Here is a 57,671-nt window from a genome sequence, read left to right as displayed (position 1 = left end):
AAGAAGAGATAGAACAGCACGAGATCAAGCGCGCAGAACACGCCGACCATCAGCGTCTCGAGCACCAGAAACGCGATCATATAGGCCTTGACGCGCTTCTGCACCGAATCCCACGACGCGAGAATGGCGAAAGGCATTAGGAAGGTCGTCAGCAGAACGAAGGGCATCGAAAAGCCGTCGACGCCCATCTTGTAGACGAGGCCGGAGCCGAGCCAGTTTTTCTCCTCGACGAATTGAAACGCCGCGCTCGTGGTATCGAACCCCGACCAGATGTACAGCGACAGGGCGAAGGTCGCGAGCGTCGTTACGAGCGTCGCCCAGCGGATATTGCGCAGGCTCGCCTCATTGTCGTCCTTCTGGGTGAGCAGGAAGGCGACGCCGACAAGCGGCAGGAAGACGACGCCGGAGAGAATGCCGAAACCGAACATCAGCGCAATCCTCCGGCGATGAAGTAAGTGGCGATCGCCGCGACGCCGATCAGCATGGCGAATGCGTAATGGTAAAGGTATCCGGTCTCCAGACGCACGGCGAACCGTGCGCCGGCGGCGACCCGCGCGGCGACGCCGTCAGGTCCGAGACCGTCGATGATCGCGCCGTCGCCGCCCTTCCAGAACAGCCGGCCGATGGCGAAGGCAGGGCGAACGAACAGGAAGTCGTAAAGTTCGTCGAAGTACCATTTGTTGAGCAGGAACTGGTAGAGACGCGGGAAGACCCGCGCCAGCGCCTGCGCGGTTCCGGGCTTCAGCACATAGACATAGAGCGCGATAAGGAAGCCCAAAACCATCATCGCGGTCGGCGCATAGCCGGCCCATGCGGGGATGGCGTGCATCTCATGCAGAATCTCATTGTGCTCGCCGCTAAAGAGCGCGCCCTTCCAGAATTCCGCATAGGCGTGGCCGACGAAATCAGGCTCGAAGACATAGCCGGCGCCAAGCGCGCCGACGGCGAGCACCGCCAGCGGCAGCAGCATGACGAACGGCGATTCATGCGGCGCATGATGGCCGTGATCGTCATGCGCGTGATCGTCATGCGCATGATCATCCTGCCCGTGATGATGCGCGTCTTGCGCCGCCGGTTCGTCTTCCGCGTGACTCTCGGCGATTGCATGGGCGGCGCGATGGCCGAAGAAGGTCATGAACACCAGCCGCCAGGAATAGAATGAGGTCAGCCCCGCGGCGACGACCGTCGAGACGAAGCCGATCATCGCCGTGGTGCGATGTTCGCCGGCGGCGAAGGCCGCCTCGATGATCGCGTCCTTGGAGAAATAGCCCGCCGTATAGGGAAAGCCGGTCAGCGCCAGCGTGCCGATCGTCATCATCGCGAAGGTGAAGGGGATGTCCTTGCGCAGGCCGCCCATGTTGCGCATGTCCTGCTCGTGGTGCATCGCATGGATGACCGAGCCCGCGCCCAGAAACAGCAGCGCCTTGAAGAAGGCATGCGTGAACAGATGGAAGATGCCGAGCGAATAGGCTCCGACCCCTTCAGCGACGAACATATAGCCGAGCTGTGAACAGGTCGAATAGGCGATCACCCGCTTGATGTCGTTTTGAACGAGACCGACCGTCGCGGCGAAAAAGGCGGTTGTCGCGCCGATGATGGTGACGAATTCGAGCGCCGTCGGCGCATATTCGAAGATCGGCGAGAGACGCGCGACCATGAACACGCCCGCGGTCACCATGGTCGCGGCATGGATGAGCGCCGAGACCGGCGTCGGGCCCTCCATCGCATCCGGCAACCAGGTGTGCAGGAAGAATTGCGCCGATTTGCCCATCGCGCCGATAAACAGCAGGAAGGCCGCGAGCGTCAACGCGTCGACGTCAAGGCCGAAGGCGTGAATCGGCTGGCCTTCGAGACCCGGAACGGCGGCGAAGACCTCGTCGAAGTTGAGCGACTTGGTCAATTGAAAGACGAGGAAAATGCCGAGCGCGAAGCCGAAGTCGCCGACGCGGTTGACGACGAACGCCTTGATCGCCGCGGCGTTGGCGGAGGGCTTTTGATACCAGAAGCCGATGAGAAGATAGGAGGCGAGGCCGACGCCTTCCCAGCCGAAGAACATCTGCACCAGATTGTCGGCGGTCACCAGCATCAGCATGGCGAAGGTGAAGAGAGACAGATAGGCGAAGAAACGCGGACGATGCGGATCCTCGTGCATATAGCCGACTGAATAGAGATGGACGAGGCTCGACACTGTATTGACGACGACCAGCATCACCGCGGTCAGCGTATCGACCCGCAGCGCCCAATCGACCTTGAGCGCGCCGACGGTCATCCAATTGGCGAGAATCGGCGCATAGCCGTGATCATGGCCGAGCGCCACGTCGAAGAAGACGATCCACGACAGGACGGCGCAGACCATCAACAGGCCGGTGGTGATGAGTTCCGAAGCGCGCGCGCCGATCCAGCGGCCGAACGCGCCCGCGATCAGAAAGCCGACGAGCGGAAGAAAGACGATGGCGTAAATCATCTTGCGGTCAGCCCTTCAAGGAATTGATGTCTTCGACCGCGATCGTGCCACGGTTACGATAGAAGGCGACGAGGATCGCGAGGCCGATCGCCGCCTCGGCCGCCGCCACGGTAAGCACGAAGAGCGCGAACACCTGTCCGGTGAGATCGGCGAGCGACTGCGAGAAGGCGACGAAGTTCAGATTGACCGATAGCAGAATCAGCTCGACCGACATCAGGATGACGATGATGTTCTTGCGGTTGAGAATGATTCCGGCGACGCCGAGCGTGAACAGGATCGCGGCGACGACGAGGTAATGCGTAAGGCCGATGGTTAGCATGCGAATCCTCGTTAGACGCCGGTCCGGAACGGAACTTTCTTGATCTCGATCACATTCTCGCGCGTGCGCGCATTCTGCTCATCGATTTTCTGACGCTTGATGTTGGGCTTATGATGGAGGGTCAGCACGATCGCGCCGATCATCGCGGTGAGCAGCACCAGCGCCGAGGCCTGAAAGAAGATCACATATTTTGTGTAGAGGATCTGCCCGAGCGCCGCCGTGTTGCTCATCTGCGGAATGATCGGATTGGCGACGGCCTCGCTCGCCGAAGGCGCCGAACTCCAGCCGATCGCCACCATGCCGAGCTCCGCGAGCACCACCGCGCCGACCGCGGCGCCGATCGGAAGATATTTGATGAAGCCCTGCTTCAACGCGGCGAAGTCGACATCGAGCATCATGACGACGAACAGGAACAGCACCGCGACCGCGCCGACATAGACGACGATGAGGATCATCGCCAGAAATTCGGCGCCGGCGAGCAGGAACAATCCCGCGCCGTTGCAGAAGGCGAGGATGAGAAACAGCACCGAATGCACCGGATTGCGCGCGAAGATGACGACGCCCGCCGAGGCGATCATGATCGTCGCGAAGAGATAGAAAAATACGGCCTGCACGTTCGTCGTCCTCACTGCGCCGATGCGGCGTGTTCGTTCGCGTCTCTTCTAATTACCTGTATTGCGCGTCCATCGCGATGTTGCGCGCGATCTCGCGCTCCCAGCGGTCGCCATTATCGAGCAGACGCTCCTTGGTGTAGTAGAGTTCCTCGCGCGTCTCGACCGAGAATTCCGCATTCGGCCCCTCGACGATCGCGTCGACCGGGCAGGCTTCCTGGCAGTAGCCGCAATAGATGCATTTCACCATGTCGATGTCGTAGCGCGTCGTGCGGCGGGTGCCGTCGTTGCGGCGCGGTCCGGCTTCGATGGTGATGGCCTGCGCCGGACAGATCGCCTCGCAGAGCTTGCAGGCGATGCAGCGCTCCTCGCCATTGGGATAGCGGCGCAGCGCGTGTTCGCCGCGATAGCGCGGCGATTGCGGATTTTTCTCATGCGGATAGTTGATCGTCGCCTTCGGCTTGAAGAAGTACCGCATCGACAGAATGAACGCGCCGACGAATTCCGAAAGGAAGAGCGACTTGGCGGCTTGATCGAGTTTCATGACGGCCTCAACTGCCTGCCGGTCCCGCCGGCCAGAACTGCAGCACGGCGGCGACGAGGATGACCATGGCGAGGGAGATCGGCAGGAAGACTTTCCAGCCCAGACGCATCAGCTGATCATAGCGATAGCGCGGCACGAAGGCCTTCACCATGGCGAAGAAGAAAAAGAAGAAGCTCACTTTCAGCGTGAACCAGATCACGCCCGGCACTAAGGTGAAGGGCGCGACATTGACCGGCGGCAGCCAGCCGCCGAAGAAGAGGATCGTCAGCAGCGCGCACATGGTGACGATCGCCACATATTCGGCGAGCATGAACAGGACGTAAGGCGTCGCCGAATATTCGATCATGAAGCCGGCGACGAGTTCCGACTCCGCCTCGACGAGATCGAACGGTGGGCGATTGGTTTCGGCGAGCGCCGAGACGAAGAAGATGACGAACATCGGAAAGAGGCGCAGCCAGTACCAGCCGGCCATGCCGTAGGACGTGTCCTGCGCGGCGACGATGTCGGTCAGATTGAGCGAACCGGCGCAGAGCAGCACGGTGATGATCACGAAGCCGATCGAGACTTCATAGGAGACCATCTGCGCCGCCGAGCGCAGCGCCGAGAGAAACGGATATTTCGAGTTCGACGCCCAGCCGCCCATGATGACGCCGTAAACGCCGAGCGAGGACAGCGCGAAAATATAAAGGATGCCGACATTGATATCGCCGACCGCCCAGCCGTCGGCGACGGGGATCACCGCCCAGGCGGCGATCGACAGCGTCGCCATGATGAAGGGCGCGAACAGGAAAATGCCCTTGTTGGCGACGTCCGGAATCACCGGCTCCTTGAGCGCGAATTTGATGAAATCCGCGAAGCTCTGCAAAAGCCCCCAGGGACCGACGACATTGGGTCCGCGACGCAGCTGCACCGCCGCCCAAATCTTGCGGTCGGCGAGAATGACATAGGCCACATAGATCAGCAGCGCGACCGCGAGCAGCACGCTCTTCACGAGCGCGAGAACAAGCGGATAGGCGATGAAGAAATCCGAAATGGCGCTCATCCAACCGTCGCTCACGTCCAAAGCTCCTATTCCGCCGCTTGCGCGAGCCGGCCCTGCGCCAGCGCCGAACATTCCGCCATGACCGTCGAGGCGCGGGCGATCGGATTGGTGAAGTAGAAATTCTCGATCGCCGGAACGAATGGGTCCTTCATCGCCACCGCCGGATGATTGGCGAGCGCCATGATTTGCGCGGCTTCGCCGGGCGCGATCTCATCGACTTGCGCGAGATGCGGATGCGCCTCGACCAGTCGCCGGCGCAGCGCCGCGAGCGAATCGAAGGGCAGCGGCGCGCCGAGCGCGCCAGAGAGCGCGCGCAACACCGCCCAATCCTCGCGCGCCTCGCCAGGCGGGAAGACGACGCGGAAGGCGCGCTGCACGCGGCCTTCGGTATTCACGTAAAGGCCGGATTTTTCCGTATAGGCCGCGCCGGGAAGGATCACGTCGGCGCGATGCGCGCCGCGGTCGCCATGCGCGCCGATATAGACCACGAAGGCGCCTGGCTCGATCGCGATTTCATCGGCGCCGAGATTGAAGATGAGGTCGAGCGCGGCGGCCTTCGCCATCGCGCGCGCGTCCAATCCGCCCGCGCCCGGCGTGAACTTAAGATCGAGCGCGCCGACGCGCGCGGCGGCGGTGTGCAGAACCGAAAATCCGTTCCAGCCGTCGCTGATTCCGCCAAGCTTTTGCGCCGCCTGAGCGGCGAGGGTGAGCGTCGCCTCGCCGTCGTCGCGCGCCAGAGCGCCCTGCCCGACGACGACGAGCAGCTTCTCCACCGGCGTCGCGGAGCGGATGAACTGCAGGAGCGATTCGGGACCGGCGCCGAGATATTCATAGCCATAGGTGAGATCGGCGCGTTCGCCGACGAGCGAAATCTTGAAGTCGCCCTTTAGCCAGCGCTTGCGCAGGCGCGCGTTAAGCACGGGCGATTCCTTGCGCGGATTGGCGCCGATGATCAACGCCGCGCCGGCCTGCTCGATGCCGGCGACCGTCGCATTGAAGAGATAGGACGCGCGACCGAATTTCGGATTGAGCTTGGCGCCTTCCTGGCGGCAATCGAGGTGCGGCGTTCCGAGCTGCTCGGCAAGGAGCTTCAGCGCGAATGTCTCTTCGAGAGCGGCGAGATCGCCGACCAGCGCGCCAATGCGCGACGCGGGCGTCGCCTTGGTTTTGGCGGCGACGGCGGCGAGCGCCTCCTGCCAGGAGGCGGGGCGCAAGCGGCCGTTTTCGCGAATATAGGGTCGGTCGAGACGCTGCGTTTTCAATCCGTCGACGATCTGGCGCGTCTTGTCGGAAATCCACTCTTCATTCACGAGGTCGTTGATGCGCGGCAGTATGCGCATCACTTCGCGGCCGCGCGAGTCGACGCGGATCGCCGAGCCGAGCGCGTCCATCACGTCGATCGTCTCGGTCTTCTGATATTCCCATGGCCGGCCGCGGAAGTTCTGGGGCTTCGGCAGCAGCGCGCCGACCGGACAGAGATCGGCGACATTGCCCTGCAGCTCGGAGCTCATCGCGCTTTCGAGATAGGTGGTGATCTCCATATCCTCGCCGCGGCCGATCGCGCCCATGTCGCCGGTGCCGGCGACCTCGGCGGTGAAGCGGACGCAGCGCGTGCAATGGATGCAGCGATTCATCTCGGTCTTGACCAGGACGCCGATATATTTGTCTTCGACCGCGCGCTTGTTTTCGTGATAGCGCGAACTGTCGACGCCGAAGACCAGCGCCTGATCCTGCAGATCGCATTCGCCGCCCTGATCGCAGATCGGGCAGTCGAGCGGATGGTTGATGAGCAGAAACTCCATCACCCCTTCGCGCGCCTTTTTCACCATCGGCGATTTGGTGAAGACTTCCGGCGGCGCGCCGTTCGGACCGGGGCGCAAATCCTTCACCGACATGGCGCAGGAAGCCTGCGGCTTCGGCGGGCCGCCCTTCACCTCGACGAGGCACATGCGGCAATTGCCGGCGATCGACAGGCGCTCGTGATAGCAAAAGCGCGGGACTTCGACGCCGGCCTGCTCGCAGGCCTGCAGCAGCGTCAACTCCCCCGGCACGTCCACTTCGACGCCATCGACGAGAATCTTGGTCACTTCGCTCTCTCCGAAGCCTCAATGAATTCGATCATCACTCCGCCGCCACGCGGATCGGATCGGGATGCGGATTGGCCGCATATTGATCGATCCGCTTCTCGATCACGTCGCGGAAATGCGTGATTAGTCCCTGGATCGGCCAGGCCGCGGCGTCGCCGAGCGCGCAGATCGTATGCCCTTCGATCTGCTTCGACACGTCGAACAGCATGTCGATCTCTTTCTTGTGCGCGCGGCCCTCGACCATGCGCTGCACGACGCGCCACATCCAGCCGGTGCCTTCGCGGCAGGGCGTGCACTGGCCGCAGCTTTCGTGCTTGTAGAAATATGCGAGGCGCGCGATGGCGCGGATGATGTCGGTCGATTTGTCCATGACGATCACCGCCGCCGTGCCGAGGCCCGAGCCGAGCTTGACGAGACTGTCGAAATCCATCGGACAGTCGATGATCTGATGCGCCGGCACGCAGCGCACCGAGGAGCCCCCCGGAATGACCGCGAGCAGATTGTCCCATCCGCCGCGCACGCCGCCGCAATGGGTTTCGATCAATTCGCGGAAGGTAATCGACATCGCCTCTTCGACATTGCACGGCCGGTCGACGTGGCCGGAAATCGAAAAGAGCTTGGTGCCGGTGTTGTTGGGCTTGCCGATGCCGGCGAACCAGACGGCGCCGCGGCGCAGAATGGTCGGCGTCACGGCGATCGATTCGACATTGTTGACCGTCGTCGGGCAGCCATAGAGGCCGACATTGGCCGGAAACGGCGGCTTTAGGCGCGGCATGCCCTTCTTGCCCTCGAGGCTTTCGAGCAGCGCGGTCTCCTCGCCGCAGATATAGGCGCCGGCGCCGTGATGGACATAAAGATCGAACGGATAGCCGTGGATATTGTCCTTGCCGATCAGCCGCGCCTCATAGGCCTCGTCGACGGCTTTCTGAAGCGCGATCCGCTCGGCGATGAATTCGCCGCGGATGTAGATGTAACAGGCGTGGGCGCCCATGGCGTAGCTCGCGACGAGCGCGCCTTCGACCAGCGTATGCGGGTCGTTGCGCATGATCTCGCGATCCTTGCAGGTGCCGGGCTCGGATTCGTCGGCGTTGATGACGAGATAATGCGGCCGCTTGGGATCGACTTCCTTCGGCATGAAGGACCATTTGAGGCCGGTCGAGAAGCCGGCGCCGCCGCGCCCGCGCAGGCCCGACGCCTTCACCTCATTGATGATCGCGTCGCGGCCCTTGTCGAGCAGCGCCTTGGTGTTGTCCCACTGGCCGCGCTTTCTCGCGCCGGCAAGCGAACGGTCGCCGAGGCCATAAAGATTGGTGAAGATACGATCCGCGTCGGAAAGCATGATTTTTCCTCTTCCCTCCGCTACTTCGCGCCGTCGCCGTAAAGCGACGTGAGACTCGTCAGCCTGCCAAGCGGCTCCGAAGAGACGCGGCCGATCTGCGAGCCTGTCTTCACCGGACGACCGGCGGCGAGATTGTCGAGAAGCTTCTCGAAATTCTCAGCCGTCAGATCCTCGTAATAATCATCGTTGATCTGAACCATCGGCGCGTTGCAGCAGGCGCCGAGGCATTCGACTTCGAGCCAGGAGAAGAGACCGTCGTCGGTCACCCGGCGCTGAGGGCCGACCCGGCGCTGCAGCACGTCGATGATCTCATCGGAGCCGGCGAGCAGGCATGGCGTCGTGCCGCAGAGCTGGATGAAATATTTGCCGACCGGGGCCAGATTGAACATCGAATAGAAGGTCGCGATTTCGAGCACGCGAATCTTCGCCATGCCGAGCGCATTAGCGACTTTTTCGATCGCCGCCTGCGGCAGCCAATTGTCGTTCTGCTTTTGCGCCTGCCACAGCGCCGGAACGACCATGGACGCCTGCCGGCCGTCTGGGTATTTTGCGATCTGCCTGTCAAGCCACGCCTTGTTTTCTGGCGTGAACTCGAAGCTTGCGGGCTGATCTTCGGCGAGACGACGGACGGACATTATTTCGCTCTCCGCAGCATGAAAGGCTCGATGGAAATCGGTTCTTCTTCGCGCGACGCCGACTTAAACACCGCAACCTTCCTGCGAACGAACGCTTCCGTCGGCCTGAGAAATCTGCGCTCCTCTTTCGCAGGCGATTGACCCGCAATGCGCGTCGACCAGCCGTTGCGCGCAAGCTCGTCGAGAGTCGGCCGGAACTTGCCACTCATCGATCGACCTCCCCGAACACGATGTCGAGCGAACCCAAAATCGCCGAAACGTCGGCGAGCATGTGGTTCTTGCAAAGAAAATCCATAGCTGAGAGATGCGCGAAGCCCGGCGCTCGCAGCTTGCAACGATAGGGCTTGTCGCCGCCGTCCGACACCAGATAGACGCCGAATTCGCCCTTGGGCGCCTCGACCGCGGCGTAGACTTCGCCGGCCGGCACGTGGAAGCCTTCGGTGAAGAGCTTGAAGTGATGGATCAATGCCTCCATCGAGCGCTTCATCTCGCGGCGCGAGGGCGGGGTGATCTTATGATTGGGCGTGAGCACCGGGCCGCGACCGTCGGCGCGCATCAGCTTCTCGACGCATTGCTTCATGATCGAAGTCGACTGCCGCATCTCTTCCATACGAATCACGGCGCGGTCATAGCAATCGCCATGCTTGCCGACCGGAATGTCGAACTCCATCTCCTCGTAGCATTCATAGGGCTGCGCCTTGCGCAAATCCCAGGCGGCGCCCGAGCCGCGCACCATCACGCCGGAGAAGCCCCATTTCCACGCGTCTTCGAGAGAGATGACGCCGATATCGACATTGCGCTGCTTGAAGATGCGATTGCCGATGAAGAGTTCGTCGAGGTCTTCGACGACTTTTAGGAAGGGATCGCAAAAGGCGCCGATATCTTCAACGAGCTGGTCGGGCAGATCGCGGGCGACGCCGCCGGGACGGAAATAATTGGCGTGCATGCGCGCGCCCGAGGCGCGCTCATAGAACACCATCAGCTTCTCGCGCTCCTCATAGCCCCACAGCGGCGGGGTGAGCGCGCCGACGTCCATCGCCTGCGAGGTGACGTTCAAAAGATGCGACAGCAAGCGGCCGATTTCGGCGTAAAGCACGCGAATGAGCTGGCCGCGGCGCGGCACTTCGACCCCGAGCAGACGCTCGATCGCGAGACAGAAGGCGTGCTCCTGATTCATCGGCGCGCAATAGTCGAGCCGATCGAGATAGGGCACGTTCTGCAGATAGGTACGCGCCTCCATCAGCTTTTCGGTGCCGCGATGCAGGAAGCCGACATGAGGATCGACGCGCTCGACGACCTCGCCGTCCAACTCCAGGATCAGGCGCAGCACGCCATGCGCGGCGGGGTGTTGAGGCCCGAAGTTGATGTTGAAGTTGCGCAGCCCCTGGGACTCGGGTTTTACCGGCGCGGGTGTTTGATCGTTCATTTCGACGCGCTCACTTGCTCGCCTTCTCATCGCCTGGCAGGTCGTAACTCACGCCCTCCCATGGCGAGAGGAAATCGAAGTTGCGGTATTCCTGGCTGAGCCGCACCGGCTCGTAGACGACGCGCTTTTGCTCGTCGTCGTAGCGCACTTCGACGAAGCCGGTCATCGGGAAGTCCTTGCGCAGCGGATGACCGTCGAAGCCGTAGTCGGTCATGATGCGGCGCAGATCGGGATGGCCGGAAAAAATCACGCCGAAGAGATCGTAAGTTTCGCGCTCGAACCAATCCGCGCCGGGATAGAGCGCGGTCAGCGAGGCGACGGGCGTCTCTTCCGACGCCGGCGTCTTGATGCGGATGCGGCGGTTATGTTTGGGCGACAAAAGATGCGCGACGACGTCGAAACGCTCGGCGCGCTCGGGGTAATCCGCCGCCGTCACGTCGATGAAGCACGCGAAGAGGCAGTCTGGATTGTCGCGCAGATAGGTCGCGACCTCGAGCCAGCGCGGTCGCGCCACGGTCAGCGTGAGTTCGCCATAGGCGAACTTCACATCCGTGATCGCGCCGGGAAGCGCGCCGCTGATGTTCGCGCCGAGAGTCTCCAATTCAGCCGACATTCGTCAATCCCATTCGTCAGACTCGACCGCTCGTTTTTTTCCGTCATTGTGAGCGAAGCGAAGGCATCCAGAGTCGCGAGGCTTGGCTGGATTGCTTCGTCGCTATGCTCCTCGCAATGACGGCGGGCGTCATTGCGCGATTTGCTAGCGCTCGATCGTGCCCGTGCGCCGGATTTTCTTTTGCAGCAGCAGCATGCCGTAGACGAGCGCCTCCGCCGAAGGCGGGCATCCCGGCACATAGACGTCGACCGGAATGATGCGATCGCAGCCGCGCACGACCGAATAGGAATAATGGTAGTAGCCGCCGCCATTGGCGCAGGAGCCCATCGAGATGACGTAGCGCGGCTCCGGCATCTGGTCGTAGACCTTGCGCAGCGCCGGCGCCATCTTGTTGGTCAGGGTGCCGGCGATGATGATGCAGTCGGACTGGCGCGGGCTGGCGCGCGGCGCGAAGCCGAATCGCTCGAGATCGTAGCGGGGCATCGCCGCCTGGATCATCTCGACGGCGCAGCAGGCGAGGCCGAAGGTCATCCACATCAGCGAGCCGGTGCGCGCCCAGTTGATGACATCGTCGGTCGCGGTGACGAAAAACCCCTTGTCGGCGAGTTCGTCGTTAAGATGAAGAAAAAACGGGTCGTCCGATCCGACCGGCTTGCCGCTGCGCGGATCGATCAGCCCCTTGGGCTGCGGCGCGATCAGGGTCTGGCGCGCGCCTTCCTTCTCGATCAGTCCCATTCCAGAGCTCCCTTGCGCCACTCGTAGACGAAGCCGACGGTGAGCACGCCGAGGAAGACCATCATCGACCAGAAGCCGAAGGCGCCCGCTTCCTTGAAGGCCACCGCCCAGGGAAAGAGAAAGGCCACTTCGAGATCGAAAACGATAAAGAGAAGGGAAACCAGATAGAAGCGCACGTCGAATTTCATGCGCGCGTCGTTGAACGGGTTGAAGCCGCACTCATAGGCGGACATTTTCTCGGGGTCCGGCGCCTTGAAGGCGAGGAGGAAGGGCGCGACGAGCAGCGCGCCGGCGATCACCGCCGAAAGCGCGATGAAAATCACCAGCGGCAGATATTGTTCGAGCAGCAGGGGCATCGAGTCTTGTCCGACTTCGGCGGGGCGAGGGCCGGTCGCGGGAGCGTTTCCTTGGCTGTTTTCCTTAGAACGACTCCAGGCCGCGCGTTCCGTAACAAAGGCGATTGTGCAAAGCAAGAGAGGAAGCGCCCGGCCAGCGAATTGGCCGCAGCCTTGAATAAAGGCGCCTCAAAATCGGGCGGACGATTATTGGGGCGTCGAATGCCGCGCCAATGTCGCCGCCGCCTCGAATTCGGCGAAACGCGCCGCCCGCCGCGCCATGGCTTCGGCGTCCGCGCCCCAGGCGCGCATTTGCCAGTCTTCGTCGACATTGGCGGCGGCCCAGGCGGCGTCCACGTCGATTGCGCGCAGCGCCGTCGCGAGGGCGATGATCGCCGAACCTGTGAGCGTGGTCATGACGCTGAGCGCCGCGAGCCTGAGCGACGCGCCGGCGCCCTCCCCCACATAGTCGCGCAAGGCGCGCGCGATAGCGTCGAGCGCCGCCTGCGGCTGTGCGACGAACATGACGCCCTCCGCGAGCGCGAGCCTGGCGCCAAGCCTGTCGCGGGCAAAGGCGACGAGCGGGTCCCAGGCGGCGGCTTGCGCCGCAGCCAAACTTTCGGGCTCCCCGGCGCGATAGCAGATCAGGTCAGAGCCGGCATATTTGGCGACCTCAGCCTCGACCTCATGCATTTGCGCCGCGACGCCATCGAGCGCCGTATTCATGAGCTTGGTGAGCGGCATCGTCGCCGGATCGATCGTCTCGCCCTGGCCCGCCCATTCGGCGGCGATCGCTTCCGCCAGCGGCAATGACGGCGCGACCAACGGACGACGCGCGGGCGTATTGACCGGCCGGCCGTCGAGGAAAATCCCGTAACCGCCTTCCGCCGGCGCGGCGACCGCCTGCTTATAGAAGCGCTTGGGTAGAGGGCGCGCCGGATCGCGCGCGGCCTTTACAGGGTCGCGCTCGTTGGCGGGAACGAAGAAATCCGCATCAAAGCCAGTCGGCGCTTTTGACATTTATCAGTCCTTAATGAAGACGCCCCGGAGGAAACGCCCACCGCCTCGTCATGGCCGGGCTTGTCCCGGCCGTCCACGCCGAGCGGCTTCGGTCAAATGACGGAATATGCGCAGCGGTCCCGCGTGGATGCCCGCGACAAGCGCGGGCATGACGCGTTGATACGCGCCTCACGCATCCGGCGCGTCCTCGATCGGGTCGGGGCGCTTCACGTCGAAGCCGAATAGCTCCCAGCTCTTTTTCATATGGTCCGGCAACGGCGCGGTCACGTCGATCACGCCGCCCTTCGGATGCGGCAAGACGAGCCGTCGCGCGAGCAGATGCAGCTTGCGGTCGAGTCCCTCGGGCATCGCCCGCAGCGGATCGCGCCGTCTAACCTCGTCCTCCGGCCGATGGCCATATTTGGGATCGCCGAAAATCGGATGGCCGATCGCCTCGGCATGGGCGCGCAGTTGATGGGTGCGGCCGGTCAGCGGCTTCATCGACAGCCAGGCGCAGCGCGGCGCGACCTTGTCGACGATGGCGTAATAGGTCAGCGAATGCTGGGCGTCGCTTTCGCCATGTCTGGCGATGCGCATTTTCTCGAGCTCCCGCGCGCCGCCCCTCGATTTCTCCATCCCGGCGCCTTTCGCGAGATAGAGCGAAATCCGGCCCTGCGCCGGTTTCGGCACGCCTTCGACCAGCGCCCAATAAATCTTCTTGGCCTGCCGCGAGCGAAAAATCTCGCCGAGCTCGGCGGCCATCCGCCGGTTCTTGGCGACGAGCAGCACGCCCGAGGTGTCGCGGTCGAGGCGATGCACCAGAACGGGGCGCGTATCGCCCCTGGCGAGCGATTCCAGCATCCCGTCAATATGGCGGGTCTGGCCCGAGCCGCCCTGAGTCGCGAGGCCATAGGGCTTGTTGAGGACGAGCACGTCCTTGTCCTCGAAAAGCGTCATCGCCTGCAGCGCCTGCGCGTCCTTAGGGTCCACGCGCTTCACTGCCGGAGCCGCAGGCGTCTCGATCCGCAGCGGCGGCACGCGGACCTTCTGGCCCTCTTCGAGCCGGGTCGAGGTTTCGACCCTCTTGCCGTCGACCCGCACCTCGCCCTTGCGGCAGATTTTGGCGAGATGCGACAAAGCGAGCGCGGGGTAGCGCCGCTTGAACCAGCGATCGACGCGCATCCCCGCCTCTTCCTCGGTGACGATGGCGGTAGAGACGCCCGACGCGCTGGCGGTCGCGAGAGAATTTGGAGGAGCGGCCATGCCGGCTTATCGGCCAAAGGAGACCGCCTGTCGATTCGCTTAACGGCGATTTTTCCGGGGGAAGCGAGGGTGTTACACAAAGCCGCATCGCCTCGCGACGCGCTCAAGCGTTAAGTTTCACAAGCCCATCGTGGCAAATCATTCAAGGCGCGTCGGCGGCGGAGCGCTTCATAGTGAAAAAGAATACGACAAGTTCGCTGAAAGGCGCGCGGGCGCTAGACCGTCCGCCACTGCGGCCCCGTTGGTTGCATCCAGCCTCGACCGCCGCGGTCGTCGGGCTATTTTTGGCCTTCTTCGCCTCAGGGATTTATTGGCCGCAAACGATCGTCGATTTGGGCGGCATCAACGCAGACCTTATCCCCGAAGGCGTGTCGCTGGAGGCGGGCGATCCCGCGCCTGAAGGCGATTCGCTGGAAGACCCGCTGCCCGTCGAAGAAGTTTCGCTCACCGACGAGGGAATGGAGGAGATGATCGAGGATGAGCCGACGCCGCCGCTGATCATGGAGCCAGACGAGATCCAGGCGCCGCAGAAAAAACCAAAGGCGGAGAAAAAGCAAAAGGTCGAGAAGCCCAAGAACGAGAAGCCCAAGCAAGCCGAGCACAAAACCCGGCAGCGACGCGAGGTCGCGACCGATGGCGGCCGCGCGGACGAGATCGGCCGGCGCTACGGACTTCCCGGCGGAACCGGCCAGGGCGCGGGCAGAGCGCGCATTGCCGGGCGCTATGGACTGCCCGGCGGCGGCGGCGATGGTTCGGGCGCTGCCCAGGCCACCTGTCTGGCCCAGATCGCGGCGTCAATCCGCGAACATACGCCCGCCGCGACCAGCCTCGGACCGGCGTCAGTCGTCGTCACCTTCTATGTGAACGCCGGCGGCGGTCTCTCGGGCATTTCGGTTTCGGGCGGAAGCGCCGCCCATGCGGCGATGGCGCGGCGCATCGTCGCCTCGTCGCGCGGGCCGGCGAATTGCGCGCCGGTATACGCTCGGCAAGGCATCACATTTCAATAAGGCCTGACGAGGCCTCGGGAGGGCGTTGCGATGGAATTTGCTCCGATGTCGCCGTTCGGCATGTTCCTTTATGCCGGACCGGTGAGCAAAGTCGTGATGGCGCTGCTTCTTGCAGCGGCGGTCTGGACCTGGGTGCTGATTATCGACAGCGTTTTTGTGCTGGCGCGGCTGTCTAAGGCGTTGGATCGCGCCCGTACTGGGGGCGATATCGGCGTGCTTTGGCCGATCGCCGAAGCGGCGCGGGAAGCGTCGCACGTCGAACTGCCCGACGAACCCCCTCATCTCAAGCGCGATCGCGTGCTGCAGCAGATGAACCGGGCCGCGGGCGAATTCATGCTCGACGCCGAAAGCGGACTTCCCGTTCTGGCGATCGTCGCCTCGGCGGGCCCCTTCGTCGGCCTGTTCGGCACGGTCTGGGGGATCATGTCGAGCTTTTCCGGAATCGCGCAGAGTCAGGACACGAGTCTCGCGGTCGTCGCCCCCGGCATCGCCGACGCTCTGGCCGCAACCGCCTATGGGCTCGCCGCCGCGATTCCGGCGGCGATCGGCTACAACCGCATGGGCATGGCCTTTGGCGACTTAAGAGAGAAACTGAGCCGCTACGTTATATCTTATGCAAGGTCGATCGCCTGACGGCGACGCGCCATCTTGGCCAGGGAAGCCGCCTCGTCTAGAGTTCGCCCGCTTTTGATTTGCGCGAGGCTATGAATGACCGACCGGTCCAGCGAGCAGGCGTTGCTCGATCGAGCCAATCTCGACGCCAAAATCGCCTTTGTGGCCGCGAGCTTCCTCCTCGCCTACGCCTTCGCGGCGCTGCTTGACCGCGTGGGCGCGCCGGAGCGCTTTGTCGGCGGCGCGCCGCCTTATTTCACCGTGCTCGGTCTCGCCACGCTCGGCTTTCTGCTGCATTCGATGCGGGTGTCGGTCTATTACACCGCCGGCCGGGCGCTGCCCGCCGCCTATGCCGGCTTCGCCAACGCCGCGATCGTGGTCGCCCTGATGCTGCCCTTCGGCGCTCGCCTCGCCGGACGCAGCTGGTCGACGGGCGCGATCGCCGGCGTCTTCATCGGACTCGCCGTGGCGGGGCTGTATCTGGGACCGCTGCTCCGCAAGACCGGCGTATTCTCGATCTCGGAACTTCTAAGCGCGCGATTTCAGAGCGCGGCGGCGCGGGTCGGCTTCATCGGCGCGGTGGCCCTGTCGTCGACGCTGCTCGCCGCCGCCGGCGGCCTGATCGCGGTCAATGCGCTCGTCGACCTCACCGGCGCTAATCGCGGTTTCGCGGCCTTTCTCGTCGCCGCGACGAGCCTGATCATCGCCGGTCCAGGCGGATTGTCGGGCGTCATGTGGGCGTCGGCCGCCGCGGCGGGCGTGGCGACGCTCGGCTTCGGCTGGCCGGTCGCGGCGCTTAGCGTCCGTGACGCTCTCCCAGCCGGGCTGATCTTCGGCGGCGAGGCCTCGACCGAGGCCGCCAACCTGCTGGCGAATTGGAAGATCACCCCGGCGCAGCTTGGCGTTCCGGTTGAACTCGCCACCACTTTGGCGGCGGCGCTCGGGCTCGCGACGCTCGCTCCCGTGCTGGCGAGTTCGCTGACGACGGCCGACAAGCGGAGCGCACGGCGCGCCGGGGTCGCCGCCCTGTTCTGGACCATCGTCATCGCTCTGCTGGCGGCGGCGGCAATCGCCGCCTCGGCGCTGTCGCTCTCCCGCGCGACTGCGGGACAACCGGCGGAACGCCTGCCGCAGACGGTCTATCAGGCGAGCGCGCGCGGGCTGATCAGCGTTTGCGGCTATTCGGTGCGCGGGCCTTCCGAGGCGCAGCGCGCCTGCGCCGTGAGAGGCTACGCGCCGGGCGCGCCGCTCGCCGCATCGGACATCCGGCCGATCGACGGGGATTTTCTGCTCGGCTTCCTGCCCCAGGCGGCGGAGCTCGGCGCGGCGTCGTCCGGGCTGCTCGCCTCGGCGCTGGTGGCGCTCGGGCTGGCGCTCGCCACGGCGAGCCTGCAGGCCTGCGCCACCGCCTTCGGCCATGACGCGCTGTATCGGCTGCGCGGCGAGATCGACCTGACGAGCCGGCGTCTCGCCGTCAATCGCGTCACGCTCGTCATCGTCGCGACGCTCGCTTATGTCGCCGCCGTCGCCGGGGTCTTTACGCCCGGTTCGCTGGTCGCGGCGGCGCTCGCGGTGTCCGCCGCCTGCCTCGCGCCCTCGCTGGCGCTCGCCTTCTGGTCCCGCGCCGGCGACCGCGAAGCGCTCGCCGCGCTCTGCGGCGGCGCGGTCGGCCTCTTCGGGGCCCTGGCCATCGCCGAGACCCCCAATCGCGTCGAAATCTACGCGCTCTGCGCGCTGGTCGGCGTCACGCTCGGCGCCGCGTTCGGACTTCTGTCGGGACTTGCGTCCAATAGCGAGAAGCCGGCGGCGCGCGCCTTCATTACCCGCATGCTGCAGGGCGACGCACAGCTGCTGCAGCCCGATAAGGGCGCATAGAGCGCGCTGCATTAGCGCGGAAGAAACCAGAGCGCGCAATGCGCGCGCTTGCGGCCTAGGCCTCCGAATGGGACTTTCGCGGAACGAGATGCACGATGCGCGCAAGCCGTCGCTCGGTGAGAAACGCCAAGCTGAAAAGCTGAATGAAGTTTTCCGCCTCGATCAGCTCCAGACCGATGGATTTCGGCGTCAGAACCTTTCGCGTGCCGAAGATGATGTCCCAAATCGACAGGACGATTCCATAATTGCTGTCGTGTTCGCTGCGCAGCGTCGAGTGATGTGCGCGATGCAAGGACGGCGTGATGATGAAATAGGATAGAATCCTCTCGCCGGGAATCGTGATGTTGGCGTGGTGAAACAGCACAAAAAACATCCGCGCCACTTCGCATGACACCACGACATGCGCCGGCGCGCCGATGAGGACGGCGCAGACGCATTTCACGATGACTTCCAGCAGCTGATCGAAGACGTGGAACCGCAGCCCGGTCGTGACGTGAAAGCTCTTATCGCTGTGATGGATCTTGTGAAACAGCCAGAGCGCTTCCGATTTGTGGCCAAGATAATGCCACGCATACACCGCGAAATCGAACAGCACGAAGCTTGCGATCCATTTCGAAGGCCCGTCGGGCAAGCTCGACAGCAACCCATGGCTCGAATAATTCGCGGCGACGACGAGCAGGCTGGAAACCGACAAGAGATTCATGATGACGTTGTTGATCAGGAAGGCCGAGGCGTTGGTGGAGAATGACGCCTTCAATCCCGCGCCCGCGAATTTCTTGTAAGGACGGAATTTCTCCACGACCAGAAGGACCGAGAAAAGACCGAAAACCGCGATCAACAGCAGGTTCTCGATATGTGGCGCGTCGCTCATCGCCTACCTCGCTGGTTTTTTAATCGGCAGCCCAATGGGGCACGGCTCACGCGCGCCCGATTGAAAGATGGGCGCTTTTGCCGCCCGGAAGACAGTCAATGTTCGCCAACTTGCCCTCGTTTTTGGACGACGCGGAAGTTCTCGCCAGAATCGCCCTTGTCCGTCGCCCGAAAAGGCCTAGCTCGTCCGAGGGAGCCCACCCTGTTTTGAACAAGGGCGTCGCATGCTGGGACTTAACGTCGATCTTCAAGGTTTGAGCCGGCCGCGGCCTGCAGCGGTCGGCGGCGTCGCCAGAACGGTAATTTCCCGGCAACGAGACGATGCTTTCAATTTTGTCGCCCGCGATTTTTTCGCCAATTACCCGCGATGGTGTCCGCAAGTCGTGGAGCTGGAGCCAAGCGAAGCCGCGCCGGCGCGCGTCGGAATGACCGCGCGTCAAGTCACGATGGAACGGGGCATACGCAGTGAGAGCACATTTGAAATCGTGGCCGTCGAACGTCCGCGCCTTCTCGCCTTGGAAGGAATCTCGGAACCCTTTTCATCCTCTTACGAATTCGAGTGCGCACCGGATGGCGCGACGCTGATTTTCACGTTCGAATTGCGCGAGATCGAACTTTCAATGCGACCCTTCGTGAAATTGATTCGCGCCGCATTGCAGGACGGCGCGGAGCAGATCGTCGAAAATATCCGGGCGCTTCTCGAAACCGGCGCGCCTTCAGCAGAAACCGCAGACGCGTCAGGATGAGATTGAGGTTGGAGCGATGTTCTTTGTTCAAAAAGACGGTGGGATCATCCCGAAGATTCTGACGCAAATTCTTGATTCATGCGTCAATGGCGTCACGCTGGCTGACCCGGATCAACCCGACGCGCCGATTGTTTATGCGAACAAGGCCTTCGAAAACATGACCGGCTACGGCCAGGACGAGATCATCGGCCGCAATTGCCGTTTTTTGCAGGGCGACGACCGCGATCAGGAGGGGCTTGCGCGGCTGCGAGAGGCCTTACGCAAGCATGAACACATCGAAGTGACGCTGCGCAACTATCGGAAAAACGGCGAGTTATTCTTCAACAAACTCAATCTCACGCCGCTGCTCGATAATCGCGGCGAGGTGATCTACTATCTCGGCGTGCAATATGACGTCACCGAGCTTGTCCGCGCGGAAGCGGAAATCAACAAGCTCGGGGAGCGGCTGAAGGCGATGGAGAAGGCGTAGGCCCCCTATCCATCTCCCGCATTTCTGCTATAAGGCCCCCGCACGCCCCGGCCCGCCGGGGCGGCTCCGTTTTCGCGCGACCCTGCTGGACGACATCCCGGCCCTGGCCGCGGAGCGCGGATCACCCTCAAAATCAAGGATATACGATGTCGATTACGGCGGAGCGCAAGCAGGCGCTCATCAAGGAATATTCCACCAAGGCGAACGACACCGGCTCGCCAGAAGTGCAGGTCGCGATTCTCACCGAGCGGATCGCCAATCTGACCGAACACTTCAAGACCCACGCGAAAGACAATCATTCGCGCCGCGGGCTTCTGAAGCTCGTCTCCCAGCGCCGCCAGCTTCTCGACTATGTCAAGGTGCGCGACGAACCGCGCTACAAGAGCCTGATCGAGCGGCTCGGCATCCGCCGCTAAGACAAGAGGATCGCGAGCCTCCGGGCTCGCATATCGGACCGCGAGCCTTCCGGCTCGCATTGGACCGCGGGCCTGAAGCCCGCTTGTGAGGGCTGCGAGCCAGGAGGCTCGCAGTCCATCTACGCCAGAGCCGTCATGGCAGGATCGCCGGACGCTGCGCCGACGCTTTAATGAAACATAGCTGCCGCAGCTTCTCGCCGTCTTGCTCATGACCAGCCGCTGGCGGCATGAGAGAAAGACCTGCATGTTCCAGATACATCGTGAAGAACTCGATTGGGCGGGGCGCAAGCTCGTGCTCGAGACCGGCAAGGTCGCCCGCCAGGCCGACGGCGCGGTGATGGCGAGCTATGGCGAGACCACCGTGCTCGCGACCGTCGTTTCCGCCAAGGCGCCCAAGCCCGGGCAGGACTTTTTCCCGCTCACCGTCAATTATCAGGAAAAGGCCTTCGCCGCCGGCCGCATACCCGGCGGCTATTTCAAGCGCGAGGGTCGTCCCTCTGAGCGCGAGACGCTGATCTCCCGCCTCATCGACCGGCCGATCCGCCCGCTATTCCCGGACGGCTATCGTAACGACACCCAGGTCATCGTGACGGTGCTGTCGCATGATCTCGAAAACGATCCCGACATTCTCGCCATGGTGGCGGCGTCGGCCGCGCTCACGCTCTCCGGCGTGCCTTTCATGGGGCCGGTCGGCGGCGCGCGGGTCGGCTATATCAACGGCCAGTTGAAGCTCAATCCGACGATCGAGGAGATGAAGACCTCGACGCTCGACCTCGTCGTCGCCGGCACCCAGGACGCGGTGCTCATGGTCGAATCGGAAGCCAAGGAGCTCTCGGAAGAGACGATGCTCGAAGCGGTGATGACCGGCCATCGCGGCTTTCAGGCCGTGATTGACGCGATCATCCGCCTTGCCGAACGCGCCGCCAAGGACCCGCGCGATCTCATCATCGCCGACACGACGGAGGTCGCCAAGGCCGTTTCGGAGATCGCCGAAGCGGAGCTGCGCGAAGCCTATAAGCATACGGTGAAGCAGGAGCGCTACGCCGCCGTCGACGCGGTGAAGGCGAAGGTCATGGCCGCGCTTTTTCCGGAAGGCGGCGAGGCGAAGTTCACCAAGGAACAGGTCGGCGAAATCTTCAAGGAGCTTCAGGCCAAGGTCGTCCGCAACAATATTCTCGACACCGGCCTGCGCATCGACGGCCGTGACGTGAAAACCGTGCGCCCGATCGTCGCCGAGGTCGGCGTACTTCCCCGCACCCATGGCTCGGCGCTGTTCACCCGCGGCGAGACTCAGGCGCTTGTCGTCGCGACACTCGGCACCGGCGAAGACGAGCAATATGTCGATTCGCTCGAGGGCACCTATAAGGAGCGCTTCCTGCTCCATTATAACTTCCCGCCCTATAGCGTCGGCGAGACCGGCCGCATGGGTTCGCCCGGCCGCCGTGAAATCGGCCATGGCAAGCTCGCCTGGCGCGCCATTCGGCCGATGCTGCCGGCGGCGGCGGAGTTCCCCTATACGCTGCGCGTCGTCTCGGAAATCACCGAGTCGAACGGCTCCTCGTCGATGGCGACCGTTTGCGGCACCTCGCTCGCGCTGATGGACGCGGGCGTGCCGCTGAAAGCGCCGACGGCCGGCATCGCCATGGGACTCATCCTCGAAGGCGAGCGCTTCGCCGTGCTTTCCGACATTCTCGGCGACGAGGATCACCTCGGCGACATGGACTTCAAAGTCGCCGGCACCGGCAATGGCGTGACCTCGCTGCAGATGGACATCAAGATCGCCGGCATCACCGAAGAAATCATGAAGGTCGCGCTCGCCCAGGCGAAGGACGGCCGCATGCATATTCTCGGCGAAATGGCCAAGGCGATCGCCAGTTCGCGCGCCGAACTCGGCGAATTCGCGCCGCGCATCGAGACGATGAAGATTCCGACCGACAAGATCCGCGACGTGATCGGCTCGGGCGGCAAGGTCATTCGCGAGATCGTCGAAAAGACCGGCGCCAAGATCAACATCGAGGATGACGGCACGGTGAAGGTCGCCTCTTCCGATGGCAATTCGATCAAGGCGGCGATCAACTGGATCAAGTCGATCGCCTCCGATCCGGAAGTCGGCATGATCTATGAAGGCACGGTGGTGAAGACCGCCGACTTCGGCGCCTTCGTCAATTTCTTCGGCGCCAAGGACGGCCTCGTTCACATTTCGCAGCTCTCCAAGCAGCGGGTGAACAAGACCACCGACGTGGTGAAGGAAGGCGATCGCGTGAAGGTCAAACTTCTCGGCTTCGACGACCGCGGCAAGGTCCGCCTCTCAATGCGCGTCGTCGATCAGGAAACCGGCGAGGACCTCGAGGCCAAGGAAAAGGCCGAACGCGAAGCCGCCGCGGCAAGCGGCGGGGAATAGGATTGCTTAAAGGGCGGCTCTCGAAGCCGCCCTTTTTTGGCCGCAGGCTTTTCAACCGTTTCATGGACTCGCCGCGTCGCAGGCGCGGCTTCCGTTTATGAGGAAGGCGCGAACCGCCGCCTTGCCTCGCGCGCGTTGCGCCCTGTTTATTGGCGGAACGCAACGGCGAGGCGAAAAATGCACGAGGAGCTGGAAGCGTCGGCGCTGGCCGATCAGGAGCAGAAGGTCTCGATCGACGTTTTTGTGCTTGCGAGACTGGCCGTCACGCTTGCCTTTATCGTCGGCGCGCTGCTGGTCGCCGCGCCCTTTCTGCCGGCGCTCACCTGGGCGCTCGTGCTCGCGGTTCTGTTCATTCGTCCGCACCATCTGCTGGAGCGCATCCTGCCGCGCTCGTTTGCGGCCGGCGTCTCGATTCTGATCATCGGGCTTGTCGTCGTCGGCCCGCTGCTGCTCGTGATCGAACGGATCGTCAGCGAGGCCGCGTCGGGCGTCGCCTATGTCCAGCAAGCGGCGCAGGAAGGCGATTGGCGAATGATGCTCAAGGCGCATCCCTGGCTCGCCAGCCTGCAACATTGGTTCGAGCGCAAATTCGATCTTCAGTCGATTTTCTCGCAGGTCGGCGCCTTCCTCACCAATCTCGCCGCGAATTTCTTGCGCGCCTCGACGGGTCAAGTGATCACCACGCTGCTCGCCTTCTATCTGCTCTTCTTTCTGTTGCGCGACCGCGCGGCGGCGCTACAGATGGTGGCGCGGCTGTCGCCCTTTTCCAATCTCGAGACCGGCAAGATCATCGTGCGCGTGCGCGATACGGTTCATGCGATCATTTTCGGAACGCTCGCCGTCGCGGCCTTGCAGGGCCTGCTCGGCGGTTTCATGTTCTGGGCGCTCGACTTGAACTCGCCGGCGCTGTGGGGCCTGATCATGGGGCTCGTGTCGATCGTGCCGGTGCTCGGCTCCTTCGTCATCTGGATCCCGGCGACGATCTATCTTTTGATCGAGGGCCGCTGGGCCGCAGCTCTCATTCTCGGTCTGTGGGGCGGCGTGGTGATCGCCAGCGTCGACAATCTGGTGCGACCGTTGCTGATCGGCGACAGCATGCGGCTGCACACCGTGCCGGCCTTCATCGCGATGCTTGGCGGCCTGCAATTTTTCGGCGCATCGGGCATCTTCCTTGGACCGATCGTCATGACGCTTTGCCCCTTGTTGCTGGACTTCTGGCGCCGTCGCGTCGGACCCGATCAGCCGGCTTAGATTCAGGCGGTCGCGAATTCGCCGTCGAGCGCGGCGGTCAGCGCCGTCTCCTCGGCCTCAAACACGCTGGCGTTTTGCGTATAGATCAAAAAGCAGCGCAGCCGCTTGCCTGGGAAGAGCGGCGCCACCGCGGCGCGGTAGAGGGCGAGCTGACGCAGATGCGCGTCTTCGATTTTTCCGCGCGGCCGTCCCGTCTTGAATTCGGCGATCAGCGCTTCGCTCGCCGTTTCCGCGACCCGGTCGATGCGGCCCGAGACGACCGCGCCAATCTCCAGCTTCGCGACAATGTCGACCTCCGGACTCGAGTCCGGTCCAAAGAGCGGCGCAAGCCGCGGGTCGCCGATGATGGCGAGCGCCGCCTGCGCCAGCGCCGTCCGTACGTCTTCGTTCAGGAAAGCGCCGCGCGCTAAAATAAAACGCCGCGCCGCCTCTCGCCGATGATCCGGCGCGCAGGCGGGCAGATGCTGCAACAGCGCGTGAACCAGTCGTCCGCGCAGCAATCGCTCCGCCTGGTCAGCTTTCGCCGGACTCTGACTAGCGAAGTCGATCGCGTCGGCGCCGGCAAGCGCGCTCGACGGACGCAGCGGCGGCGCCGGCGCGTCTTCGCGTTTCGCCTTTGTCGTGGCGAAAGCGGGAAGGTCGACGTCGACAGGCGCCTGCTCCTCTCTCGCAAGACCAAATCGCGGCAAGACGGCGCTGCGTCGTAGAATGGTCGACGCGGGATTGAGAGGGTCGGGAACAATCTCGCAGCTTGGTTCGAGCGCCAGACGAATGGCGTCGTGCCAGCAACCCTCGGCGCGCCCTCTCACGCCATGGGCGCCGCAAATATAGAGGCGCTCCTCGGCCCGCGTCAGCGCGACATAGAGCAGGCGCTGGCTTTCCTCGCTTTCGCCCCGCCGATGCGCATCGCGCGCCTTTTTCAGCGCGGCGGGATCGCCGTCCACGCCGAGCGACCAGAGAAGAACCGCTTCATCCTCGGCGCCGAACACATAAAGCTTGGGATCGTGCTTTCCCGAAGGCGCGCCGCAGGTGTCGGGCAGAAAGACGATTTTCGCCTCCAAGCCCTTCGCTGCATGAGCGGTCATCACCCGCACCGCGCCGCCGGCCGACTCCATATCGCGCTTGATCGAGAGATCGAGCGACTCGGCCATCGCCAGAAACTTTGCGAGCGAGGGCGGCTGTTCGCGTTCGAAACTCGCGGCGAGTTTTAAAAATTCGTCGATCGCGTCTTCGGCTTCGCCGCCAAGTCTTGCGACAAGCTGCGCGCGTCCGCCATCCGAGCCGAGAACATGGCTGTAGAAATCAAAGGGCGCGCGCTCGGCAGCGTCGCCCCGCAAGCGCTGGAGCCGCTCGGCGGCGGCGCGGCAAAGCGGGTCTTCCGACTCGGCGAGCGCTTCGATAAGCGACGCGCGCCGGCCCGGCGCGAGCGCGATGAGATCGTCGTCGTCGAAACCGAAGAACGGCGACTTCAATACGCTCGCCAATGTCAGATCGTCCTGCGGCAGCCGCGCCGCGCGTCCGAGCGCGATAAGATCATGCACGGCGATGTGATCGGCGAGATTGAGCCGGTCGGCGCCGGCGACGGCGATATGTTCGCTCTTTAAGGCGCGAATGATCGCCTCGAACAGCGGGCCGCGTTTGCGCACGAGAATCAATATGTCGCCGGCTTTGATGGGACGCAATGCGCGGCGATCCTCGACGCATTCGCCGTTTTCGGGCGCAAGCAGCGCTTTGATCTTGCGCGCGAGCCTTTGCGCCAGCTGCTCATTGGGGTCGCTTGCGTCGGCATAGTCGAGCGGCAGACGCCAGTCGCTCGGGTCCGACGCTTTTTCCGGGCCGATCGGCTCCCAGATTTCGATAAGCGCGGCGACGTCGGATTTCCACGCCTCATGTTTTGGCGCCGGCTCCTGCGGATCGAAACTGAGGCCGAGACGATTTGTTTCAAGCGCGAAAATTTCGTCCACGGCTTGCAGCACGCCCGGCGCCGAACGAAAGGACTGGGTCAGCGTCACTGCTTCGAAGCGTCGCTCGGCGCGTTCGAATCGCGCCCGAAATTCGCGCCGCATCGCCTCGAATCTTTCCGGCGCCGCGCCTTGAAACGAAAAGATCGACTGTTTCTCGTCGCCGACCGCAAAGAAACTGCGCGGCGGTCCGCGCCTCGCTTCGCGAGCGCCGGCGCCGGCGCAGAATTCATCGGCGATCGTCGCCAAAATATCCCATTGCGCCGCACTCGTATCCTGCGCCTCGTCGAGCAATATGTGATCGATCTGCGCGTCGAGCTTGTAGAGCACCCATGACGGGCTCGAACGATGGAGCAGGCGCCGCGCGCCTTCGATCAGATCGTCATAGTCGAGCAGCCCTCGCCGCCTTTTGGCGTGCTCATATTCTGCGAGGATGGCGTCGCCGAGCGCATGAAGCGCCAGGGACCGCTCGGCGACGGCGACAGCCTTGCGTTTTTCGACGAGCGCAATGAGCCGGTCGCGCTCGGCCTCCACGCGCGCGAGAAGCTGCGGTTCGCGCTTGGCGAGAGCGCTCGTGACGATTTTTGTTTTTCCGACGCCGCGCGGTTCGCCATCCTTCGTGAAGAAGGCGCAAAGATAGTCGTCGATACAATTTGGATGCGGCGCCAGCGCGAAGGCGGCGTCAAGCGAATCGGCGAGCTTGCGGTCGTTCGGCGAACCGCCGCGCAGCGCTTTGGCGAGCGCGGACCATGCCGCCGGCGGTTCGCCCTCGTCGATGATCGCGGCTTCGATCCGCGCGAGCGTTTCATCGGGGCGCAGACCGACCGCGGCGAAAACTCTCGCCTCGTAATCGTCCTGCTCGCGCATGCGCGAGATTTTCTGGCGATGTTGCAGCAATTCCTGGCAGAGCGCGTCGAAGCCCGCCGCCGAAGCCTCGCGGGCGACGCACTCCAGCGCGTCGCGCAAGGGTCCACGATCTCGCGTCGCGGCGGCGAGCGCGCGGCGGCGCGCGGCGTCGATCAGCTCGGCGCGCTCAAGATCATCGACGACGCGGAAGGACGCCGGAACATTGGCCTCTAACGGAAAGATGTGCAGCAGCTTCTCGCAGAAGGCGTGAATCGTCTGGATTTTGAGTCCGCCAGGCGTCTCGACGGCGCGGGCGAAAAGTCGTCGCGCGGAATCAAGATCAATGCGCGACTCGGTTGTCGCACCCAACTCAGTGATCTCTTTGGCGAGCGCAGCGTCATCGAGGGTCGCCCAGCGCGCGAGCCTGTCGAAGACCCGCGACCCCATATTGGCGGCGGCGGCCTTGGTGTAAGTGAGGCAGAGAATTTGCGACGGCCGCGCGCCGGCGAGCAGCAGCCGCAACACCCGCTGCGCCAAGACATGGGTCTTGCCCGACCCGGCATGCGCCGAAACCCAGGCCGACGCGAAAGGATCGGAGGCGGTTTGCTGATGTTTGATCGTCAGGCCGCCGACCGGACGCTCGCTCATGCCTCCTCCCCGCCGCCGCGCATCCATTCCTTTACACGCGCGAGGTGATCATAGTCGCCGACATCGCGGAGGAAGGCCGGATGCGGCCGCGATGCATAGGGCATCGACTCTTCGCGAAACTGCGACAGGAGCTCATGGAGCTGCGCGCGATGCGTCGCGACGATGTCGGCGAAACTCGCATCTTTCCATTCGAGCCATTGTGTCTTGCCACCCTTGCCCAGTCCGATATAGGCGGCCCCGACGACATGCCGCGCGCCAACCTCTGCGAAGGCGCCAGCTTCAATCATCGCCGCCTCCAACGTCAGCTGCGGCGACCAGCCGACCTTCACCTGCTTGTTGGTCGGCGGCGCGCCGGTTTTGTAATCGAAGACATAAGCGTCCCCCTCTCCGTCGACCTCTATGCGATCGGCGATCGCGGTCACGCGAAACAGACTTTCGTCGGAGAGCGTCAGCGCCATCTCGCCAGAAATTTCGACATGGATCTCACAGCCGCGCGCGCGCCGCGCCTGTTCGAAGCCGAGCGCATGATCGAGCCCGGCCTCGATGCGCGGCCATTGGAAGCTTGCGAAAGAGGGGTCGGCCATGAAGACGTCGAGCTTCTCGCGCGCGAGACTGAGCAACACGCCGCGCGCGTCATGAGGGAGCGCGCCGCGCGGATTGCGCGTCACGAATTCGGCAAGCGCGTCATGAATCGCCATGCCGATTTCCCGTGCGCCGGCCTCCCTGCCGATCGGCGCCAGCGGCGTGAGTTTGAGAATATATTCGGCGAAAATCGCATAAGGATCGCGACGGAGGCGTTCGATGCGGGTGACGCTCAAGCGTTGCGGGCGCAGCGCGAGAGCGGGGCGCGGCTGCGGTCGTTCGATCGATGTCGTCTCCTTTGGCCGATCCAGCGCCGCGGCGACGGCGAGCATGGCGTCGCCGCGCGTCTTGCAATCTTTAAAGGCGTCGCCGGCGAGCGCCGCGAGACGCGCGATGAACCGCGAGGGAACCGTCGGCGAACCGTCGCGCTTGATCGCGCGGCTCAAGACGACGCGCTGCGCGCCGAGCGCCATGATAAAATCATGGGCGCTCTGACCGATGCGCCGCTCCGGCGCCATCAGGCCGAGCTGCGCGCGCATCGAGCGATTGAGAAAGGCGCCCGTGTCGGTCTGCGGCGGCCATATGCCTTCGTCCAGTCCGGCGAGCAGGATAAGATCGGCGTCGATGAGCCGCGCTTCCAGTGGCCCGAGAATTTTTAACCGCGGATGCGCACGCCTTGGACCGCGCAGCATCGTCTCGGAAAGCAGTCGATCGAACAACGCCGCATAATTATGCGCGTCAAACCCCGGCGGCGCCTCGGCGCGCGCGAGCCGGTCGAAGAGTTCGAACAGCGCCGAGGCGCCTTCTTCATCAAGCTCTTCGATGCCGGCGATCACCGAGTCGAGCGCGGCGCGATGCGCGCGGGCGCGATCCGCGAGGGAGGACGTCGACGCCAAAGCGGCAAATGGCGCGAAAGCGGCGTCGAGGCGCGTGAAGGCGTCTTCGATTTCGCGCCATTCGTCGTCCGTAATGCGGCGCGCCGCCGGATGCGCGTGCTTCGCCCGCGCCAATTCGCGCGCCGGGGCGACGCGCGACGCCCAACGCCCGTCAGGCTCATTGAAGACGCGCAACGCGCCGATCTCGATCAGCGGCGCGAGCGCGGCGACGCGCGCGCGCGACAGCCCCAGCGCCGCCAGCGGATGCGCAAGCAACGCCGCGACATTGACGGCGCCGGCGCCATCCGATCCGATCGCCGCGAGGAGCCGCGCCAGCGCGCCGATTGATGTCCGCGCCAATGGCATGCCGCCGGAATCATCGATTTCGATATCGAAGCGCCGCAACTCGGCGCCGACGCGCCGCGCGATAAGCCGATCCGGCGTGACCAGCGCCGCGGTGCGGCCGGTCGTCTCCAGCGCTTCGCGCATGAACAGCGCGAGCGTAAAAGCTTCCAGCCGTTCGTCGGGCGCTTCGAGCGAAATCACGCCTTCCAGCGCCGACGCGAAGACGACGCTCTCCGCCGCCTGATAATCGCGCCATGCGGAAGTCGCCTGCGCCGGCGCCATGGCTTGCGACACGAACGACCGCCGCGCCAATAGCGCTGGGGTCAGGCGCGCGAGTTCGCGCGGCTCGTCGCGCGCGACGCCCATCGCGGCGAGCAGGCGCTTCAACATCGTTTGCGGATGGGTGAAGGCCGGTTCTCCGGCATGGTCAGTTTGGCCAACGCTCGCCCAGGCTTCTTCGCTCATCGACTGATCGAGGCCCGGCAGTACCACCGCGCCATTGTCGAGCGCGGCGATGGCGGCAAGCAGCCGCGCCGTCGCCGGTTGCGCGCCGGTCGAACCCAGCGCGATCACCGGCGCAGGCGGCGGCGCGCGGGTGAGCGCCGCGATCTGCGCTTCGATGAGGCGCTTTTGATAGGCGCTGGCGTCGATGCGCCCACGCTCAAACAGAATCCGCGGCCATTCATGCAGAGCGATCCGCAGAAATCGCGTGGTGATCGCCCAGAAATCGCTGTAGGCGTCGTCGCTCAGCGTCTCGAAGGCATCCGCTGAAACGTCTTCAATGTGCAATTCGTCGATCAGCGCGCCAAGGTCGGCGGCAAGCGCATAGGCCGCCGATGGCGTCGATGCGACCAGCAGCGGCTCGCTCTCGTGCAGATTAGGCGCGCCGGTCGGATCGATCGTGATGATCGCGCGTCCCAGGGCTTCCGCCCATTGCAAAATCAGCTGCGACAGAAGCAGGCGCCGCTCCAGCTCTTCGATCGGCGCGGCGAGCGGCGCGTCGGCGTCGATATCAAAGTCAGCGCCGAACAGCGCGGCGTTCTCGCGCTCCTCCAAGGCGCCGAGCGGCAGAATGCGCGGCAGCAGCGTGGCGCGTTGATTCAGCGCCTGTGCGAATTCGGCCGCGAGCGCGCGCGCCGCGCGTTGCGTCGGCACATAGATCGTGGCGCGGGCCATCGTCAGCGGCGGCGTCTCGCGCGACAGCGCCGGAACGATCTCGCCATCGAGCAGAGCGCGAACGAAGGTCTTCAGAAACGGCGCGCCTGGCGCGATGGTGAAAAGATTGCGCCGGCGCGCTGTCATCGCCTTCAGCCCCGGCGCGCCGCGATCGCCCGTTCGGCTTCATCGATCGCAGCGATCGTGCCGACGTGAAGCCACAGACCGCTGGAGACGACCCCATGGAGCCGTCCCTTGCCGGCGGCGTCAAAAAAGAACGGCGCGAGCTTGAAGACGTCGTCCGCGACGCCGGCGAAGAGCTGCGGCTTTATCAGTCCAACGCCGGCGTAGACATAGGGTTTGGCGCCATCGCGCCGGACGATGCGCCCCTCGGCGTCAAGATCGAAATCGCCGTCCCAGTCGACTCCGACGCTGCCAATCGTCGGCGCGAGCAGCAGCGCCGCATCCATCCTGTCGGCGTCGAAGGCCTCGGCGAGCGCGAGAATGTTGGAGCGCGCGGCGTCGACCCAGAAGGCGTCGGTGTTGCAGACGAAGAAAGGATCGTCGCCGATCAGCGGAAGCGCCTTTTTTATGCCGCCGCCCTGATCGAGCAATAGTCCGCGCTCGTCGGAAATGACGATGCGCGGGCTTGCGCGCCGCGCGAGGTGCGCCTCGATCTGATCGGCGAGATGATGGACATTGACGATCGCCGTTTCGACGCCGGCTCGCTCGAATTCGTCGAGCGCACGGTCGATGAGCGTGCGGCCGGCGACGCGAACCAGCGGCTTCGGCGTCGCCTCGGTCAGCGGCCGCATGCGCGTCCCAAGCCCGGCCGCGAACACCATCGCGACGCTCGGCGCAGGCGTCGGCCGATCAGGCGTCTGGAAACAAGCCGGGGATGCTGGCCTCATACCAAGCCTTGACGTCCGCCAGCGCCGGATGGCGCAGGCTTTTTCTTAGATAGGATTCAACGCGCGGAAGATGCGCGAGATATTGCGGCTTGCCGTCGCGTTGATCGAGCCGCGCGAAAATTCCCAAAATCTTCGTTGCGCGCTGCGCCGCCAGGATCGCGTAAGCCTTGGCGAAAGCGGCCATGTCGAATGCCGGATCGGCGTCGCGCCGCAGTTTGGCGTAAGCGGCGAGCAGCTTCAACTCCAAATCGTCGGGCGCGTCGACGCGGGCGTCCTGCCCCAGCGACGCCACGTCATAGGCGGGATGGCCGAGCACGCAATCCTGGAAATCGAGCATGCCGATCCGCGCCAAGCCTTCGCGCTGCGCGAGCCACAAAAGATTGGGAGAGTGATAGTCCCTCAGCGTCCAGGTCGGGGCGGCGGTCGCCGCTTGGACGAGCGCCTGGCGCCAGAGATTGAGAAAAATGGCGCGCGCGCCCGACGAGATCGGCGCCTTCACGCGCGGCAGATACCAATCGACCAGCAACTCCACTTCGATCAGCAGCGCGTCGAGATCATAGGGCGGGATATGATAATCGCCATAGCCTTCGATCGCGATCGAATCCGGCAATTGCTGCGCGTGAAGAAAGGCGAGCGCGGCCGCCGCCTCGAGATAGCGCTCGACGATGGGGCCGTTTTCATCGACGACGCCCTCGCCGCCAAGGTCCTCGATGATCAGCAGGCCGGAGTCGAGGTCTTTTGCGTAAACTTCTGGCGCCGACAGTCCCAGTCCGCGCAGCGCTTGCGACAGCGCGACGAAAGGAACGACATTTTCGGCGAGCCGCGCGATGGCGCTGTAGGATTTGCCATAGCGAATCGGCGGTCCGTCGGGCCGCGCCGGCGAGATCATCAGAATGGCGCGTCGCCCGTCCGGCCGTTCGAGGCGTTCATAAGCGCGCGTCGAGGCGTCGCCTTGCAAAAAGCTGCGCGAGGCGCCGGCCCAGCCCGACTTGCGCAGAAGTTCGCGAATCGCCTTGAAGGACGCAAGCTGCGAGACGAAGCGGCCGTAGCCGGAGATCGTCAGACGCCGCGCCTCGCGGTTGTCGCCGTCGACGAAGCTCAACCGCACTTCTAGCCGATCGGGCGAGAGCGCTTCGCGGGCGCGTTCGGCCCATTCGACGAGCACGATCGACTCGTCGGTCGCCTCTTCCCAGCCAAGACCTGCAAGTTCCGCGGCGTCTTCGAGCCGGTAGAAGTCGGCGTGGACGATGCGATTCCCGGCGCCCTCGTAAATCTGCATCAGCGTGAAGGTCGGGCTTGGCGCCTCGAGCGCCGGGTCTTCGACCAGGGCGCGAATAAGCGCCCGCGCGAAAGTCGTCTTGCCGGCGCCAAGATCGCCGGAGAGCATGACGGCGTCGCCCGCGCGAACCAGCGCGGAAAACTCTCGCGCCAGTTCGATCGTTTCGGCTTCGCTGCCGACGTCGAGACGCCAGACCGATTTTTGCGATGATTCCTCGCTCATTCGGCGTCTCCCGCGCGCGCCGCCGCGAGACTCGCCGCTTCATGCGCGGCAGGCGCAGGAAAAATGCAGGTCACGGTCGTGCCTTCGCCGGGCGCGGAATCGATGAAGACCTTGCCGCCGTGAAGCTCCATGAAGGCGCGCACGATGGAGAGGCCCAGTCCCACGCCGCGGTGACGCGAGCCGGCGGTGTGCGAGGCGAACCGATCGAATACGCGTTCGAGAATCTCCGGCGACATTCCGCGCCCGCGATCGGTGACCTTGAAGACGATGTCGTTCTCGCGCCGCATCGCGGCGAGCGTGACGGTCTGGCCCGGACGCGAGAAGCCGATGGCGTTGGATAGGAGATTGAACAGAATTTGGCGCACCCGCTTGGCGTCGCCGCGGAAAGTTCCAACATCGTCCATCGGGACGATCTGCACGTCGATCGAATTTTCGACGAGACGGTCCTGCACGCCTTCAATCACCGCGCGCATCGTCGCCTCCACGTCGACGTCGGAAAACTCAAGCTCCATCGCGTCTTCGTCGATCGTCGCGAGATCGAGAATATCGTCGACGATGGCGAGCAGCGCCGCCGAGGATTTGCCCACATAGCCGAGATATTCGCGCTGACGCGGATTGAGCGGGCCGGTCGAGGACTCGCCGAGAAGATGCACGAAGCCGTTGATGTTGTTGAGCGGCGAGCGCAATTCGTAGCTGACGTGATGAATGAAGTCGTTGCGCAGCTTTTCGGCGGCGAGCAACGCCTTGTTGCGATCCGTCAGCGCGCGTTCGACATTCACGTCGGCCGAAACATCGACGAAGGTCAGCAGCGCGGCGCCGTCGAGCAGCGGCTGCGCCGCGCAGTCGAGGACGACGCCGTCATTGCGTTCGATGCGCCGGTTGAAGCCTTCGCGCATTTCATTGAGGCCTGTAACGAAGCCCTGCAGCGCCGCCCATGTCGCCTCGTCTGGATGAAGCGCGCAACATTTGGCGGCAAGCGCCTCAAAGCGCGGCCGCTTCGCCAGATCGTCGGGATCAAGCCGCCACAGGCTGGCGAAGGCGGGATTGCTGAACGTCAGGCGCCCGTCGGAGCCGAACACCGCGACGCCCTCATGGAGCGTGTCGAGCGTTTCGCTCTGCATGCGGGCCAGCGCATTGACCCGCGTTTCGAGATCATAGGCCTTGGTGGCGTCGTCATAGAGATAAGTGACGCCGCCTTTCGGATTGGGATGCGCGACGACGTCGATGATCCGGCCATTCGGCAGATGCCAGGTGTGATGGATAGGCTCCGGCGACTGATAGGCTTCGAACAGTCGTTCTTTCCACGCCCGGTAATCTGATTCGACCGGGACGCGCTGCTCGGCGCGCAGCCGATCGAGAATCTGCCCGTCGGTCGGTTGTTGGTCGAGAAAATTCGGATCGAGCTGCCATAGCTTGGCGTAAGCGTCGTTACTGTAAATCAGCCGGCGCGCGCGATCGAAACTCGCCACCGCCGTCGGCAGCTGATCGAGCGTGCGCACATGCGATTGCATCTGCCGTTCGAGATCGGCGCGCACCGTCTCGATCTCGCGCCGGTCGATGGCGATGGCGGCGGCGGCGCCCGAAGCCGCCGCCTGCGTCACATCGAGCTGATGGCGTTCGCCGGCGACCACGGCGTTGACGCGTTCGCGCCAGACGCTGTTCTTCAAGCGGGCCTCTTCGGCGGCGCCGCGCGCTGTCTGGTCGAGCAGCTCCAATTTGCGGGAGACGGCGTCTTCGGGACTCTTTGCTTCGACCGCCTGGGCATAGGCGTCATTGACGAAGACGAGTTCGCCCGCCTCATCGCGAATCCAGAAGGGCGCCGGCAGCGCCTTGAGCATCGCGCGCAGTCCGGCAAGTTCGGATTGCGCCGCGCCATAGCGCTCGCGCAGGCCGATCAGCTCCAGCCGGTCGCCGGAAACTTCGCGAATGCGCAGCACGACGCCGCCGCCGACCGCCCGCCCTTCGGCGTCGAAGTGCCGTCCGGCGACGCCAAGGAGCGCGAGGCGGAAGCTTTCGCCGCTCTTGCGCAGACGCTCGACCGCGCTTTCCAGCTCCGTCGCGTCCTTTGGCGCAAGCCAGGCGTCGAAATTCAAGATGCGGCGCGGCGCGGCGGCGGCCCCGGTCATGACCAGCGACGAGGAATGAATGTCGGGTTCCGCATCGGGCGACTTCCAGGCGATGAAAATCTGTGGCTCGGAGGCAAGGAAGTTTTTCGCCCGATCGAGCTGGGCGCGGGAATCGTCGAGTTCAGCGCTGATGGCGGCGTCGCGCCGTCGCCAGAGGGCGCGCTCGCGCAGATAGCCGATCGCCATGGCCGCGGCGAAAATCGCCAGGCCGCCGCTCAGGGCGAAGCTGACGATTTGCGGCTCGATCGGCGGATCGTCGAGAAAGCCCGCCGCGCGCGCCGACGCCGCATTGAGCCACAGGAGCAGAGACCCTAGAGAAGCGCCGGAATTTCTGGTCGCGCGCCGCCGTCCCGTCATCGCGACGACAGCTCCGCTTGCTGGCGATCGGGTTGCTTGCAATCGGCTTGCTGGCGATCGGCTTGGCGCGTCACGAGAACCGGTCTCCACGGTCAGTTGAGGGAGCTCATCACGACACCGCCTGAAGCGGCTCACGCAGGACGGGGACGAAAGCCCTCGGCGCGCAGGACCATGCCCGCCGCGCCGGATGCGAATCAGCTTCAATCTAAAGCGCCAAAGCCCAAAACGGAATCTGTGAGGCGCGAAAAAGCGTCGCAAAGAGCGGCCTCGCTTCAGATGTGCAAGGCCCGCCGGCCGGAGAGCGCCGATGCGCGCGGCGGCGCTTCGTGCTATCGTTTCGACATGGAAAAGCCGGCGGTCAAACCTACTTCCCCCATCGACGAAGCCGCAGGCGAGGGCCAGCGCGACGCGCAGCATTCGCAGGCGATCGAGGGCGATCCGCTGACAGCGGAAGAAATCGCCATGTTCGAAATGCTCGAACGCGACTGGTGGAGCGAGGAACAGGAGGAGGCCGATATCGCCGAGATGATGCGGCGGCAGACGGCGATCAAGAAAACCAGATGAGTGATGGCCGGGACAAGCCCGGCCACAGCGCGAGACCGCGTCTTCGCATCAATAGCGGTAATGTTCCGGCTTGAACGGGCCTTCCTTCGGCAGGTTGAGATATTTCGCCTGCTCGTCGGTCATCTGCGTCAGCTTCACGCCGATCTTGTCGAGATGGAGCGAGGCGACCTTCTCGTCGAGGTGCTTGGGCAGCGTATAGACGCCGACCGCATATTGGCCCTGCTTGGTCCACAATTCGATCTGCGCCAGCGTCTGATTGGTGAAGGACGCCGACATCACGAAGGACGGATGGCCAGTCGCGCAGCCGAGATTCACCAGACGACCTTCCGCCAAGAGCAGAATGCGCTTGCCGTCCTGGAACTCGATTTCATCGACCTGCGGCTTCACATTGTGCCACTTCAGATTACGCAGGCCGGCGACCTGAATCTCCGAATCGAAATGGCCGATGTTGCAGACGATCGCGCGGTCCTTCATGGCGCGCATATGCTCGATGGTGATCACATCGACATTGCCGGTCGCCGTGCAGAAAATGTCGGCGCGCGGCGCCGCCTCCTCCATCGTCGTGACTTCATAGCCTTCCATCGCCGCCTGCAGCGCGCAGATCGGATCGATTTCGGTGACAATGACGCGGCAGCCGGCGTTGCGCAGCGAGGCCGCCGAGCCCTTGCCGACATCGCCATAGCCGGCGATGCAGGCGACCTTGCCGGCCATCATCACATCGGTGGCGCGGCGCACGCCGTCGACCAGCGACTCGCGGCAGCCATAGAGATTATCGAATTTCGACTTCGTGACCGAGTCATTGACGTTGATCGCCGGCCACAGGAGCTTGCCCTCCTTATGCATCGTATAAAGGCGATGCACGCCGGTCGTCGTCTCCTCGGTGACGCCTTTGATCGCCTCGGCGTTGCGCTTGTAGAAGCCCGGATTGGACTTCAACCGCTTCTTGATCGCGGCGAAGAGAACTTCCTCTTCCTCATTGGTCGCCTTGTCGAGGAAGGCGACATCGCCCTGCTCGGCGCGCAGGCCGAGATGGATGAGCAGCGTCGCGTCGCCGCCGTCGTCGAGAATCATGTTCGGGCAGCCGCCGTCGCCCCATTCGAAAATCTTGTGGGTATAGTCCCAATAATCTTCGAGGCTCTCGCCCTTCTTGGCGAAGACCGGCGTGCCGGTCGCGGCGATAGCGGCGGCGGCGTGGTCCTGCGTCGAATAGATGTTGCAGGAGGCCCAGCGCACATCGGCGCCGAGCGCCTTCAGGGTCTCGATCAGCACCGCCGTCTGGATGGTCATGTGGAGCGAGCCCGCGACGCGCGCGCCCTTGAGCGGCTGGGCGGGGCCAAATTCGGCGCGGGTCGCCATCAGCCCGGGCATTTCGGTCTCGGCGATGGCGATTTCCTTGCGGCCCCATTCGGCGAGCGCAAGGTCGGTGACGGCGAAATCGTTAAAGTGATGTGCGGTCATGCGAAATCCTTCTGTTTCGTGCGGCCCGGTTGAAGTCCATAGATGGCCCGCGGTCTCCCAAGGTCGTCATTGCGAGGAGCGCAGCGACGAAGCAATCCAGAGTCACTGGGCGCATTCTGGATTGCTTCGCCTCCGGCTCGCAATGACGACCGCCCCGGCTGTCATTCCCGACGCTTTGCGTGAGCAAAGCGATCGGGAATCCAGAGCAAAACCAGCAAGGCTGGAGCTTCTCTGGATTCCCGGTCGGGCCTGCGGCCCGCCGGGAATGACACGCCGGAACGGCTCAACCGAATTCCCGCCGCCGGCCCAGGTCGGCGACTCGGCGCAAGCCTATAGCAGGGGCGGCCAGGAAAGGCAATAAAGATATAAAGATTTCTTTATGTCTGCCTGCCATGATAGCCGGGTCAGCGCAACAAAATGAAACAAACGCGCCAGAATCTCGACACAGCTGTGCGGAACCCTCGGCTCGGAAGTCGCCGCTCGCTTGGAGCCGAGCGCAAATGAAATTCTTGGCCTTGAATGAAATAAACCCGTCAAGCGCGGCCGATAGGCGATCGATCCTCGTCATAGAGGACGACGAGGAAATCAGATCGCTCATCTCCAAATACCTCAGCGACCACGGGTTTAAGGTGATGGTCGCGCCAGACGGCAAACAGATGGACGAAGTCCTCGCGAGCGAGCATGTCGATCTCATCGTGCTCGACGTCAACCTTCCCGACGAGGATGGATTTTCGATCTGCATGCGCTTGCGGAACACGCGCAGCCCCCCATTGATCATGCTAACCGCGCGCGGCGAAGACACGGACCGTATACTCGGCATCGAACTCGGCGCCGACGATTATCTGGTCAAGCCCTTTGTGCCCCGTGAGCTGCTGGCGCGCATCGGCGCCGTCCTGCGCCGGACCGCGCCGGACATCGAGCCGCGTGGGCAATTTAACGCCTTTTGCTTCGCCGGCTTTGTTTTGGATCCTTTCTCACGTCGCCTGTCGGGGCCGACCGGCGTAAGGGTGATTTTGACGAGCGCTGAATTCGATCTATTGCTGACCTTCTGCCGCAACCCCGGAAAAGTATTCTCGCGCGACGAATTGAAGGCGGCGTCAACGACTGAGCGGAGCGTGGACATTCTGGTAAGCCGGCTTCGTCAAAAGATCGAGATTGACCCGCGAGCCCCGGCGCACATTCAGACGGTCCGCTCTATCGGCTACACGTTCACGGCGAAAGTCAGCATTCAGTGAATATGCCTGCGCTCCGAAACATCAATGTGCAGTTGGGGCTTCTCCTCCTCTTATGCGTCGGCCTATTCCACGCAGCAGTGACCGCGATTCTTTTCTTGTCGCCGCCCTTCCCCGGCCATCCTCGGGACCTCAACGCCTCAATCGTCGTGGCGGCCCTGACGGCGTTGGACGCCGCCTCAGCCGCCGAAAGGCCGGTGATCGCCGCGGCCTTTAACGCGAACCTTCCGGGGTTTCAGATTGCGCTCTTAGCGCCTGGACTCGCCGCGCGCAACAAGGGCCATCCAGCCTATTTCCGAACTCGCCTTCCGGTTGGAGTCGATATCGAAGCCCACGATGACGACGAGCATTTTAGCGGGTCCTTGCACGACGCTCAGGAATTCGTTCTGCACGCTCCGACTCTGCGTCCAGGATTTTCTCGGTTCGTAATCGTCTCCCTCGGCTTCGTGGCGATCAGTCTGTTCGTCTTTTCCCTATGGGCTGCGAGGTCGCTTACGCGCCCCCTGACGAATTTCGCCAGCGCCGCCGAATCCTTTGGCCTCGACAGCATCCCGGCGCAGTTGCCGGAGACTGGTCCTGAAGAGGTTCGAAAGGCGACGCGAGCCTTCAATCGCATGCAGCGTCGCATCGCCGTGATGGCTTCCCAACGAACGAGGATGTTGACGTCCGTCAGCCATGATCTACGGACGCCGATCACGCGAATGCGTCTTCGTGCCGAATACATCGAAAACAGCGACACGAAAGCGAAACTGCTGCGGGACATTGATCAGATGCAGGCGATGGTCGGCGGCTGCCTTGATTATCTGCGCGGCGGGTTTCGACAAGAGATGGTCGTTCTGGATCTTGCGAGCCTGTTGCAGGCGGTCGTCGACGAGTTCGTCGACGTCGGCGCAGACGCGCGCTACGACGGTGTCGGTCACGCCAACGTTCTCGGCAGCCCAGATGATCTGCAACGCGCCTTTTCCAATCTTATAGACAATGCGGTGAAATACGGGGTGAGCCCCAAGGTCCGCCTGTTGGAAGGCGATGAAGCAACGGTCGTCGAGGTCGTCGACAGGGGCCCGGGCATCGCTCCGGAAAAGAGGGAATCGATGCTCGAGCCTTTCGAGCGGGGAGACGTGGGCGTGTCCTCGAATGCAAACGAGGGCTTCGGATTGGGCCTGGCGATCGCGCGCTCGATCGTGGAAGCGCACAGCGGACGCCTCACATTGGATGAACGGACCGGCGGCGGCCTGATCGCAAGGGTGTCGCTGCCGAAAGCCGACCTCGAAACAAAACGAAACGAATTGAGCAAATAAAAGTCTCCAGCGAGTCCGATCTTGAGGACCCAAACAGGGTCATCGAGATGTCGATACATCAGTCAAGTTCGAGTCGCGCCGCGCTATCCGGAAAAACCATCGCAGTCGTGCATCCTGCATGGCACTCCTGCGGAACGCACCAGGTCATCGCCAGTCAAATCAGGGCCTATAAGCAACTTGGGGCGCGCGTGCTCTCCATTGCGCTTATGGACGACGTCACGCCTTCGATCGGCCGCGGCGCACGGTGGAAGAACTACCGGTCGCATAGTCAGGACCTCGCTGCCGACGAGCGATATGAATCGTCCGCCACGATTGCAGACCTCTTCAAGACAGCGCTGCTAAGGGACGGTTGGTTGCCCCTGATCCATGGCGACCACGCAACCTGGCTTGTGGAGTTAGTGAAGCGCGCGCCTTTGCCCGAAGCGCTCGATACGGCCGCCATTGACTTGATCCACGCCAACCATTTCTTCGTCATGCCTTTCGTCGAAAGAATGCGCGAAGGGCGCCGCATTCCTGTCGTGCTGGACACGCACGACATTCAGGCTCGCCAGTACGAGTTACGGAATCGCGCGGGGGTTAGCATCCCGCCGCATGTTCGCTATAACGACCTGCTCGCTGTCGAACTCAACTGGCTCAAGCGCGCCGACGTTTGCATTCACTTGAATTCGGAAGAGCATGCCGCGTTCAGTCAGCTTCTGCCGCTGTCTCGTCACGAACTGATCTATCCGTCGGTAGCCCCCGTTGCCGCCCGCCCCAATGGCGATCAGGCTATTTTTGTCGCAGGCAACAACGCCGCCAACTACATCAGCGTCCGATGGTTTCTGAAATATATTGTGCCGCATGTGCCTGACATGTCGATTTCGATTTTTGGCGACATCGCGGATGGCGTGAAAAAGCGTGACAGGGCGCTGTACGAAAAACATCGCAATCTTTTCCGGGGCAGAATTGCCGACAAAGAATCCGCCTACGCCGACGCAGCGATCATTCTCCTCCCGACAAGAGAAGGCCACGGCCTTTCAATCAAGACCGTGGAAGCGCTGTCCAGCGGACTGCCGGTCATCGCGACGTCCAAGGCTTTCAGGGGCATGGAGATCGATCCGTCACGGCTTGCCAACGTCTTCATTGCGGACGACGCCAACGAATTCGCCGCCGCCATGCTCCAGAGCCGCGTCATCGGCGGACGCGGCGATCCAACGACGAGCGATACGCGCGCGTTGTACGAAGAGAGATTCTCATTAGAACGCTTCGCGCGTCGGCTCGGCGACGTTGCGTGCAAGTTGATGGCGATCCATCCCTGTATGCCGTTGGACGCCAAACACAGAAAAACCACGACCGGCGCCTGGACTGAACCCGGTCGGCGCCTCTTCACCGGCTGATTGATCAACCCGCGTGAAATGCGGCGAAGCTCCTAACCGCCGCCCAAATCTAAATCCCTGAAACCAATCGCTGGTCCGCTCGAAAGCTCGGGTCCGCGTTCTCGGCGTGCACTCTGGAGAAGCGCAAGATGGAGCGGCAAATAGATCACGAAGGCGAGATCGTCTTTTTTCTTGCGTCGCAGATTCAGCAAGAGAACATGGAAATGAATCGCAGACGATTGGCGTATTCGCTCGATCCTGTAACAGCTTTCGTTTACTTCAAATTGAAAGAGCTCTATTGGACGACGACCAAGCAGCTAGGCCTTGCCCATCTGCACGATGGATCGAGAAGCCGGCGCCGCTTGAGCCCCAACCGCCGACCTCATTTGCCAAGTGAACTCGCCTCGGATGATGCGCTCTCCTCGGTTTCATTTGGCCGTGTTTTCATTGATGTCACACCAACACTACGTTTTGGAGGGAAAACGGGCGTTCAGCGGGTCGTTCGCGAGATAGCAATGAGATCAATTCGAGATCGGTTCGCGCTTCCCGTAATCGTCGAAAATGGCGAGCTTCTTTCCTACTACGACCATCCGTCGCTCCCGCGCTCGATCAAGTTCAGGGAAGGCGACAAATTTGTGCTCCTCGACGCAAGCTGGGGCATGCTTTCCGAACATCTGCCTTTTATTCAGGGTCTTGCCGATGTCGGCGGGGAGCTCATGACGGTTCTTCACGACCTGATTCCCTTAATCCATCCGCTCAGCGTCAGCCCCGAAATGACTGACGAATTCAACGAGTGGTTCGACAAAATCGTATTGAAAAGCGATCGGATCATTTGCGTCTCAAAGAGCACCGCGACGGATCTTATCGCTTACGTCACCCGCAATAACCTCGCCACAAAGCCGCATCTGCGCATTTGCTGGTGGCGACTGGGCGCGGATTTCGACAGCGACGAAAGCGCTCCGCCTTCCGCCGAGGCCAAAGCCGTCACTGCAGATGAAGCGCCCTATTTTCTGAGCGTTGGCACGCTTGAGCCACGAAAAGGCTATCCGATCGCTCTCGAAGCGTTTGAGCGTCTCTGGTTGAGAGGCATCGACGCTCGTTACGTCATCATCGGCCGAGCGGGCTGGCAAAGCGAGGCGCTCGCGCATCGAATCAAACAACACCAGGAATTTGGGCGACGTCTCCTGTGGCTCGATAATGCGAGCGACGCCGATCTTCGCCACTGCTACACCCACGCCTGCGCAATGGTTTATCCGTCAATGATCGAAGGATTTGGCATTCCGCTGGTTGAAGCCGGTCGTTACGGACTTCCGGTCATCGCCTCTGATTTGCCCGTATTCCACGAAATCGGCGGAAACCATGTCCACTATTTCAACTTGCTGGACTCGATCGACCTGGCCGACAAAATCGAGAAGCTCTATCGAGAACCGATCGAAAAAGAAAAAATGCCGATTTATTCGTGGGACGACTCTGCGCGCAAACTCGCCAATCTCATCTTGAATGACGCCGATCAAACGCACATTCAGCTGGGGTCTCCCCGCTTTGAACCGCTCAGTCCGATTTCTTGCTGCACAATGACCAATCCGGCGCTCAGCAATCCATTGCACGAGTTCGCGGGAGAGAAAATCTATCGTCGCCGCGGCATGAATACTACCGGCGTATACTGAACGACGAACATGCCCTGGTCGACTCAGCGGCAGCAGATTGGCCCGATCGGCTACCCTCCCCGCCTACCCTTCGCGCTCCCCATCATCTATACGGATTTGCAACACGCCTTCCGCCCCGTTAGCCTCGCCGCCCATGCTTGCAGCTCTCAAAAACTTCATCAGCGAACTTGCCGGCGAGGCCGAGGGGCCGAAGCCCTTTGAGGCCGCCGACTATCAGCTCGCCGCCGCGGCGCTTCTCGTCCATATCGCCTCGATCGACGGCGAATTCGACGATCGCGAAAAGGCGCGCATCCGGCAGCTGGTCGAGGCGCGCTTCGGCCTCGCCGGCGACGAGGCGGCCGAACTGATCCAGGCGGCGCGCGAGAGCGAGGCCGACGCCGTCGATCTTTATCGCTTCACCAGCGTCCTCAAACGCCGGCTCGACGAGGACGGGCGCCGGCAGATCGTCGGCATGCTCTGGGACATGGCCCATGCCGACGGCGCGGTGCATGAATTCGAGGAGAATGTCGTCTGGCGCGTCGCCGAACTGCTCGGCGTCTCGACCCGCGACCGGGTCGAACTGCGCCGCGAGGCCCGCGACGCCGCCGACCCCGGCGCAATCGGTCCCTGGTCGCGCGGCAAGGATGGCGGCAAGGATGGCGGAAAGTGACCCGTCCGGTCGCGGTCGTCACCGGCGCGTCGGACGGGATTGGCGCCGAGCTCGCCCGAATCTTCGCGGCGAAGGGCCATGAGCTGGCGCTCGTCGCCCGCCGCGGCGAGCGGCTGGAGGCGCTCGCCGACGACATTGCCGCGACGGGCGCCGCCCGCCCGCTGCCGATCGAACTCGACCTGACCGAACAAAGCGCCGTTCAACGCCTGGAGGAGCGCCTCGCCGAGGAAGGCGTCGCGCCGCAATATCTCGTCAACAACGCCGGCTTTGGCCTGATGGGCCGGGCGATCGAACTCGACGCCGCCGAGCAGCTCGCCATCGTCGATCTCAACATGCGGGCGCTGACCGCGCTGACCCTGCGCTTTCTGCCCGCGATTGTCGCGGCGAAGGGCGGCGTGCTCAATGTCGCCTCGGTCGCCGCCTTCATGCCGGGGCCGGGCTTCGCCGTCTATTACGCCAGCAAGGCCTATGTGCGCTCGTTCAGCGAGGCGCTGTCGCAGGAGTTGAAGCCGCAGGGCGTGAAAGTCGCCTGCCTCTGCCCAGGCCCGGTGCGCACCGGTTTTCAGGCGCGGGCGGGCATGCACTTTGAAGGGCTGATGGCGGCGATGAGGCCCGCGATGGTGCCGGCGGCGGAGGTCGCACGCCAGGGCTATGAGGGACTCATGGCCGGCAGACGGGTGATCGTGCCGGGATGGGTGAACCGGGCGCTGATCTTTGGTTCTGCGGCGACGCCGCGCGCGCTGCTGCTGCCGATGCTCGCGGCTGCGCAAAAGCGCCGCTGAACAAAAAAGCGAGCCCAGCGGCCCGCTTTCATCTTCGTTAACCGTCGGAACGATTATTCCTCGACGGTTTTCGGCTTGAGCACCTGACGGCCGCGATACATGCCGGTCTTGAGATCGACGTGATGCGGGCGGCGCAGCTCGCCGGAATCCTTGTCTTCGACGTAGGTCGGCGCCTTCAGCGCGTCGGCGGAGCGGCGGAACCCTCGCTTCATCGGCGAGGTTTTTCTCTTCGGAACGGCCATTTATTCTCTCTTTATGACATGGGCGCGCGGGCAGAAGCGCCGCGCGGCGGAAACTGGCCCGGGGCCTATACGCGAAATCTCCGCGTCTGGCTACCCCGGCGCCCTTCTCTAGCGGATCGAATCCGGCGGCACGGGCGCGCCCAGCTCCCGCTCATAGGCGCTCTTTTCGGCGCCCGACAGCATCGCCGGATCGTCTTCGACGAGCTTGTTGCCGGCGCGGTCATCGACTTGCTTATGCGCCGTCGCGATCGGGCCCGCCCGCAGGCCGGCGGTCGAGGCGAGCCAGCTGCGCCATTGATCGGCCGAGCCGTTGAACGTGTTCTGGTCGACCGCGCCGGTGATGCCCGGAATGCGCCCGTCCGAGCGATATTGCCAGAAGGTCCATTGGCGGTCGCCGTAGCGCACCTGGGGGTGGTATTTCGTCGAGCGCACCCAGATCGGATATTCGGACAAGGCCCCCGAATGCAGGATCGCCTGATAGAAGTCGACCGAAGAATAGATGATCGGCCTCTTGCCGTAGTGGCGCTCCATCTGTTCGAGCATCGCCTTCATGTCGCGCAGCACTTCCTCGCGATAGAGCGTGCGCTTGCAGCTTCCAGAAGTCGGGGTCGGCTCGACGTCGAGCACCGGCGGCAGCGCGTCCGGCTCATTGGGCACGACGCTGGCGAAATTGCCGATCTCTTCATGCGGCTGGCGGCACCAATAGACGAAATGATACGCGCCGCGCGGCACGCCGGCCGCCTTCGCCGCCGCCCAATTATAGGCGAATTTCGAATCGACCCGGTCGCCGCCTTCCGTCGCCTTGATGAAGGCGAAGGAGACGCCGGCGTCCCTGACCTGCTCCCAGTCGATATTTCCCTGATATTTCGACACGTCGATGCCATGGACGGCGAATTCGGCGCTGCGCGTCGCCGGAAATTTATGGAGTTCCGTCTCCGGCACGGCATAGGCGAGGAAGCTCGGATCGCGCTTGGGGTTGATCAGCGGCGCGCTGGTCTGGAGCCGACGCCGGCCCGAAAAGCTCGGATCATAGGAGCTGCCGCAGCCGGCGAGCGTCGCCGCCGCCAGCGTGGCGCAGGCAAGGGAACGCGGGAGGGAAAATTTCAACGGGCGCATGTCGCCATACTATCTCCGCAGGCGGTAATGGAGCGTAAACGCGCCGACGCGCCTCAGCCCAAATGGAACCACAAACTGGCGATTGTAAGGAAGGAACCGTAGCCGATCACGTCGGTGATCGTCGTCACGAAGGGCCCGGAGGCGACCGCCGGATCGAATTTCAGCTTGTCGAAGGCGAGCGGCACGACGATGCCGCCGAGCGCGCCGGCGACGAGATTGGTGAACATCGCCAGGGCCATGACCGGGCCGAGTCCGACATTATGGAACCAGTTGGCGGCGACAATGCCGGTGACGAGGCCAAAGGCCGCGCCATTGACCGCGCCGATGGCGAGTTCCCTCACGATGATCCGAAAGGCGTTGGCGCGGGTCAGTTCGCGCGTCGCCAGCGCCCTTACCGCCACGGTCATGGTCTGGGTGGCGGAATTGCCGCCCTGCCCGGCGACGATCGGCCCCAGCACCGCCAGCGCGACCATTTGCTCCAATTGCGACTGGAAGGTCTTCAAGACCGAGGAGGTGATGAAGGCGGTCAGCATATTGACCGACAGCCAGGTGAAGCGGCTCCGCGCAATCCACCAAAAATCGTCGGTCAGCTCTTCTTCCGGGTTGACGCCGCCGAGCGCCAGGATTTCCTCCGAGGCCTGTTCCTGGATCACGTCGACGATATCGTCGATGGTGAGAACGCCAACCAGCCGTTCGGACTCGTCGACGACCGGGACGGAGACGAGATTGTAGCGCTCGAAGAGCCGCGCCGCCTCGGCGCCGTCCTCGGTCGCCTTCACCCGCCGCCGATCCTCCTGCATGATTTCCTCGAGCCGCGCGCCGGGCTTGGCGCGCACCAGCGCGTCGAGGAAAACCGTGCCGAGCAGATGGTAGCTCGGATCGACGACGAAGACTTCGAAGAAGCTCTCGGGCAGATTTTCCTCGCCGCTCTCACGAAAGAAATCGAGCACCCGACCCGCCGTCCAGAAGGGCGGCGCGGCGACGAAGGTCGTCTGCATCAGGCGCCCTGCCGAATCTTCGGGATAATCCAGCGAGCGGCGCAGGACGATGCGCTCTTGCGCCGGCAGGGCTTCGAGAACTTCGGCCTGTTCCTTCGGCTCGAGAGTCTCGAGAATGGCGACGGCGTCGTCGCTTTCGAGGTCGCGCACGCCTTCGATGAGCGTCTCGACCGGAAGTTCTTCTAGGATTTCCTCGCGGGTCGCCTCGCCGACCTCCATCAGGGCGGTGAAGTCGAAGTCGGCGCCCATCAGTTCGACGAGCCGCGGCCGCGCCTCGTGGCTCAGAAGCTCCAGCAGCGCGCCGAGGTCCGCCTCATGGAGGTCGCCGACGAGTTCGTGCACGCGCTCAGCGTCGCCGAGCGCGATCGCGCCTTCGACGTCGAGGACGAATTCGCGGCCGAGAGACGCCGGGCCGTCGTCGCGCACGTCCTCGGCGGCGGTCGCCGTATCTTCATGATCGAGCGGCATAGGCGGTCCCGCGCTATACTATGGTGGCGCTCTTAACCTGCGGGCGCGAGAAATCAAACCGGTAAGCCAAGATGACCGCGACTTTTCCCACCATGAAAAAAGCTGGAGCGCCGGCCGCCGCGCGCGAACTCAAGCCCGCCTTTCTTCTTGCGTCGCTCTTCGCCGGGCTCTGCGCGGCCCCGTGCCATGCGGCGGAGCAACCGGCCTGCGGGCCCGACGCGCTCGGGGTTTCACGGGAGATTTACATCGACCGCGCCAAGGGAACGGCGGTCGGCCTGCAAACCTATCCGCGCACGCTCGACCTTCATGATCACGAGGTCGTTCTCACCTTCGACGATGGGCCGGCAGGGCCGACGGCGCAAGTGCTCGACGCGCTCGCCAAGGAATGCGCGCGGGTGACCTTCTTCATTATCGGCCGAAACGCGGAAAGCCTGCCCGCTCTGGTGAAACGCGCCGCAGCGGAAGGCCACACCATCGCCCATCATTCCTACAGCCATCCGGATAAGACGCTCAGGCTGATGAGCGAACCCGCCGCCAAGGCGGACATCGAAAAGGGAATCGCCGCCGTCGACAAGGCGCTCGGCGTCAAGGCCGCGCCCTTCTTCCGCTTTCCCGGATTCGCCGACACGCCCGAACTCGTCGCCGATCTCACCAGCCGCGGCTATACGGTGTTCGGCTCAGACCTCTGGGCCTCGGACTGGTCGAAAATGACGCCCAAGGCCGAACTCGACCTCGTGCTGTCGCGGCTCGAAAAGAAGGGCAAGGGTATCGTGCTCTTCCACGACTCGCAGGCGATCACCGCGCAGATGCTGCCCGAGTTTCTGCGCGAATTGAAAAAGCGCGGCTATTCGCTGGTCCACATCAAGCCGGGCGATACGCCGACCCCGATCGTCGACGCCGCTCCGGACTGGACCTCGACGACGGAGCCGATCATCGCCAAGACTCTCGGACCAAAGGCGAAGCTGGCGCCGGAGGCGCATGATCACGGCGCGCAGGAGCCGGCGCCGAAAACGAGCGAACCCTAAAGCCGCGCGAAAAGCGGCTTAGGGCGCGCCACGGTCGCAGATATAGGCGCTTCTCGACGCCCAGCAGGAGCCGCTCTTATAGACGTTGCCAAGCTTCTTGCCGGCGAGAGCGGCGGACCAGGTTTTGCCCTTGACCGGCGTAAGCGTGAGCGTCTGACCGGAATATTGGAAGGTCACCGCGCCGCCGTTTCTCGAAATTTGACAGGCGCCGCCTTCAACCACGCGTCCAGAAATCCTGACGTAGCACTTGTTCATTCGCGCTTGGGGCGCGGCGGCCTCTTTGTCAGGCGCGCTCATCGCCGTCTCGGACACGCCACCCGCCGCGCCGCTCTGCGCCGATCCGCGCAGGGCCGCGGCGCCGTCATTGAGAGATTCCGGTTCGGGAGCGGCGCTCGCGACCGAGGGCGCGATGGCGTTCGAGGCTTGCGATACGGCTTCGGGCTCCGATGGCGGCGCGGCGGCGCGGTCTTGCGCGGGCGCCGGCTCCACCGGCCCGGCGACGATCGAGACCGGCTGTTCATGGGACCGCAACAAATTCGACGGCTGGGGATGAGCGGCCGCGCCGCCCGCTGCGCCAGAAGAGACCGCCGTTTGAGGCGTCAGTGAATCAGCAGGATCGAGATTTTGCGGCAGTTCGCCCCAGAACGCCGAAATGACGACGATCGCGGTTCCGATGCAAACGAGCGCCGCCGCGCCGTAATAGAAGAAGCGCTCGACCTTCTCGAAATTGCGATCGGCCTCCATCGCATGGGATTGCCGGCGCGGCCCGATCGGCCGCGGCGACGCGACGCGCCAGTCGGCCTCGATATCATGCCACGCATAGCGGGCGCGGGTTTCGATATTGTCGGTCTTGGGCGGCGCCCCGCGTTCTCTTAACGATACAGCCATGCTTCCCGCTCCGGGCGCGGTTGAACGACAAGAGCCGGCGTCGGACCCCGCCTGAAAGCCTTGCGAAACCGGGCGGGCGGCTCCTGCTGACCAAGCGCCAGCGCAACCATCTTGCGTCTGGGAATGTGGCTGATGTTTGCCCGCTGCGGCGCCGAATATTTGGGCGTATTGGCTTAGGCGCCGCCAAGAGGATTCCACAGATTACATTGGAAATAACTCACTATTTATATTTAAGTTTTGCCGGAGCGAAGACGCGTCTTCAAGCAATTGCGCATCAGCGTTCACGGCTAAGCTCGAGACTGAATTTGTTGCGATGAAAATAGTCGCTTGCGGCGAAGCGGAACGCAAAGGGTTGGTAACCAAACATTGGGATTTGCTGCGCCTATGGTCACGCTGCACTTGCGAAGTCAAGAGCCTGAATCGAATATCCACAAGAGGGGCGTATCGCCGCGCCCGTTGGAGATTTGCTGCTTAACGCGAGAACTGTCGGCCGCTCCACCAACTGTTTGGCCATAAGATCGAATATTTCATTAAGAGATTAGGGGCTGGACATGTGGCGGTTAGCATTGGTCAGCGCCTCTTTGTTGGCCTGCGGAGAGGCGTCCTTCGCGCTGGAGTGCGGAGCTGGCGACAAAGCCTGCGCCGGAGCGAACTATGTCGCCTGCGCGAACGGCTTCATGTGCCCGGCGGACAGGAAATGCTCGGCTGACGGCCGACGTTGCCTCGCCAAGGAGATGGTCGACTGCGGAACCTATTCCTGCGGCCCCGGAAAGGTTTGCGGTCCCGCCAACGCATGCGTCGCGAAAACCGCGAAAAATAAGACGGACGGACGGCGATCCTACGCGGTTGATGACGTCCGCCCCAAGGAGTCGCGCGCCGTATAGCTAAGGACCTTAAGTTACAAAATCGAGAGAGCAGAGGACAGCAAAGCGAACATCGAGCAGGAAATAAAGGAGCTGCAGACAAAAATGCAGGCGCTCTCCTTAACGCGATGGCAGGAGACGGCGGACGAGATCAAGTCCGCCGCGGCCGCCCAGATCGTGATCGCGCCCGCTGGAGAAAATATGAAGATGAGCTGCAAGATTCTCGGAGGCGCCGACGCATCAGGAGAGGGATTTCAACTCCAGTGCGAGCGATTGCAAATCTCCACATGCGATGCCGGACCGCGCGCAAATTGACCGCATGCGCCGAAATTAGCGGCGCGCAACGCACTGAAAGCCGTAAACACCGCCCTATCAGGCTGTTAGGCTTGGTGCGGCCGAGAGGACTCGAACCTCCACTGGTTGCCCAACTAGCACCTCAAGCTAGCGCGTCTACCAATTCCGCCACGGCCGCAAGGGCGCTCCGCTTTAACGCGAAGCGCCGGCGCGCTGCGTCTAACAAATCGCCTCGGGGATGACAAGCGGTCGACGCGCGAACCTTCCGGTTGATGTAAAGTCGCGCGATGAGCGAAGCCGCCTGCCCGCCCTTGCGCGCCGCCGACGCAACGGCGATGCGCGCGCCCGACGGCGCGCCGCCGGTCGAATGGCGCGTCGGCGAAGGGCTCGTCCCTTACGAAGAGGCGGTCTCCTGGATGGAAGCCCGCGCGGCGGCGATCGCCTTGGGCGAGGCGCGCGAATGCGTCTGGCTCCTCGAACATCCGCCGATCTATACCGGCGGCTCCTCAGCCAAGGAGAAGGATTTGCTCGACGCCCGCTTTCCGGTCTATCGCACCGGGCGCGGCGGGCAGTTCACCTATCATGGACCGGGGCAGCGGGTCGGCTATGTCATGCTCGATCTGACGCGCCGGCGGCGCGACGTGCGCGCGCTAGTCTGCGAGCTCGAATCATGGATCATCGCGACCCTCGCCGATTTCGGCGTCGCCGGCGCGCGGCGCGCGGCGCGGGTCGGCGTCTGGGTCGAGCGGCCGGAAAAGCCCAAGGGGCCGCAAGGCGAGACCGCGGAAGACAAGATCGCCGCGATCGGGATTCGCCTGCGGCAATGGGTGAGCTTTCACGGCGTCGCGCTCAATGTCGCGCCGGATCTGACGCATTTTTCCGGCATCGCGCCCTGCGGCGTGCGCGAGGCCCATCTTGGCGTCACCAGCCTCGCCGACCTTGGCGTGACGGCGGACATGCAGGCGGTCGACGCCGCGCTGCGCAGGAATTTCGAGCTGATCTTCGGTCCGATTGATACGACTTCCGTCTGAACGGATCGTCTGTCATTCCCGACGCGCGAAGCGCGATCGGGAATCTAGAGCAAACTCAGCGCTCCTGTGTCGGCTCTAGATTCCCGGTGAGGCCTTCGGCCTGCCGGGAATGACAAGGCCAAGCGAACAGCTCACGCGATTCCAATGAGAGCGCTTATGAGGCGGCGGGCGCCGGCGCCTCGCGCGCCGCGAGCGCGGCGAACAGCGCGTCGTCCTCGTTCACGCCGGCATTGTCCGTCGTCAGCAGCTTCTCGCCGTAGAAGATCGAATTGGCGCCGGCGACGAGGCAGAGTATCTGCGCCTCGCGCGACAGGGACGAGCGGCCGGCCGAGAGCCGCACCCGCGACTTCGGCATGACGATGCGCGTCGTCGCGATCATCCGCACGAGATCGAGCGGATCGATCCGCGCGCGCCCCGCCAGCGGCGTGCCCTCGACAGCGACCAGCGCATTGATCGGCACGCTCTCGGGATGCGGATCGAAAGACGCGAGCGTCTGCAACATGCCGGCGCGATCCGTAACGCTTTCGCCCATGCCGATGATGCCGCCGCAGCACATTTCCAACCCCGCCCCACGCACGGCTTTCAGCGTCTCGAGACGGTCCTGATAGCTGCGGGTGGTGATGATCTCGCCATAGAATTCCGGGCCAGTGTCGAGATTGTGGTTATAGGCGGTGAGGCCGGCGTCGACGAGGCGCTTGGCTTGCGACGAGTTGATCATGCCGAGCGTGACGCAGGCCTCCATGCCGAGCGCGCGCACGCCCCGCACCATGTCGAGCACGGCGTCGAAGCGCTTGCCCTCTGGCGCCGAACGCCAGGCCGCGCCCATGCAGAAGCGATCGGCGCCGGCCTCGCGCGCCGTCTTGGCGGCGTCGAGCACCTCCGCCGTCTGCATGAGATCGACGCGGTCGAGCTTCACCTCGCGATGATGCGCCGATTGCGGGCAATAGGAGCAGTCTTCCGGACAGCCGCCGGTCTTGATCGACAGCAGCGCCGCTTTCTGCACGTCATTCACGTCGTGAAAGCGGCGATGGACGGCGTTCGCCTGCGCGACGAGATCGAGCAACGGCTGATCGTGCAGGGCGACGATTTCCTCGATGCGCCAGTCGTAGCGCAGCGTAAAGTCGACGGGCGCGTTCACGCCGGTCCTCCGGCGTCGCGGCTTGGCGCGCGATGCTGGGAGCGCGCGGCGAGCTTACGCTGCGCCGCCGGCGCGGCGGCGGCCGTCGGCTTCTTCCCTGCGGCGCGCAACGCGGCAAAGATGACAAAGAGCGCCGTCGCGACGTCGAAGGCCGCATTGGCGATCACGAAGGGCGCCGGGGCAAATTGCGAGCCGGCGCCGATATAGTGGAAATAGATCGCGTACAGCGGATGCAGCGCGAAGCCGGCAACGACCCACCAGGGCGAACCGATGATCGACATGCCGGCGAGAGTGCCGAACACGGCGACGCCGGTCATCTCGACTCCGACCCAGGCGCCGGGCTCTTCGGCGCGAAAAGCAAAGCCGACATAGAGAAAGGACAGCGCGATCAGCGCATAGGCGGCGACGCGTTGCGCGGGCGCGCCCGACCATCGGCAGAGCGCGATAAGGCCCAGGGCGAAGACTAGGCCGACGGCCGCGAAGATAGCTATTTCCGTTGTGTCGAGCATGACTTGACCATTGGCGCCAGGCAGCGCCGAGATGAGCCGCAGCGCGAAAGTCTATACGCGGGCGGCGCGCCTCGAACAAGCGCCACATCGAAAAGGGGTACGAACCCTGCTATAGGTACAATCGAGGCGCGCAAAGGCGCGAATTGTTTCAAAGGTCGCGACAGCATGCAGCTTGAAGCGCAGGCGCAGGAAAAACCCGTCACGCTCGCTCCCGCGGCGGGCGCCGAGCCCGATGCGGCGAAGGGCGACGAATCCCTGATCGAGGACATTCGCCTGCTCGGACGGCTGCTTGGCGACGCCGTTCGCGAACATGAAGGCGCCGCCGCCTTCGAGCGCATCGAGACGATCAGGCGGCTCTCGGTCGCCGCGAGCCGCAACGGCGACGCCGAGGCTGACAGAAATCTCGATGCGCTGCTGCGCGCGCTTACCGCCGAAGAAGCGCGCACCGTGATCCGCGCTTTCAGCTATTTCTCGCATCTCGCCAATATCGCCGAGGATTTGCATCCGCTGCAGCAGCGGGCGCGCGCCCAGGCGAGCGGCACGGGCGCCTTTGCCGGCGCGCCAAGCCTCGCCGCGACCTTCGCGCATCTGCGCAAAGCCGCGGTCGGCGCCGGCAAGATCGCTCAGGCGCTGGCGCACGGCTGGATTTCGCCGGTGCTGACCGCCCATCCCACCGAAGTGCGCCGCAAGAGCCTGCTCGATGCCGAACATGCGATCTTCAAACTGCTCGCCGCGCGCGAACACATGCGCGGCAAGGCTGAGCGCGCGCAAAACGAGATGCAGCTGCGCGCCCGCGTGTCGCAGCTCTGGCAGACCGAGCTGCTGCGTCATTCGCGACTGACGGTGCGCGACGAGATCGAGAATACGCTGAGCTATTATCGCAGTACCTTCCTGCGCGAGATTCCGCGACTTTACGCCGACATCGAACAGCGACTCGAAGGATTGCGGGTGCCTCCCTTCCTGCGGATGGGCGCCTGGGTCGGCGGCGATCGCGACGGCAATCCCAATGTGACGGCGGAGTCGCTCTCGACCGCGATGCGCATGCAATGCGAAACCGTGCTGCGCTTTTATCTCGTCGAGGTGCATGAGCTTGGCGCCGAACTGTCGATTTCGCGGCGCTACGCCGGCTGCACCAAGGCGCTCGAAGAACTTGCGGCGCGGTCCGGCGACGACAATCCGCATCGCGACGACGAACCTTATCGCCGCGCGCTGATCGGGGTGTATTCCCGCCTCGCCGGCACGCTGGAGAAACTGACCGGCGGCCAAGCGGCGCGCCACGCCGTCGCGCCGGGCGAGCCTTACGCCAATTCCTGGGCGCTGCTCGCCGATCTCGTCACCATCGATGAATCGCTGCGGGTTCATCAGAGCGAGGTCATCGCCACCCAGCGGCTTGAGCCGCTGATCCGCGCCGTCGAAGTCTTCGGCTTTCACCTGGCGACGCTCGATCTGCGGCAAAGCTCGGATCGGCATGAGGAGACGATCGCCGAACTTCTCAAAATCGCCCGCATCGTCGACGATTACGCCGCGCTGCCCGAGATTGAAAAACAGCAATTGCTGATGCGCCTGCTCAGCGATCCGCGACCGGCGCGCCTGCCCAGCGCGACCTATAGCGAGCGCGCCACGAGCGAATTGACGATCATCGAGCGCGCGCGCGAGATGCGCCAGCTCTATGGCGACGAGGCGATCCGCCATTACATCATCAGCCACACCGAGACAGTGAGCGACCTGCTCGAAGTGCTGCTGCTGCAGAAAGAATGCGGATTGATGCGCGGCACCCTCGATCCGCGCGACGCGCAGTCGGTGATCGCCGACCTCATCATCGTGCCGCTGTTCGAGACGATCGACGATTTGCGCAACGCCGCGCCGATCATGCGGGAATTCTACGCGCTTCCCGGCATCCTGAAGCTCGTCGTGAATTCCGGCGGGCAGCAGGATGTGATGCTAGGCTATTCCGACTCCAACAAGGATGGCGGCATTCTAACCAGCATCTGGGAGCTCTATCACGCCTCGACGGCGCTGGCTGAATTTTTCGCGTCGCTGACCAATGTGACCCTGCGCCTCTTCCATGGCCGCGGCGGCACCGTCGGTCGCGGCGGCGGTCCGAGCTATGACGCCATTCTCGCCCAGCCGCCCGGTACGGTGAACGGGCAGATCCGTCTGACCGAACAGGGCGAGGTGATCGCGGCGAAATACGGCAATCCGCAGATCGGCCATGTCAATCTCGAACTGCTCGTCGCCGCGACGCTCGAAGCGACGCTGCTCTCCGAGCACAAAACTCCGCCGCCGGAGTTTCTGGAGGCGGCCGAGGAATTGTCGCAGGCCGGCATGGCCGCCTATCGCGGCCTCGTCTACGGAACTGAAGGCTTCGTCGATTTCTTCTTTTCGTCGACGCCGATCTCGGAAATCGCCTCGCTCAACATCGGCTCGCGTCCGGCTTCGCGCAAACCTTCGCGCCGGATCGAGGACCTGCGCGCCATCCCCTGGAGCTTCTCCTGGGCGCAGGCGCGCGTCGCGCTGCCCGGATGGCACGGCTTCGGCTCGGCGATCGCGCATTTCATCGAAAAGGACGAAAAGCCGCGGCTCGAGCTGCTGCGCCGGATGAGCCAGGAATGGCCGTTCTTCCGCGCGCTCTTGTCGAACATCGACATGATCCTCTCCAAGACCGACATGTCGATCGCGCATCATTACGCCGGTCTCGTCGAGGACAAAGCGCTTTCGGCGCGCATCTTCGGCATGATCGAGGCGGAACATGCGCGCGCCAATGAGGCGCTCGAAAAGATTCTCGGCTCCAAGGAGCGGCTCGCCGACAATCCGACTCTCGCGCGCTCGCTCAGGCACCGTTTCCCCTATATCGCGCCGCTCAACTATCTGCAGGTCGAGCTGATCCGCCGCCATCGCGCGGGCGAGCGCGGCGAAGACATTCGCGAAGGGATTTTAATGTCGATCAACGGCGTCGCCGCGGGCCTGCGCAATACGGGATAGGCGCTCGTCAGAGCTCGGCGCCGAGCGCCAAGGACACCATGCTGGATCAGAGGAGCATTGAGTATCATGAGCGGTCCATTCAATGACATCAGCCTCGCAGAGCTGAAAGCCGGCCTCGCGACGGGCGCGGTCTTGCTTGTCGACGTGCGTGAAGCGGACGAATATGCCGCCGGCCATATCGCCGGCGCCATTTTCAACCCGCTGTCGCAATTCGATCCGGGCAAATTGCCGGTCGCGGGCGACGGACAAAAAGTCGTGATCTATTGCCGCTCCGGCAAGCGTTCCGTGTCGGCGATGGAACAGGCGCGGCTGATGGGCCGTCGCGACGCCAACACGCATTTCGGCGGCGGCATTCTCGCCTGGGTCAACGCCGGCGAGCCGGTCGTCGGCGGCATGTGAAACGCGCGCCGGCGCCGTGCTGTGGCGGTCGCCTCGGAAGCAATGTTAGGCAAGCGGTCGTCGGTCTTGTACGCCATGCGACGTCAACGGCCCTCCAGCCGTCGCGCGCATTTCCAACGCAAACATTTTTCATACGAATTCCGGCTGAACCGTTCGCTTGGGCTTTGTCATTCCCGGCAGGCCAAAGGCGTGACCGGGAATCCAGAGCCGTCGCAGGACCGTTGGTCCTGCTCTGGATTCCCGATCGCGCTTCGCGCGTCGGGCATGACGCCCGAGCCGTTGAAACGATTTCGTATGATTGGCGAATCGACGCGGCGTCACGACTGCTTGAGGCGGCTCATGAAGGATCAATATCAAACCATCAGCACGCAATATTCGCATGCGCGCAAGGACGACGTGACCGTTTTCCTCGAAACGCCGTCGGTTGAATCCGCGCTCGGCGACATTGTCGACGCGCGCGCCATCGACTATGCCTGCGGGACAGGCCATTACGCCCGGCTCTTGAAAAAGCTCGGCGCGACCTCCGTGCTCGGCGTCGATGTGTCGCCGGCGATGGTGGCGGCGGCGCGTCAGGCGGAAAGCGAACATCCGCTTGGAATCGTCTACAAGGTCAGCGACGCCGCGACGATGGCGGTCTTCGGCGCTTTCGATGTCGCGACCGCGGTCTTTCTGTTCAATTACGCCAGGGACGAAGCGACGCTGGCGCGAATGTTCCGCTCAGTGGCGGCGAATGTCGCTCCGGGCGGCAGGCTGATCGCCGTTGTGCCCAATCCCGACTTTATCAACGGTCGAGATGATCTGCTCCCCTATGGCTATGCTATCGAGGAGATCGGCAAAGGCCCCGAGAACCTGCGGGTTCGGATGAGTTTTGTCGACGACGACTTTTCGATCGAATTCGCCCAATGGAGCCGTCGCGCTTACGAAAACGCGCTGGAGCAGGCTGGATTCGCCGACGCCCAATTGACGCCATTCGCGGTCTCCAAGGAAGGGATCGAACGCTATGGGCAAAAATTCTGGGATCCGATTCTTACGAATCCGAAAAGCGTCGTGCTGAGCGCGCGACGAAAACCCGCCTGAACGCGACCACGATCGGAAAGAGGCAGGGAAGCGATGCTTCTCGTCGATACGGCGGATCGGGACGCGATCCTGAAGGCGCTCGAATTTCCAGGCGTGCGGGGCTTCACCACCAATCCGACCCTGATCGCGCGCGCCGCTGGCGCCGAAAGCCTGTCGCTCGACGACTATGTCGGCGCGGCGCGCAAGCTCTGCAAGATCGCCGCCGACATTGACGCCATTCGGCATCTGATGATTCAGGCGGTCGGCGACGCCGAGGATATTCGCAAACAG

At 63.5% G+C, this 57,671-nt stretch carries 50 protein-coding genes, 1 tRNA gene and 1 pseudogene (1 of these 52 running past the window's edge); 23 read left to right on the top strand and 29 right to left on the bottom strand.

The features are described from left to right. The 15 genes from U1E20_RS13495 to U1E20_RS13425 form a co-directional block, all read right to left on the bottom strand. A protein-coding gene (locus U1E20_RS13495) for an NADH-quinone oxidoreductase subunit M (protein WP_409981143.1) crosses the window boundary here: on the bottom strand, window positions 1–428 show its 5' portion. Its footprint begins 1,081 nt before the window's first position; only the first 428 of its 1,509 coding nucleotides appear in the window; it begins with the start codon at window positions 426–428; the stop codon falls past the left edge of the window. Next, entirely contained in the window at window positions 428–2,464 is a 2,037-nt protein-coding gene (gene nuoL, locus U1E20_RS13490; RefSeq protein WP_409981142.1) for an NADH-quinone oxidoreductase subunit L, read from the bottom strand. Before nuoL ends, U1E20_RS13495 begins: the two co-directional genes overlap by 1 nt. A 7-nt stretch (window positions 2,465–2,471) precedes the next feature. Then, window positions 2,472–2,783: an NADH-quinone oxidoreductase subunit NuoK gene (gene nuoK, locus U1E20_RS13485; RefSeq protein WP_409981141.1), complete on the bottom strand. Its 312-nt coding sequence runs from the start codon at window positions 2,781–2,783 to the stop codon at window positions 2,472–2,474. An 11-nt stretch (window positions 2,784–2,794) separates the two neighbouring features. Then, the gene (locus tag U1E20_RS13480) at window positions 2,795–3,397 is read right to left on the bottom strand and encodes an NADH-quinone oxidoreductase subunit J (protein ID WP_409981140.1); all 603 of its coding nucleotides are present in this window, start codon (window positions 3,395–3,397) and stop codon (window positions 2,795–2,797) included. A 52-nt stretch (window positions 3,398–3,449) separates the two neighbouring features. Further along, entirely contained in the window at window positions 3,450–3,938 is a 489-nt protein-coding gene (gene nuoI / locus U1E20_RS13475) for an NADH-quinone oxidoreductase subunit NuoI (protein WP_409981139.1), read from the bottom strand. Window positions 3,939–3,945: 7 nt separating this feature from the next. Further along, window positions 3,946–4,980 (bottom strand): NADH-quinone oxidoreductase subunit NuoH, encoded by a 1,035-nt coding sequence (nuoH, locus tag U1E20_RS13470; RefSeq protein WP_409981293.1) that lies wholly within the window; start codon window positions 4,978–4,980, stop codon window positions 3,946–3,948. 26 nt (window positions 4,981–5,006) lie between these two features. After that, entirely contained in the window at window positions 5,007–7,067 is a 2,061-nt protein-coding gene (gene nuoG, locus U1E20_RS13465; protein WP_409981138.1) for an NADH-quinone oxidoreductase subunit NuoG, read from the bottom strand. Window positions 7,068–7,101: 34 nt separating this feature from the next. Then, complete coding sequence (gene nuoF, locus U1E20_RS13460; RefSeq protein WP_409981137.1) at window positions 7,102–8,406, bottom strand: NADH-quinone oxidoreductase subunit NuoF; 1,305 nt, start codon at window positions 8,404–8,406, stop codon at window positions 7,102–7,104. Between the two features lie 20 nt (window positions 8,407–8,426). Continuing rightward, entirely contained in the window at window positions 8,427–9,041 is a 615-nt protein-coding gene (nuoE, locus tag U1E20_RS13455; protein WP_409981136.1) for an NADH-quinone oxidoreductase subunit NuoE, read from the bottom strand. Between the two features lie 205 nt (window positions 9,042–9,246). Further along, window positions 9,247–10,467, bottom strand: coding sequence for an NADH-quinone oxidoreductase subunit D (locus U1E20_RS13450; protein ID WP_409981135.1), 1,221 nt, complete (start codon window positions 10,465–10,467; stop codon window positions 9,247–9,249). Window positions 10,468–10,477: 10 nt separating this feature from the next. After that, a complete protein-coding gene (locus tag U1E20_RS13445; RefSeq protein ID WP_409981134.1) occupies window positions 10,478–11,080 on the bottom strand; it encodes an NADH-quinone oxidoreductase subunit C in 603 nt (200 codons plus the stop codon). A 144-nt stretch (window positions 11,081–11,224) separates the two neighbouring features. Beyond that, on the bottom strand, window positions 11,225–11,815 hold the full coding sequence (locus tag U1E20_RS13440) for a NuoB/complex I 20 kDa subunit family protein (RefSeq protein ID WP_409981133.1): 591 nt from the start codon (window positions 11,813–11,815) through the stop codon (window positions 11,225–11,227). Beyond that, window positions 11,806–12,171 (bottom strand): NADH-quinone oxidoreductase subunit A, encoded by a 366-nt coding sequence (locus U1E20_RS13435; RefSeq protein WP_409981132.1) that lies wholly within the window; start codon window positions 12,169–12,171, stop codon window positions 11,806–11,808. The genes U1E20_RS13440 and U1E20_RS13435 overlap by 10 nt, the downstream gene beginning before the upstream one ends. 186 nt (window positions 12,172–12,357) lie before the next feature. Further along, window positions 12,358–13,170 (bottom strand): ATP12 family chaperone protein, encoded by an 813-nt coding sequence (locus U1E20_RS13430; RefSeq protein ID WP_409981131.1) that lies wholly within the window; start codon window positions 13,168–13,170, stop codon window positions 12,358–12,360. Window positions 13,171–13,338: 168 nt separating this feature from the next. Then, complete coding sequence (locus tag U1E20_RS13425) at window positions 13,339–14,412, bottom strand: RluA family pseudouridine synthase (protein ID WP_409981130.1); 1,074 nt, start codon at window positions 14,410–14,412, stop codon at window positions 13,339–13,341. A 173-nt stretch (window positions 14,413–14,585) separates the two neighbouring features. Between U1E20_RS13425 and U1E20_RS13420 the strand changes: the two genes are divergently transcribed. The 3 genes from U1E20_RS13420 to U1E20_RS13410 all read left to right on the top strand — a co-directional run bounded on the left by U1E20_RS13420 (window position 14,586) and on the right by U1E20_RS13410 (window position 17,906). Beyond that, entirely contained in the window at window positions 14,586–15,419 is an 834-nt protein-coding gene (locus U1E20_RS13420; protein ID WP_409981129.1) for a hypothetical protein, read from the top strand. Window positions 15,420–15,449: 30 nt separating this feature from the next. Then, window positions 15,450–16,052, top strand: coding sequence for a MotA/TolQ/ExbB proton channel family protein (locus tag U1E20_RS13415; RefSeq protein ID WP_409981128.1), 603 nt, complete (start codon window positions 15,450–15,452; stop codon window positions 16,050–16,052). A 75-nt stretch (window positions 16,053–16,127) separates the two neighbouring features. After that, window positions 16,128–17,906, top strand: a complete 1,779-nt coding sequence (locus tag U1E20_RS13410) for a sodium:solute symporter (protein WP_409981127.1) — start codon at window positions 16,128–16,130, stop codon at window positions 17,904–17,906. Between the two features lie 55 nt (window positions 17,907–17,961). Here U1E20_RS13410 and U1E20_RS13405 read toward each other — a convergent pair whose 3' ends face one another. After that, a complete protein-coding gene (locus U1E20_RS13405; RefSeq protein ID WP_409981126.1) occupies window positions 17,962–18,777 on the bottom strand; it encodes a sterol desaturase family protein in 816 nt (271 codons plus the stop codon). Window positions 18,778–19,000: 223 nt separating this feature from the next. Here U1E20_RS13405 and U1E20_RS13400 point away from each other — a divergent pair, with 223 nt between their 5' ends. The 5 genes from U1E20_RS13400 to U1E20_RS13380 all read left to right on the top strand — a co-directional run bounded on the left by U1E20_RS13400 (window position 19,001) and on the right by U1E20_RS13380 (window position 24,059). Next, on the top strand, window positions 19,001–19,522 hold the full coding sequence (locus tag U1E20_RS13400) for an SRPBCC family protein (RefSeq protein WP_409981125.1): 522 nt from the start codon (window positions 19,001–19,003) through the stop codon (window positions 19,520–19,522). 16 nt (window positions 19,523–19,538) lie between these two features. After that, complete coding sequence (locus tag U1E20_RS13395; protein ID WP_409981124.1) at window positions 19,539–19,991, top strand: PAS domain-containing protein; 453 nt, start codon at window positions 19,539–19,541, stop codon at window positions 19,989–19,991. 29 nt (window positions 19,992–20,020) lie between these two features. Next, window positions 20,021–20,407 carry a 30S ribosomal protein S15 gene (rpsO, locus tag U1E20_RS13390; protein WP_409981292.1) on the top strand — a complete coding sequence of 129 codons (387 nt, stop codon included), beginning with the start codon at window positions 20,021–20,023 and terminating at the stop codon, window positions 20,405–20,407. A 244-nt stretch (window positions 20,408–20,651) separates the two neighbouring features. Continuing rightward, the gene (pnp, locus tag U1E20_RS13385) at window positions 20,652–22,808 is read left to right on the top strand and encodes a polyribonucleotide nucleotidyltransferase (protein ID WP_409981123.1); all 2,157 of its coding nucleotides are present in this window, start codon (window positions 20,652–20,654) and stop codon (window positions 22,806–22,808) included. Window positions 22,809–22,985: 177 nt separating this feature from the next. Then, window positions 22,986–24,059, top strand: a complete 1,074-nt coding sequence (locus U1E20_RS13380; RefSeq protein WP_409981122.1) for an AI-2E family transporter — start codon at window positions 22,986–22,988, stop codon at window positions 24,057–24,059. 2 nt (window positions 24,060–24,061) lie between these two features. On the opposite strand, the gene addA is transcribed toward U1E20_RS13380, so the two are convergent. Genes addA through U1E20_RS13355 form a run of 5 tightly spaced genes read right to left on the bottom strand, consistent with a single transcriptional unit; the run spans window position 24,062 to window position 35,366 of the window. Next, a complete protein-coding gene (gene addA / locus U1E20_RS13375; protein WP_409981121.1) occupies window positions 24,062–27,514 on the bottom strand; it encodes a double-strand break repair helicase AddA in 3,453 nt (1,150 codons plus the stop codon). Further along, entirely contained in the window at window positions 27,511–30,618 is a 3,108-nt protein-coding gene (addB, locus tag U1E20_RS13370; RefSeq protein WP_409981120.1) for a double-strand break repair protein AddB, read from the bottom strand. Before addB ends, addA begins: the two co-directional genes overlap by 4 nt. A 5-nt stretch (window positions 30,619–30,623) precedes the next feature. Next, on the bottom strand, window positions 30,624–31,316 hold the full coding sequence (locus U1E20_RS13365) for a nucleotidyltransferase family protein (RefSeq protein WP_409981119.1): 693 nt from the start codon (window positions 31,314–31,316) through the stop codon (window positions 30,624–30,626). A gap of 28 nt (window positions 31,317–31,344) precedes the next feature. Beyond that, window positions 31,345–32,883, bottom strand: a complete 1,539-nt coding sequence (gene tsaE, locus U1E20_RS13360) for a tRNA (adenosine(37)-N6)-threonylcarbamoyltransferase complex ATPase subunit type 1 TsaE (protein ID WP_409981118.1) — start codon at window positions 32,881–32,883, stop codon at window positions 31,345–31,347. After that, a complete protein-coding gene (locus U1E20_RS13355) occupies window positions 32,880–35,366 on the bottom strand; it encodes an ATP-binding protein (RefSeq protein ID WP_409981117.1) in 2,487 nt (828 codons plus the stop codon). Before U1E20_RS13355 ends, tsaE begins: the two co-directional genes overlap by 4 nt. A gap of 276 nt (window positions 35,367–35,642) precedes the next feature. On the opposite strand from U1E20_RS13355, the gene U1E20_RS13350 reads away from it, so the two are divergent. Next, a complete protein-coding gene (locus U1E20_RS13350; RefSeq protein WP_409981116.1) occupies window positions 35,643–35,930 on the top strand; it encodes a hypothetical protein in 288 nt (95 codons plus the stop codon). A 48-nt stretch (window positions 35,931–35,978) separates the two neighbouring features. On the opposite strand, the gene ahcY is transcribed toward U1E20_RS13350, so the two are convergent. Beyond that, window positions 35,979–37,388 (bottom strand): adenosylhomocysteinase, encoded by a 1,410-nt coding sequence (ahcY, locus tag U1E20_RS13345; RefSeq protein WP_409981115.1) that lies wholly within the window; start codon window positions 37,386–37,388, stop codon window positions 35,979–35,981. Window positions 37,389–37,888: 500 nt separating this feature from the next. On the opposite strand from ahcY, the gene U1E20_RS13340 reads away from it, so the two are divergent. The 7 genes and pseudogenes from U1E20_RS13340 to U1E20_RS13310 all read left to right on the top strand — a co-directional run bounded on the left by U1E20_RS13340 (window position 37,889) and on the right by U1E20_RS13310 (window position 44,371). Further along, complete coding sequence (locus U1E20_RS13340; RefSeq protein WP_409981114.1) at window positions 37,889–38,623, top strand: response regulator; 735 nt, start codon at window positions 37,889–37,891, stop codon at window positions 38,621–38,623. Window positions 38,624–38,625: 2 nt separating this feature from the next. Continuing rightward, window positions 38,626–39,237 (top strand): annotated as a pseudogene (locus U1E20_RS13335) (HAMP domain-containing protein); the annotation flags it as partial. A 39-nt stretch (window positions 39,238–39,276) separates the two neighbouring features. Beyond that, the gene (locus tag U1E20_RS13330) at window positions 39,277–39,918 is read left to right on the top strand and encodes a sensor histidine kinase (protein ID WP_409981291.1); all 642 of its coding nucleotides are present in this window, start codon (window positions 39,277–39,279) and stop codon (window positions 39,916–39,918) included. A gap of 47 nt (window positions 39,919–39,965) precedes the next feature. Next, window positions 39,966–41,294 carry a glycosyltransferase gene (locus U1E20_RS13325; protein WP_409981113.1) on the top strand — a complete coding sequence of 443 codons (1,329 nt, stop codon included), beginning with the start codon at window positions 39,966–39,968 and terminating at the stop codon, window positions 41,292–41,294. A gap of 128 nt (window positions 41,295–41,422) precedes the next feature. Beyond that, window positions 41,423–42,940, top strand: a complete 1,518-nt coding sequence (locus tag U1E20_RS13320; protein WP_409981112.1) for a glycosyltransferase family 4 protein — start codon at window positions 41,423–41,425, stop codon at window positions 42,938–42,940. Between the two features lie 133 nt (window positions 42,941–43,073). Next, entirely contained in the window at window positions 43,074–43,589 is a 516-nt protein-coding gene (locus tag U1E20_RS13315) for a TerB family tellurite resistance protein (RefSeq protein WP_409981111.1), read from the top strand. Continuing rightward, window positions 43,586–44,371: an SDR family NAD(P)-dependent oxidoreductase gene (locus tag U1E20_RS13310; protein WP_409981110.1), complete on the top strand. Its 786-nt coding sequence runs from the start codon at window positions 43,586–43,588 to the stop codon at window positions 44,369–44,371. Before U1E20_RS13315 ends, U1E20_RS13310 begins: the two co-directional genes overlap by 4 nt. Before the next feature lie 53 nt (window positions 44,372–44,424). Here the strand turns inward: U1E20_RS13310 and rpmF are convergent, their stop codons facing one another. The 3 genes from rpmF to mgtE all read right to left on the bottom strand — a co-directional run bounded on the left by rpmF (window position 44,425) and on the right by mgtE (window position 47,195). Continuing rightward, window positions 44,425–44,613, bottom strand: a complete 189-nt coding sequence (gene rpmF / locus U1E20_RS13305; protein WP_409981109.1) for a 50S ribosomal protein L32 — start codon at window positions 44,611–44,613, stop codon at window positions 44,425–44,427. Window positions 44,614–44,721: 108 nt separating this feature from the next. Continuing rightward, entirely contained in the window at window positions 44,722–45,729 is a 1,008-nt protein-coding gene (locus U1E20_RS13300) for a GH25 family lysozyme (RefSeq protein WP_409981108.1), read from the bottom strand. A 53-nt stretch (window positions 45,730–45,782) separates the two neighbouring features. Next, the gene (gene mgtE / locus U1E20_RS13295) at window positions 45,783–47,195 is read right to left on the bottom strand and encodes a magnesium transporter (protein ID WP_409981107.1); all 1,413 of its coding nucleotides are present in this window, start codon (window positions 47,193–47,195) and stop codon (window positions 45,783–45,785) included. A gap of 92 nt (window positions 47,196–47,287) precedes the next feature. Here mgtE and U1E20_RS13290 point away from each other — a divergent pair, with 92 nt between their 5' ends. Then, complete coding sequence (locus tag U1E20_RS13290) at window positions 47,288–48,220, top strand: polysaccharide deacetylase family protein (RefSeq protein WP_409981106.1); 933 nt, start codon at window positions 47,288–47,290, stop codon at window positions 48,218–48,220. 18 nt (window positions 48,221–48,238) lie between these two features. Here the strand turns inward: U1E20_RS13290 and U1E20_RS13285 are convergent, their stop codons facing one another. Next, the gene (locus tag U1E20_RS13285; protein ID WP_409981105.1) at window positions 48,239–49,108 is read right to left on the bottom strand and encodes a hypothetical protein; all 870 of its coding nucleotides are present in this window, start codon (window positions 49,106–49,108) and stop codon (window positions 48,239–48,241) included. Window positions 49,109–50,076: 968 nt separating this feature from the next. On the opposite strand from U1E20_RS13285, the gene U1E20_RS13280 reads away from it, so the two are divergent. After that, complete coding sequence (locus U1E20_RS13280; RefSeq protein ID WP_409981104.1) at window positions 50,077–50,286, top strand: hypothetical protein; 210 nt, start codon at window positions 50,077–50,079, stop codon at window positions 50,284–50,286. A gap of 72 nt (window positions 50,287–50,358) precedes the next feature. Here the strand turns inward: U1E20_RS13280 and U1E20_RS13275 are convergent. After that, window positions 50,359–50,443: transfer RNA gene (locus tag U1E20_RS13275), tRNA-Leu, on the bottom strand. 109 nt (window positions 50,444–50,552) lie between these two features. On the opposite strand from U1E20_RS13275, the gene lipB reads away from it, so the two are divergent. Then, on the top strand, window positions 50,553–51,296 hold the full coding sequence (gene lipB / locus U1E20_RS13270) for a lipoyl(octanoyl) transferase LipB (RefSeq protein WP_409981103.1): 744 nt from the start codon (window positions 50,553–50,555) through the stop codon (window positions 51,294–51,296). Window positions 51,297–51,450: 154 nt separating this feature from the next. On the opposite strand, the gene bioB is transcribed toward lipB, so the two are convergent. Beyond that, entirely contained in the window at window positions 51,451–52,434 is a 984-nt protein-coding gene (bioB, locus tag U1E20_RS13265) for a biotin synthase BioB (protein WP_409981102.1), read from the bottom strand. After that, on the bottom strand, window positions 52,431–52,943 hold the full coding sequence (locus tag U1E20_RS13260; protein WP_409981101.1) for a PTS sugar transporter subunit IIA: 513 nt from the start codon (window positions 52,941–52,943) through the stop codon (window positions 52,431–52,433). Before U1E20_RS13260 ends, bioB begins: the two co-directional genes overlap by 4 nt. Before the next feature lie 165 nt (window positions 52,944–53,108). Between U1E20_RS13260 and ppc the strand changes: the two genes are divergently transcribed. The 4 genes from ppc to U1E20_RS13240 form a co-directional block, all read left to right on the top strand. After that, a complete protein-coding gene (gene ppc, locus U1E20_RS13255) occupies window positions 53,109–55,925 on the top strand; it encodes a phosphoenolpyruvate carboxylase (protein WP_409981100.1) in 2,817 nt (938 codons plus the stop codon). Window positions 55,926–55,991: 66 nt separating this feature from the next. Then, window positions 55,992–56,324, top strand: coding sequence for a rhodanese-like domain-containing protein (locus tag U1E20_RS13250; protein ID WP_409981099.1), 333 nt, complete (start codon window positions 55,992–55,994; stop codon window positions 56,322–56,324). A gap of 339 nt (window positions 56,325–56,663) precedes the next feature. Continuing rightward, window positions 56,664–57,401 carry a class I SAM-dependent methyltransferase gene (locus U1E20_RS13245; protein WP_409981098.1) on the top strand — a complete coding sequence of 246 codons (738 nt, stop codon included), beginning with the start codon at window positions 56,664–56,666 and terminating at the stop codon, window positions 57,399–57,401. 33 nt (window positions 57,402–57,434) lie between these two features. Continuing rightward, window positions 57,435–57,671, top strand: a 237-nt coding sequence (locus U1E20_RS13240; RefSeq protein WP_409981097.1) for a transaldolase family protein, incomplete at its 3' end; no start/stop codon positions are given.

It is taken from the genome of Methylocystis sp. (assembly GCF_046349115.1).
Classification (GTDB): Bacteria; Pseudomonadota; Alphaproteobacteria; order Rhizobiales; family Beijerinckiaceae; genus Methylocystis.
This window is presented reverse-complemented; position numbering and strand designations above follow the sequence as displayed.

Bases quoted from the DNA above. Each gene is read 5' to 3' on its own strand.
- U1E20_RS13355 (WP_409981117.1), bottom strand. From the start codon at position 35,366: ATGACGGGACGGCGGCGCGCGACCAGAAATTCCGGCGCTTCTCTAGGG.
- U1E20_RS13280 (WP_409981104.1), top strand. From the start codon at position 50,077: ATGCAGGCGCTCTCCTTAACGCGATGGCAGGAGACGGCGGACGAGATC.
- U1E20_RS13285 (WP_409981105.1), bottom strand. From the start codon at position 49,108: ATGGCTGTATCGTTAAGAGAACGCGGGGCGCCGCCCAAGACCGACAAT.
- pnp (WP_409981123.1), top strand. From the start codon at position 20,652: ATGTTCCAGATACATCGTGAAGAACTCGATTGGGCGGGGCGCAAGCTC.
- nuoE (WP_409981136.1), bottom strand. From the start codon at position 9,041: ATGTCCGTCCGTCGTCTCGCCGAAGATCAGCCCGCAAGCTTCGAGTTC.
- U1E20_RS13340 (WP_409981114.1), top strand. From the start codon at position 37,889: ATGAAATTCTTGGCCTTGAATGAAATAAACCCGTCAAGCGCGGCCGAT.
- U1E20_RS13320 (WP_409981112.1), top strand. From the start codon at position 41,423: ATGGAGCGGCAAATAGATCACGAAGGCGAGATCGTCTTTTTTCTTGCG.
- U1E20_RS13330 (WP_409981291.1), top strand. From the start codon at position 39,277: ATGTTGACGTCCGTCAGCCATGATCTACGGACGCCGATCACGCGAATG.
- addB (WP_409981120.1), bottom strand. From the start codon at position 30,618: ATGACAGCGCGCCGGCGCAATCTTTTCACCATCGCGCCAGGCGCGCCG.
- U1E20_RS13325 (WP_409981113.1), top strand. From the start codon at position 39,966: ATGTCGATACATCAGTCAAGTTCGAGTCGCGCCGCGCTATCCGGAAAA.
- U1E20_RS13445 (WP_409981134.1), bottom strand. From the start codon at position 11,080: ATGTCGGCTGAATTGGAGACTCTCGGCGCGAACATCAGCGGCGCGCTT.
- nuoH (WP_409981293.1), bottom strand. From the start codon at position 4,980: ATGAGCGCCATTTCGGATTTCTTCATCGCCTATCCGCTTGTTCTCGCG.
- U1E20_RS13350 (WP_409981116.1), top strand. From the start codon at position 35,643: ATGTGCAAGGCCCGCCGGCCGGAGAGCGCCGATGCGCGCGGCGGCGCT.
- nuoL (WP_409981142.1), bottom strand. From the start codon at position 2,464: ATGATTTACGCCATCGTCTTTCTTCCGCTCGTCGGCTTTCTGATCGCG.
- mgtE (WP_409981107.1), bottom strand. From the start codon at position 47,195: ATGCCGCTCGATCATGAAGATACGGCGACCGCCGCCGAGGACGTGCGC.
- U1E20_RS13415 (WP_409981128.1), top strand. From the start codon at position 15,450: ATGGAATTTGCTCCGATGTCGCCGTTCGGCATGTTCCTTTATGCCGGA.
- U1E20_RS13395 (WP_409981124.1), top strand. From the start codon at position 19,539: ATGTTCTTTGTTCAAAAAGACGGTGGGATCATCCCGAAGATTCTGACG.
- U1E20_RS13380 (WP_409981122.1), top strand. From the start codon at position 22,986: ATGCACGAGGAGCTGGAAGCGTCGGCGCTGGCCGATCAGGAGCAGAAG.
- U1E20_RS13440 (WP_409981133.1), bottom strand. From the start codon at position 11,815: ATGGGACTGATCGAGAAGGAAGGCGCGCGCCAGACCCTGATCGCGCCG.
- U1E20_RS13245 (WP_409981098.1), top strand. From the start codon at position 56,664: ATGAAGGATCAATATCAAACCATCAGCACGCAATATTCGCATGCGCGC.
- U1E20_RS13405 (WP_409981126.1), bottom strand. From the start codon at position 18,777: ATGAGCGACGCGCCACATATCGAGAACCTGCTGTTGATCGCGGTTTTC.
- nuoI (WP_409981139.1), bottom strand. From the start codon at position 3,938: ATGAAACTCGATCAAGCCGCCAAGTCGCTCTTCCTTTCGGAATTCGTC.
- ppc (WP_409981100.1), top strand. From the start codon at position 53,109: ATGCAGCTTGAAGCGCAGGCGCAGGAAAAACCCGTCACGCTCGCTCCC.
- addA (WP_409981121.1), bottom strand. From the start codon at position 27,514: ATGAGCGAGCGTCCGGTCGGCGGCCTGACGATCAAACATCAGCAAACC.
- U1E20_RS13410 (WP_409981127.1), top strand. From the start codon at position 16,128: ATGACCGACCGGTCCAGCGAGCAGGCGTTGCTCGATCGAGCCAATCTC.
- nuoF (WP_409981137.1), bottom strand. From the start codon at position 8,406: ATGCTTTCCGACGCGGATCGTATCTTCACCAATCTTTATGGCCTCGGC.
- U1E20_RS13300 (WP_409981108.1), bottom strand. From the start codon at position 45,729: ATGCGCCCGTTGAAATTTTCCCTCCCGCGTTCCCTTGCCTGCGCCACG.
- U1E20_RS13425 (WP_409981130.1), bottom strand. From the start codon at position 14,412: ATGGCCGCTCCTCCAAATTCTCTCGCGACCGCCAGCGCGTCGGGCGTC.
- U1E20_RS13290 (WP_409981106.1), top strand. From the start codon at position 47,288: ATGAAAAAAGCTGGAGCGCCGGCCGCCGCGCGCGAACTCAAGCCCGCC.
- nuoK (WP_409981141.1), bottom strand. From the start codon at position 2,783: ATGCTAACCATCGGCCTTACGCATTACCTCGTCGTCGCCGCGATCCTG.
- ahcY (WP_409981115.1), bottom strand. From the start codon at position 37,388: ATGACCGCACATCACTTTAACGATTTCGCCGTCACCGACCTTGCGCTC.
- tsaE (WP_409981118.1), bottom strand. From the start codon at position 32,883: ATGAGCGAGGAATCATCGCAAAAATCGGTCTGGCGTCTCGACGTCGGC.
- U1E20_RS13450 (WP_409981135.1), bottom strand. From the start codon at position 10,467: ATGAACGATCAAACACCCGCGCCGGTAAAACCCGAGTCCCAGGGGCTG.
- U1E20_RS13435 (WP_409981132.1), bottom strand. From the start codon at position 12,171: ATGCCCCTGCTGCTCGAACAATATCTGCCGCTGGTGATTTTCATCGCG.
- U1E20_RS13400 (WP_409981125.1), top strand. From the start codon at position 19,001: ATGCTGGGACTTAACGTCGATCTTCAAGGTTTGAGCCGGCCGCGGCCT.
- rpmF (WP_409981109.1), bottom strand. From the start codon at position 44,613: ATGGCCGTTCCGAAGAGAAAAACCTCGCCGATGAAGCGAGGGTTCCGC.
- U1E20_RS13315 (WP_409981111.1), top strand. From the start codon at position 43,074: ATGCTTGCAGCTCTCAAAAACTTCATCAGCGAACTTGCCGGCGAGGCC.
- lipB (WP_409981103.1), top strand. From the start codon at position 50,553: ATGAGCGAAGCCGCCTGCCCGCCCTTGCGCGCCGCCGACGCAACGGCG.
- U1E20_RS13365 (WP_409981119.1), bottom strand. From the start codon at position 31,316: ATGGTGTTCGCGGCCGGGCTTGGGACGCGCATGCGGCCGCTGACCGAG.
- U1E20_RS13260 (WP_409981101.1), bottom strand. From the start codon at position 52,943: ATGCTCGACACAACGGAAATAGCTATCTTCGCGGCCGTCGGCCTAGTC.
- U1E20_RS13430 (WP_409981131.1), bottom strand. From the start codon at position 13,170: ATGTCAAAAGCGCCGACTGGCTTTGATGCGGATTTCTTCGTTCCCGCC.
- U1E20_RS13250 (WP_409981099.1), top strand. From the start codon at position 55,992: ATGAGCGGTCCATTCAATGACATCAGCCTCGCAGAGCTGAAAGCCGGC.